The 57,671-nt window shown below is 54.7% G+C and carries 56 protein-coding genes and 1 riboswitch (2 of these 57 cut by a window edge); of the genes, 7 read left to right on the plus strand and 49 right to left on the minus strand.

All coding sequences use genetic code 11. The features are described 5' to 3' along the window. Together PEL01S_RS05335 and PEL01S_RS05340 are read right to left on the minus strand one after the other, a co-directional pair. A protein-coding gene (locus PEL01S_RS05335) for an AAA family ATPase (protein WP_127459627.1) crosses the window boundary here: on the minus strand, nt 1-368 show its 5' end (the start). 766 nt of this gene lie to the left of the window's left edge; 368 of the gene's 1,134 nt are visible here — the first part of the coding sequence; the start codon lies at nt 366-368; its stop codon lies beyond the left edge, outside the window. Between the two features lies 1 nt (nt 369). Continuing rightward, nucleotides 370-1,416, minus strand: a complete 1,047-nt coding sequence (locus tag PEL01S_RS05340; RefSeq protein ID WP_108534829.1) for an aliphatic amidase — start codon at nt 1,414-1,416, stop codon at nt 370-372. 347 nt (nt 1,417-1,763) lie between these two features. Here PEL01S_RS05340 and PEL01S_RS05345 point away from each other — a divergent pair, with 347 nt between their 5' ends. Further along, complete coding sequence (locus PEL01S_RS05345) at nt 1,764-4,043, plus strand: transporter substrate-binding protein (protein WP_127459628.1); 2,280 nt, start codon at nt 1,764-1,766, stop codon at nt 4,041-4,043. A gap of 94 nt (nt 4,044-4,137) precedes the next feature. Here the strand turns inward: PEL01S_RS05345 and PEL01S_RS05350 are convergent, their stop codons facing one another. From PEL01S_RS05350 to PEL01S_RS05415, 14 genes are all read right to left on the minus strand, one after another. After that, on the minus strand, nt 4,138-4,800 hold the full coding sequence (locus tag PEL01S_RS05350; RefSeq protein ID WP_063181519.1) for an adenylate kinase: 663 nt from the start codon (nt 4,798-4,800) through the stop codon (nt 4,138-4,140). 41 nt (nt 4,801-4,841) lie between these two features. Further along, nucleotides 4,842-6,566: an acetate--CoA ligase gene (acsA, locus tag PEL01S_RS05355; RefSeq protein ID WP_063181517.1), complete on the minus strand. Its 1,725-nt coding sequence runs from the start codon at nt 6,564-6,566 to the stop codon at nt 4,842-4,844. Nucleotides 6,567-6,779: 213 nt separating this feature from the next. Next, the gene (locus PEL01S_RS05360) at nt 6,780-7,376 is read right to left on the minus strand and encodes a class I SAM-dependent methyltransferase (RefSeq protein ID WP_063181515.1); all 597 of its coding nucleotides are present in this window, start codon (nt 7,374-7,376) and stop codon (nt 6,780-6,782) included. Between the two features lie 273 nt (nt 7,377-7,649). Then, a complete protein-coding gene (locus PEL01S_RS05365; RefSeq protein ID WP_127459629.1) occupies nt 7,650-8,219 on the minus strand; it encodes a hypothetical protein in 570 nt (189 codons plus the stop codon). Nucleotides 8,220-8,224: 5 nt separating this feature from the next. Then, nucleotides 8,225-9,577, minus strand: a complete 1,353-nt coding sequence (locus PEL01S_RS05370; protein WP_127459630.1) for an alpha/beta hydrolase — start codon at nt 9,575-9,577, stop codon at nt 8,225-8,227. Nucleotides 9,578-9,582: 5 nt separating this feature from the next. Continuing rightward, a complete protein-coding gene (locus tag PEL01S_RS05375; RefSeq protein ID WP_127459631.1) occupies nt 9,583-10,926 on the minus strand; it encodes an alpha/beta hydrolase in 1,344 nt (447 codons plus the stop codon). A 23-nt stretch (nt 10,927-10,949) separates the two neighbouring features. Further along, nucleotides 10,950-11,864 carry a LacI family DNA-binding transcriptional regulator gene (locus PEL01S_RS05380; protein ID WP_127459632.1) on the minus strand — a complete coding sequence of 305 codons (915 nt, stop codon included), beginning with the start codon at nt 11,862-11,864 and terminating at the stop codon, nt 10,950-10,952. A gap of 63 nt (nt 11,865-11,927) precedes the next feature. Continuing rightward, nucleotides 11,928-13,670 carry an alpha-glycosidase gene (locus PEL01S_RS05385; protein WP_127459633.1) on the minus strand — a complete coding sequence of 581 codons (1,743 nt, stop codon included), beginning with the start codon at nt 13,668-13,670 and terminating at the stop codon, nt 11,928-11,930. Between the two features lie 32 nt (nt 13,671-13,702). Beyond that, entirely contained in the window at nt 13,703-14,536 is an 834-nt protein-coding gene (locus PEL01S_RS05390) for a sugar ABC transporter permease (protein WP_063181504.1), read from the minus strand. An 18-nt stretch (nt 14,537-14,554) separates the two neighbouring features. Beyond that, on the minus strand, nt 14,555-15,853 hold the full coding sequence (locus PEL01S_RS05395; protein WP_127459634.1) for a sugar ABC transporter permease: 1,299 nt from the start codon (nt 15,851-15,853) through the stop codon (nt 14,555-14,557). 43 nt (nt 15,854-15,896) lie between these two features. Beyond that, entirely contained in the window at nt 15,897-17,189 is a 1,293-nt protein-coding gene (locus PEL01S_RS05400; RefSeq protein ID WP_127459635.1) for a sugar ABC transporter substrate-binding protein, read from the minus strand. Between the two features lie 214 nt (nt 17,190-17,403). Beyond that, nucleotides 17,404-17,826, minus strand: a complete 423-nt coding sequence (locus PEL01S_RS05405; protein WP_127459636.1) for an SRPBCC family protein — start codon at nt 17,824-17,826, stop codon at nt 17,404-17,406. Continuing rightward, nucleotides 17,823-18,152, minus strand: coding sequence for an ArsR/SmtB family transcription factor (locus PEL01S_RS05410; protein ID WP_063181496.1), 330 nt, complete (start codon nt 18,150-18,152; stop codon nt 17,823-17,825). The genes PEL01S_RS05405 and PEL01S_RS05410 overlap by 4 nt, the downstream gene beginning before the upstream one ends. Nucleotides 18,153-18,232: 80 nt before the next feature. Next, nucleotides 18,233-18,655, minus strand: a complete 423-nt coding sequence (locus PEL01S_RS05415) for a DoxX family protein (RefSeq protein ID WP_127459637.1) — start codon at nt 18,653-18,655, stop codon at nt 18,233-18,235. Nucleotides 18,656-18,913: 258 nt separating this feature from the next. Here PEL01S_RS05415 and PEL01S_RS05420 point away from each other — a divergent pair, with 258 nt between their 5' ends. Together PEL01S_RS05420 and PEL01S_RS05425 are read left to right on the plus strand one after the other, a co-directional pair. Beyond that, nucleotides 18,914-19,360, plus strand: a complete 447-nt coding sequence (locus tag PEL01S_RS05420; RefSeq protein WP_127459638.1) for a MarR family winged helix-turn-helix transcriptional regulator — start codon at nt 18,914-18,916, stop codon at nt 19,358-19,360. 66 nt (nt 19,361-19,426) lie between these two features. Continuing rightward, nucleotides 19,427-21,718, plus strand: coding sequence for an ATP-binding cassette domain-containing protein (locus tag PEL01S_RS05425; protein ID WP_127459639.1), 2,292 nt, complete (start codon nt 19,427-19,429; stop codon nt 21,716-21,718). Between the two features lie 99 nt (nt 21,719-21,817). Here PEL01S_RS05425 and PEL01S_RS35130 read toward each other — a convergent pair whose 3' ends face one another. From PEL01S_RS35130 to PEL01S_RS35140, 11 genes are all read right to left on the minus strand, one after another. Then, nucleotides 21,818-22,801, minus strand: a complete 984-nt coding sequence (locus tag PEL01S_RS35130) for a hypothetical protein (protein WP_239551035.1) — start codon at nt 22,799-22,801, stop codon at nt 21,818-21,820. Between the two features lie 24 nt (nt 22,802-22,825). Next, complete coding sequence (locus tag PEL01S_RS05435; protein ID WP_127459640.1) at nt 22,826-23,275, minus strand: hypothetical protein; 450 nt, start codon at nt 23,273-23,275, stop codon at nt 22,826-22,828. Between the two features lie 2 nt (nt 23,276-23,277). Further along, the gene (locus PEL01S_RS05440; protein ID WP_127459641.1) at nt 23,278-23,778 is read right to left on the minus strand and encodes a MauE/DoxX family redox-associated membrane protein; all 501 of its coding nucleotides are present in this window, start codon (nt 23,776-23,778) and stop codon (nt 23,278-23,280) included. Between the two features lie 14 nt (nt 23,779-23,792). After that, on the minus strand, nt 23,793-24,206 hold the full coding sequence (locus PEL01S_RS05445; protein WP_127459642.1) for a hypothetical protein: 414 nt from the start codon (nt 24,204-24,206) through the stop codon (nt 23,793-23,795). Next, on the minus strand, nt 24,191-24,421 hold the full coding sequence (locus PEL01S_RS05450; protein WP_127459643.1) for a hypothetical protein: 231 nt from the start codon (nt 24,419-24,421) through the stop codon (nt 24,191-24,193). Before PEL01S_RS05450 ends, PEL01S_RS05445 begins: the two co-directional genes overlap by 16 nt. Before the next feature lie 96 nt (nt 24,422-24,517). Next, nucleotides 24,518-24,976 (minus strand): TlpA family protein disulfide reductase, encoded by a 459-nt coding sequence (locus tag PEL01S_RS05455; protein ID WP_127459644.1) that lies wholly within the window; start codon nt 24,974-24,976, stop codon nt 24,518-24,520. Between the two features lie 24 nt (nt 24,977-25,000). Next, a complete protein-coding gene (locus PEL01S_RS05460; protein ID WP_127459645.1) occupies nt 25,001-26,770 on the minus strand; it encodes an ATP-binding cassette domain-containing protein in 1,770 nt (589 codons plus the stop codon). Further along, nucleotides 26,767-27,261: a hypothetical protein gene (locus PEL01S_RS05465; protein ID WP_127459646.1), complete on the minus strand. Its 495-nt coding sequence runs from the start codon at nt 27,259-27,261 to the stop codon at nt 26,767-26,769. The genes PEL01S_RS05460 and PEL01S_RS05465 overlap by 4 nt, the downstream gene beginning before the upstream one ends. 189 nt (nt 27,262-27,450) lie before the next feature. Continuing rightward, entirely contained in the window at nt 27,451-28,332 is an 882-nt protein-coding gene (gene pdxS / locus PEL01S_RS05470) for a pyridoxal 5'-phosphate synthase lyase subunit PdxS (RefSeq protein WP_127459647.1), read from the minus strand. Nucleotides 28,333-28,350: 18 nt separating this feature from the next. After that, the gene (locus PEL01S_RS35135; protein WP_063181472.1) at nt 28,351-28,566 is read right to left on the minus strand and encodes a hypothetical protein; all 216 of its coding nucleotides are present in this window, start codon (nt 28,564-28,566) and stop codon (nt 28,351-28,353) included. Nucleotides 28,567-28,756: 190 nt separating this feature from the next. After that, a complete protein-coding gene (locus PEL01S_RS35140; RefSeq protein WP_231884733.1) occupies nt 28,757-28,894 on the minus strand; it encodes a glutamine amidotransferase-related protein in 138 nt (45 codons plus the stop codon). A gap of 102 nt (nt 28,895-28,996) precedes the next feature. Here PEL01S_RS35140 and PEL01S_RS05480 point away from each other — a divergent pair, with 102 nt between their 5' ends. Further along, nucleotides 28,997-29,893, plus strand: coding sequence for a LysR family transcriptional regulator (locus PEL01S_RS05480; RefSeq protein WP_127459648.1), 897 nt, complete (start codon nt 28,997-28,999; stop codon nt 29,891-29,893). A 57-nt stretch (nt 29,894-29,950) separates the two neighbouring features. Here the strand turns inward: PEL01S_RS05480 and argD are convergent, their stop codons facing one another. From argD to PEL01S_RS05495, 3 genes are all read right to left on the minus strand, one after another. Continuing rightward, nucleotides 29,951-31,147, minus strand: coding sequence for an acetylornithine transaminase (argD, locus tag PEL01S_RS05485; RefSeq protein ID WP_127459649.1), 1,197 nt, complete (start codon nt 31,145-31,147; stop codon nt 29,951-29,953). Between the two features lie 17 nt (nt 31,148-31,164). After that, entirely contained in the window at nt 31,165-32,409 is a 1,245-nt protein-coding gene (gene glyA, locus PEL01S_RS05490; RefSeq protein WP_127459650.1) for a serine hydroxymethyltransferase, read from the minus strand. A 206-nt stretch (nt 32,410-32,615) separates the two neighbouring features. Beyond that, a complete protein-coding gene (locus PEL01S_RS05495) occupies nt 32,616-33,485 on the minus strand; it encodes a helix-turn-helix transcriptional regulator (protein ID WP_063181463.1) in 870 nt (289 codons plus the stop codon). A 130-nt stretch (nt 33,486-33,615) separates the two neighbouring features. Between PEL01S_RS05495 and PEL01S_RS05500 the strand changes: the two genes are divergently transcribed. Next, a complete protein-coding gene (locus PEL01S_RS05500) occupies nt 33,616-34,980 on the plus strand; it encodes an MATE family efflux transporter (RefSeq protein ID WP_127459651.1) in 1,365 nt (454 codons plus the stop codon). A 91-nt stretch (nt 34,981-35,071) separates the two neighbouring features. Here the strand turns inward: PEL01S_RS05500 and PEL01S_RS05505 are convergent, their stop codons facing one another. Continuing rightward, on the minus strand, nt 35,072-35,887 hold the full coding sequence (locus PEL01S_RS05505; protein ID WP_127459652.1) for an NmrA family NAD(P)-binding protein: 816 nt from the start codon (nt 35,885-35,887) through the stop codon (nt 35,072-35,074). Between the two features lie 120 nt (nt 35,888-36,007). Between PEL01S_RS05505 and PEL01S_RS05510 the strand changes: the two genes are divergently transcribed. Beyond that, a complete protein-coding gene (locus PEL01S_RS05510) occupies nt 36,008-36,595 on the plus strand; it encodes a TetR/AcrR family transcriptional regulator (protein WP_127459653.1) in 588 nt (195 codons plus the stop codon). 236 nt (nt 36,596-36,831) lie between these two features. On the opposite strand, the gene PEL01S_RS05515 is transcribed toward PEL01S_RS05510, so the two are convergent. The 11 genes from PEL01S_RS05515 to PEL01S_RS05565 form a co-directional block, all read right to left on the minus strand. Then, nucleotides 36,832-37,278, minus strand: coding sequence for a hypothetical protein (locus PEL01S_RS05515; protein WP_063181455.1), 447 nt, complete (start codon nt 37,276-37,278; stop codon nt 36,832-36,834). 240 nt (nt 37,279-37,518) lie between these two features. Next, a complete protein-coding gene (locus PEL01S_RS05520) occupies nt 37,519-37,923 on the minus strand; it encodes a DoxX family protein (RefSeq protein ID WP_010492469.1) in 405 nt (134 codons plus the stop codon). A 187-nt stretch (nt 37,924-38,110) separates the two neighbouring features. Continuing rightward, complete coding sequence (locus PEL01S_RS05525) at nt 38,111-38,959, minus strand: M56 family metallopeptidase (RefSeq protein ID WP_063181451.1); 849 nt, start codon at nt 38,957-38,959, stop codon at nt 38,111-38,113. Nucleotides 38,960-38,962: 3 nt separating this feature from the next. Further along, nucleotides 38,963-39,376 (minus strand): BlaI/MecI/CopY family transcriptional regulator, encoded by a 414-nt coding sequence (locus tag PEL01S_RS05530; protein WP_010492473.1) that lies wholly within the window; start codon nt 39,374-39,376, stop codon nt 38,963-38,965. A 116-nt stretch (nt 39,377-39,492) separates the two neighbouring features. Next, the gene (gene ptsP, locus PEL01S_RS05535; protein ID WP_127459654.1) at nt 39,493-41,229 is read right to left on the minus strand and encodes a phosphoenolpyruvate--protein phosphotransferase; all 1,737 of its coding nucleotides are present in this window, start codon (nt 41,227-41,229) and stop codon (nt 39,493-39,495) included. Between the two features lie 2 nt (nt 41,230-41,231). Then, nucleotides 41,232-41,513 carry an HPr family phosphocarrier protein gene (locus PEL01S_RS05540; protein ID WP_010492478.1) on the minus strand — a complete coding sequence of 94 codons (282 nt, stop codon included), beginning with the start codon at nt 41,511-41,513 and terminating at the stop codon, nt 41,232-41,234. Nucleotides 41,514-41,581: 68 nt separating this feature from the next. Next, on the minus strand, nt 41,582-43,048 hold the full coding sequence (locus tag PEL01S_RS05545) for a PTS transporter subunit EIIC (protein WP_127459655.1): 1,467 nt from the start codon (nt 43,046-43,048) through the stop codon (nt 41,582-41,584). Nucleotides 43,049-43,077: 29 nt separating this feature from the next. After that, the gene (locus PEL01S_RS05550) at nt 43,078-43,578 is read right to left on the minus strand and encodes a PTS sugar transporter subunit IIA (RefSeq protein WP_127459656.1); all 501 of its coding nucleotides are present in this window, start codon (nt 43,576-43,578) and stop codon (nt 43,078-43,080) included. A 15-nt stretch (nt 43,579-43,593) separates the two neighbouring features. Next, the gene (locus tag PEL01S_RS05555; protein ID WP_063181443.1) at nt 43,594-44,466 is read right to left on the minus strand and encodes a BglG family transcription antiterminator; all 873 of its coding nucleotides are present in this window, start codon (nt 44,464-44,466) and stop codon (nt 43,594-43,596) included. A 227-nt stretch (nt 44,467-44,693) separates the two neighbouring features. Then, entirely contained in the window at nt 44,694-44,960 is a 267-nt protein-coding gene (locus PEL01S_RS05560; RefSeq protein WP_063181441.1) for a hypothetical protein, read from the minus strand. Nucleotides 44,961-45,032: 72 nt separating this feature from the next. Then, nucleotides 45,033-46,352, minus strand: coding sequence for a globin-coupled sensor protein (locus tag PEL01S_RS05565; protein ID WP_127459657.1), 1,320 nt, complete (start codon nt 46,350-46,352; stop codon nt 45,033-45,035). A 108-nt stretch (nt 46,353-46,460) separates the two neighbouring features. Continuing rightward, nucleotides 46,461-46,552, minus strand: a riboswitch (cyclic di-GMP riboswitch). Nucleotides 46,553-46,716: 164 nt separating this feature from the next. Here PEL01S_RS05565 and PEL01S_RS05570 point away from each other — a divergent pair. Then, nucleotides 46,717-48,312: a stalk domain-containing protein gene (locus PEL01S_RS05570; RefSeq protein WP_127459658.1), complete on the plus strand. Its 1,596-nt coding sequence runs from the start codon at nt 46,717-46,719 to the stop codon at nt 48,310-48,312. A gap of 88 nt (nt 48,313-48,400) precedes the next feature. Here the strand turns inward: PEL01S_RS05570 and PEL01S_RS05575 are convergent, their stop codons facing one another. The 7 genes from PEL01S_RS05575 to PEL01S_RS05605 form a co-directional block, all read right to left on the minus strand. Next, nucleotides 48,401-49,276, minus strand: coding sequence for a carbohydrate ABC transporter permease (locus PEL01S_RS05575; protein ID WP_051775513.1), 876 nt, complete (start codon nt 49,274-49,276; stop codon nt 48,401-48,403). 18 nt (nt 49,277-49,294) lie between these two features. Next, nucleotides 49,295-50,203: a carbohydrate ABC transporter permease gene (locus PEL01S_RS05580; RefSeq protein ID WP_255320075.1), complete on the minus strand. Its 909-nt coding sequence runs from the start codon at nt 50,201-50,203 to the stop codon at nt 49,295-49,297. Between the two features lie 110 nt (nt 50,204-50,313). Then, nucleotides 50,314-51,690 (minus strand): ABC transporter substrate-binding protein, encoded by a 1,377-nt coding sequence (locus PEL01S_RS05585; RefSeq protein WP_127459659.1) that lies wholly within the window; start codon nt 51,688-51,690, stop codon nt 50,314-50,316. Nucleotides 51,691-52,043: 353 nt separating this feature from the next. Beyond that, on the minus strand, nt 52,044-53,678 hold the full coding sequence (locus tag PEL01S_RS05590) for a response regulator (protein WP_163767546.1): 1,635 nt from the start codon (nt 53,676-53,678) through the stop codon (nt 52,044-52,046). Then, the gene (locus tag PEL01S_RS05595) at nt 53,653-55,497 is read right to left on the minus strand and encodes a cache domain-containing sensor histidine kinase (RefSeq protein ID WP_063181423.1); all 1,845 of its coding nucleotides are present in this window, start codon (nt 55,495-55,497) and stop codon (nt 53,653-53,655) included. The genes PEL01S_RS05590 and PEL01S_RS05595 overlap by 26 nt, the downstream gene beginning before the upstream one ends. 155 nt (nt 55,498-55,652) lie before the next feature. Continuing rightward, entirely contained in the window at nt 55,653-56,378 is a 726-nt protein-coding gene (locus PEL01S_RS05600) for a response regulator transcription factor (RefSeq protein ID WP_063181421.1), read from the minus strand. Nucleotides 56,379-56,413: 35 nt separating this feature from the next. After that, nucleotides 56,414-57,671: the 3' portion of an ATP-binding protein gene (locus PEL01S_RS05605; RefSeq protein ID WP_127459661.1), read on the minus strand. It continues 890 nt past the right edge of the window; 1,258 of the gene's 2,148 nt are visible here — the last part of the coding sequence; its start codon lies off the right edge, out of view — the gene reads right to left on this strand; its stop codon occupies nt 56,414-56,416.

A 57,671-nucleotide genomic window follows, 5' to 3' on the forward strand; every position in this document is an offset into this window, starting at 1 on the left:
GCATAATGCTCCTGTGCTAGCGTGTTCATATCGATCCGGCAAAAGGCCTCGGCGCTGCCGTGAATCGCTTCTGCCAACGCTCTCACCGTTTCGGTCTTCCCTACCCCCGTCGGTCCCAAAAATAACGCCACGTACAAAGGCCGGTTCGGCTCCGAAATGTCCGACCAGACGACCCTCAGCATCTCCTCCAAACGTCCGACGGCTTCGTCCTGCCCGAAAATTTTCGACCGGACCTGCTGCATGACGCGGTCAACGTCAAAACGAAACCGGGTCACGGCCCGGGGAGAAGAAGAACGGTTCTCTTCTTCTCCGGCAGTCTGTTCTTGGCGCTGATGGATCGTTTTCAGCTTCTCCGCAATGAACGACATGTCAGCCTCCGGCAGCCTTTTGCTTGCCCTCGTGAGGAATTCCCGCGATCGGGCACTCTGCGGTTCCGACGGTCGACCGGGTGATCTTCTCTACGTTTTCCCTCGCCTTCTCGGCATCCAGCACCCAAGTGCGGTAAAAGTCAAACGGACATTCCGCAATCCCTTTGTCGCCGTCCCCGGAATGAATGAGTCCCGTATAGCCGCGGTGAAGCAGCTTAAACAGATGGTTCTGGGATTGGGCGTTTTTGCGGAAATCGCGGATTAACGAAACCGACAGCTCGGCGTACTGGATGCCGTTCTCCTCCGTGCCGCATTCCCCGAGCGTCCGCCCGTCGAAGCCGATGATCGAGGAGTGGCCGAAATAAGAGTAAACGCCGTCGAAGCCGGCCGCATTGGCTACAGCCACATACGTGTTGTTCGACCAAGCCATCGCTTTCGCCATGATGATTTGCTGGTCCTTCGACGGGTACATATAGCCTTGGCAGCGCACGATCAGCTCGGCTCCCTTCATCGCACAGTCGCGCCATATTTCGGGATAGTTGCCGTCGTCGCAGACGATAAGGCTGATTTTGAGCCCCTTCGGCCCTTCCGCTACATACGTACAGTCGCCGGGATACCAGCCTTCGATCGGGCACCACGGAATAATTTTTCTGTATTTCTGAACGATGTCGCCTTTATTGTTCATGAGAATCAAAGTATTGTACGGGGCTTTGTTCGGATGAGCCTCGTGCCGTTCCCCGGTCAAGGAGAACACGCCCCACGTATTGGCCTTCCTACAGGCCTCGGCGAAAATGGCGGTTTCTTCTCCGGGAATGGAGGAAGCGGTTTCATACATTTCCTGCTCGTCGTACATAATGCCGTGGGTGCTGTACTCTGGAAAAACAACGAGATCCATGCCCGGCAAGCCCTGCTTCATCCCAACGATCATATCGGCGATCCTGCGGCAGTTGTCCAGAACCTCCGCCCGGGTATGCAGGCGCGGCATCTTATAGTTCACCACTGCCACCCCTACGGTATCCTGGCTGCTGGAAATGTCTCCATGTCTCATCGAAAATCCCTCCTTGGTGTGTTTTGCATCAGCCGCCGGAACAGATTCATCTCGCCGCCTGGCCGACTTGACCGGGATTAAAGCAAAATCCGTGCCAATGAAATTTTCCGCCAGATATAAGAAACCGCTTACAAAAAGCGCCGCCGTTTGTCTTAATTTGATACAATCACAGCCCTCATTCCTGCGCGGAAAGCGGCAAAACCCTCCACAGACCTGCAACTGTCGCAAAATGATACACTGTCTTATTTTTACACACGAGCCATAAGAAAAAAGTCAACCCCCAATTTCAAACGATTTATTTTTTGTTATAATAAAGACATAAACCTACCAAGGAGAGGCGGAGTTCAATGAATACCAGAGTCGGTTTATTGTTTTCATTAACTGGCACGACCGCCCTGACGGAACGAGGACAATGCGATGCGGCCATCCTGGCCATCGAGCACTTCAACCAAAAGGAAATGAACGTAGAAGCGATCGTACGGGATATTTGCTCGGACCCGGCCAAAAGCGCGAAAGAAGCGGAAGCGCTTGCAAAAGACGGCGTGAAAGTGTTCATCGGCTGTTATACTTCGGCTTGCCGGAAAGCGATTCTTCCGGTGCTGGAGAAATACGGCTGCCTGCTGGTCTACCCTACGTTGTATGAGGGACGGGAATGCCATTCCAACGTCTTTTATACCGGGGAAGTGCCGAATCAGCAGGTTCATGTGCTGCTCGATTACTTAACCGAGCACTTCGGGAAACGCGTATACTGCATCGGCACGGATTACATTTATCCCCGGGAAACGAACCAGCAGGTCCGCACGTATCTCGCGGAAAAAAACGGCTCGGTCGTCGGCGAAGCCTATGTGCCGTTCGGTCATCAGACCTTCTATGACGTGCTGGAAGACATCATTGCGAAGCGGCCCGATGCCATCTTTACAACGCTCGTCGGGCAGAGCATCATCCCGTTCTACCGCGCGTACCGGCGAATGGGCCTGAATCCCGATCACTTGCCTATCTTCAGTCCGATCACGAAGGAAACGGAAATTGCGGCCATGGGCGCCGACTACGGAGCAGGGCATTACGGCTCGGCCAGCTATTTTCAATCGCTTCACAATGAGCACAATCTGCATTTCGTCAGCGCGTTTCACGAACGCTTCGGCGCGCAGCAGGTGATATCCTCGGTCATGTTCAACACTTATCTGGGCACCAAAATGATCCTGGACGGCATTCACGAAACCGGAAGCCTGGATTACCGGGACGTCTTTTACCATCTCAGCGACAAAAAGCTTGAAACCGCTTGCGGAACGGTGCTCGTCGAGGGCGATCATCACCATCTGTCCAGACCCGTAAAAATTGGAAGAGCGATGTCGGACGGGCAATTCGAGATAGTATGGGATTCGCAGCGCAATATCGCCCCAAAGCCATTTAAAGAAAAAAGCCGGGAGCCCGGCCAACTGAATGAAATCATTCTGGAGTCGTGGGGCCGGATCAGCGATGAGGCGATCGTCGTTCTGTCGGAACGGCAGCATATTGTGTACATGAGCAAAAAAGCGGAAGAGCTGACCCGGTTCAAGGAAGGCCAGCTCCTCACGCCGACGCTGCTGCAGCAAATCCATCACGCGTTCGAGGTGCATCCTTACGGAACAACCGGTCAGCAAATGCTTCTGCTCAAGCCGAAGCCTAGCGTCCGTTCTTCCGCAGCGCCTTATCAATTCGACCGCATTCGCACCTTGAGCCCCGAGTACCAATTGGAGCTGGAGGTCGCCAAGCTGGCATCCCAATCATGTGCCAACGTGCTGATTACCGGAGAGACCGGAACGGGAAAAGAAGTGCTGGTCCAGGCGATTCACCAGCAAAGCGAACGGAAGCACGGCCCGTTGGTTGCCGTCAACACTGGCCTGCTGCCCCGGGAACTGATCGCGAGCGAGATGTTCGGCTATATCGAAGGAGCGTTCACAGGCGCCAAAAAAGGCGGGACCATCGGCAAATTCGAAGCCGCGAACGACGGGACTCTTTTTCTCGACGAGATTGGAGACATGCCGCTGGATCTCCAGGTCGTCCTGTTAAGAGCCATCGAGTCGAAGCGGATTATGAGACTGGGGGAAAATAAAGAACGAGCGGTCAACGTACGGATTATTGCCGCGACGAACCGGAATCTGCAAGAAGAAATCGCCTACAGCGGATCGTTCCGGTCGGACCTGTTTTACCGTTTGAATGTCTTGTCGATCACGATCCCTCCGCTTCGCGAGCGCCCGGAGGATGTGGAGCATTTAAGTCGGGATTTCCTTAGCGAATTTCAGGCCGTTCACGGTGACGGGCCGGACAGCCTCAGCGACGAAGCGCTGCAAGCCTTGATCCAATATCCGTGGCCGGGCAATATCCGTGAATTGCGAAATGTGATGGAACGCGCCTACCTGCTGGCCAGACGGGAACGAGCTGCGATCCAAGTGGAGCATCTGCCGAGAGCACTCAAGGGATATTACCAGAGAAAGCCGAGGGCCGCAGAACCGCTCAAGCAAGTCGAGCGAAGGATGATCGAGCAGGTGCTGAGCGAGACGAAGACAATTACTGAGGCGTCCAAGGTGCTTGGCATTACGCGGAGTACGTTGTACCGGAAGCTGAAGGAATTTCAAATGACGCCGTAAGCCGGTACCGGTTACGCGCGAACAAAGCAAAGGGCAGGCCCGCTTCGTGCAGCGGATCTGCCCTTTTTGTCACCGGCAAAGCGGCCTGCCCGCTTTATCTGGCTCTTACGTGCAAGCTTGCGAGAATACCGCAAATGTCTTCGAATACTTTGTCCATCTCCGCCTCTCCGTCCACCGAGCGAAGCTGGCCTCTCATTTTATAAAATTTCAGCAGCGGCTTCTGCTGCTTTACATTGATTTCCAACCGTGTGGCTACCGTTTCCTCCGTATCGTCCGGCCGCTGGTACAGCGGTCCTCCGCATTTATCGCAGCTCCCTTCTTCCTGCGGAGGGCGATACATTAAGTGGTACGTCTCGCCGCAATACCGGCAAATCCGCCGTCCGGTCAGACGCCCGAGCAGCTTGCCGCTGTCCACGTCCAAATGAAGCGCGAGGTCGATTCGCCGCCGCCTTTCAACGAGTACCCTCTCCAATTCCAGCGCTTGAGACACCGTCCGCGGAAATCCGTCCAGCAAAAAGCCCCGCGCCGTATCTCCTTGGCTTAGCCGTTCCTTTACGATCCCGATCGTCACCTCGTCGGGGACAAGCTGCCCCTTCTCGACGTATGCTTTGGCCTCAAGACCGAGCGCCGTTCCTTCCGACATCGCGGCACGGAACATGTCTCCGGTTGAAATATGCGGTATGCCGAATTTCGCTTGGATGAATTCGGCTTGGGTCCCTTTGCCCGCACCCGGCAATCCGATAAAAATAATCTGCATCCCGTTATATCCCCCATTTCTGTTTTATGAGTCCGTAAAGGTTAATCCTCGATCGTCGACATGTCGCCCGTCGGCAAATTCAATTCCCACGCTTTCAGCACGCGGCGCATAATTTTGCCGCTTCGCGTTTTGGGAAGCTTGTCCTTGAACTCGATTTCACGAGGCGCCGCATGAGCGGACAAGCCGGTTTTGACGAATCGGACAATCTGCTCCTTCAGCTCCTCTGATGCCGTATAGCCGTCCCGCAGCGCAATGAACGCTTTGATCACTTCGCCCCGCATCGGGTCCGGCTTGCCGATGACGCCCGCCTCCGCAACCGCCGGATGCTCTACCAGCTTGCTCTCGACCTCGAAGGGCCCGACCCGCTCGCCCGCGGTGTTGATCACATCGTCAACGCGACCCTGGAACCAGAAGTAACCGTCCTCGTCGCGGAAAGCGGAGTCTCCCGATACATACCAGCCCTTGAAGCGGAAATACTCCTCGTACTTGGACGGATTGTTCCAAATGCGGCGCATCATGGACGGCCATGCCGTTTTGATCGCCAGATTTCCCATGCAGTAGGGCTCCAAAATACGGCCCTCGTCGTCCAAAATGGCCGCGTCCACGCCAGGAATCGGCTTGCCCATCGAGCCCGGCTTGATCGCCATCCCGGGGTAATTGCAGATGAGCTGGCCGCCGGTCTCCGTCATCCACCAGGTGTCGTGGATGCGCTGCTTGAATACGTTCAATCCCCAGCGGACGACTTCCGGATTCAAAGGCTCGCCGACGCTGAGCACATGGCGGAGCTTGGACAGATCGAATCCGGACACCAGCTCGTCCCCGGCTCCCATCAGCATGCGGAAAGCGGTAGGCGCACTGTACCAGACGGTAACGCCGTATTTTTGCAGGGTAGCGTACCAATCCGCCGGCTTGAATCGTCCCCCGCGGATCACGTTCGTTGCGCCGTTGAGCCACGGGGCGAACACGCCGTAAGACGTCCCGGTCACCCAGCCCGGATCGGCCGTGCACCAATACACGTCATCTTCCTTCAGGTCAAGCACGATTTTGCCCGTATAGTAATGTTGAACCATCGCATCATGGACGTGAAGCACGCCTTTGGGCTTGCCGGTGGAACCAGAGGTATAATGCAGAATGAGGCCGTCCTCGCGGTCCATCCAATCGAGGTCCAGCTCCTCGGAAGCGCTTTCCATTGCTTGGTGGAAATCGACCTGCCCCTGCTCCAGCCTTAGGTCGTGTCCGACCAGAATCACATGCTTCAGATGGGGCAAATCCTGAACCGGGATGCGCGGAAGCTGGGAAGGCGACGTGACGATCGCCACGGCCTGACTATCTTCCAAGCGGTCCTTCACGGCCGTTTCCATAAAGGCTTCGAACAAAGGACCGGCAATCGCGCCGACTTTGATAATCCCGAGAAGCGCAAAGTACAACTCGGGAGAACGGGGCATGAAAATAAATACGCGGTCCCCTTTTCCAATGCCCAGTTGACGAAGCACGTTACCGAAGCGGTTGGAACTGCTTTTTATTTGTCCGAAGGTGTATGCTTCTTCTCGCTGACCGTCGCTGTAATATAAGGCGATTTTGTCCCGGCGCGAGGACTCGGCATGCCGATCGATCGCTTCGTACGCCATATTGATTTTTCCGGTTTCGTGCCATGTGAACTCGCTCTCCACCTCCTCCCAGCGAAAATGTCCCCGCGCCTGCTCGTAATTTTTCATGTTGGGGCTTGCCGACGTGGGCGCAATGCGCTCATTCGTAAACGAACTCATGATGTAGACCCTCCCAATCAATAATAGATGATTACCTTTCTGAGCCTAAGTAAAGCAATTATTGTGCCAACCGTCGGAGTGCGGAAATGTAAGGAACGCACAAAAAAATGTGTCCCATTTCGGGACACATTTGCCGATTCGATCCGATACAGTGATGCAAAATGGGACACTCGAAGCCATCCGCAGCAGCCTGTGCGCTTAACGAATTTTCCGTTATTTCCTCAATACAAGTTGAATGACATGGGCTAACCCGCTGTGCGCCTTTCCTTCCACCCGCTCTTGTTCGCCATAGAAGAAATGGAGCACCTCATGACCTTCGCACCAAGCAAGAATTTCTTTGGGGTCGTAGAGCAAATCCGAGTCCGGAGGACCGCCCGTACCATACTTTAATTGATCCTTGGAGTAAACCTCAAGCATCATAATCCCTTCGGGCTTTATCGCATTTTTCATTTTATTGAGAATCATGGCCTGATCGTCTTTATGAAAATGTCCGAATACCATGATGGCGGCATCGTATTCCTCGTTCGGTACATCCTCTGCCAACAGGTCCAGTTGGATGGTATGTACGTCCACGCCATGCTTCCGGGCCAGCTTTTTCGTTTTGTTCAGGCCGCTCTCCGCATAGTCAATGGCGGTCACTTCATGATTTCGTTTTGCCAAAAAAACGGCATTCCGGCCTTCGCCCTCTGCAAACGCGATAACTTTGTGACATTGTTCTAATCTGAAAGCTTGTTGTTGAATAAATACGTTAGGTTCTTCCCCATAATAATATTCCTCCGACTTAAAACGCTCATCCCATACATTTCCCATAATTACCGACCTCCTGTGGATAAGATATTGGACATCGAAGACTTACTATGTCTTTAATAAAGTTAAAAAAAGCAGCATGGGTGCAGAGATACTTCGCCGCTTTAGTACTTTTCGTCGCTGTTTACGGAGTTATTATATCCATAATATCTTCGATAACAATGGTGTGTCAATAGCGCTAGGCATCGTGACGTGCCGATACATCCGTATTTTCCGGCTATAAAAAAAATAAGCCGCGGCACCTGTTCGGGCCACGGCTCGTTGCACAGTCTTCGTTCAAAGCGCGCGAAACTTAAGATTTTTGCAGTCGATGGCGAACGAGAAAGCTCTCTGCTCGCTTCCATCCAACGATAATTCCACGATTAAGCTGTCCAGCTCTTTCTCCGTTAAAGCTTGGCCGCTGATCCAGCCGTGCCTTTCTTTGCCGGGCAGGATTGTCGCCCCGGTAAAGTCCGGGTTGGTTGGGGAAGCCCCAACCTTTTCGCTTGCCTTGCCCGCGCTCGGAAGGTTCGTCTGCATGCCTAGGCGGCTTGGGTCAACCGCAACGGTTTCGTTCGTGGTCCCGTTCTTGATCGTGATTTCGAAGTCGGTCGTTAGTCCGGTCCGCCGGATGGAATGAATGGTAAACTCCACGCCGTTATTAGTTTGCGTGACCGGCAGCTTCTGTAGCTGAAACTCCGAGCCGCTGGATTTTTCGTTCCCCCCGGCCGTTCCTGCAACATAATTGCTATCGATGGACACGGGATGGTCGATATCCTGCGCGGCATTCGGGGTTCCGTTCATGAACACGGCCCCTGTGAACACAATCGAACCGCAGACGAGTCCGAGCACAAATTTTTTCACCATGATGATTAGTCCTCTCTGATGTCGTTAGACCAGCGTTCGACGGTCAGCTCCAGCCGCGAATCGGTCTCGGCGCGGTAATGGCGCACCACCGGATTTCCGGCTTGATCCGTTTCCGCGACGCCGTCGGCCCTGCTGATTTGATAAACGAACTCGGAATGAAGCGGAAGCTCAAGCCGCCCGGAATATACAGGCGCATCCGGTTGCTTGCTTAAAGGAAACCAAGCGTATAGCGAGACGGTTTCCGGCGTATGCGGCGGGACATGAACGATTAAATCGAGGGCAGCCCGCTCCTTCAATTCCTTGACCACACGAATGGAAATAGCAGCCTCCAAGCCGCGGTAATTAACCGTCACCGTCGTTTCTCCTTCTTCCTTCGCCACTACGGTACCGTCCTCTTGGACCTCTACGATCCGAGGGTCCTCCACCCGGTAAGCCGCCCTTAACAAGGACAGCTTCAAGCCGCTGTCAAACTCCGCGATCGGATTCAACCGGCAGAGCGGACCGCGGATGCCGACTTCGTCCCAGCCTTGCAACGATAAAGAGCGCGCCTGGCCTTTGGCTCCAAATAAATGAAGCAGCGGAGAGGCCAGTCTGGCCGCCCAGTCTTTCTCCACATGCGCCGCTTCGGGATCGAAGAAATACATCAGCTCGTCGTCGGCTTCGTATCCGAGGAAGGCAAGCTGCTCCGCGACTTCGCGGACATGCTTTTCCATGATCAGCGTGCCTTCCCTGCCTCCCAGATCGATCCAAATCCGGGAAATCGGCTGCTTCTTGTCGAACGTATGATACTGCCGGTATTCCTCCAGCGTCACGGGATCGACGTAGTAAAAATACGGCGACAAGATCGCCAGCTTCCCGAAAATGTCCGGACGGCGAAAGCCGATATGGTAGGTAACTTGACCCCCGCGGGAAGACCCCATTAAGCCCGTATGCTCCGGGCCCGGCTTCGTCCGGAACAGCGCATCGATGTAAGGCTTGATTTCCTCGATAATAAAGCGCTCGTAAAGCTGCCCTTTGGGCTGAATTCGCACTTTGTCGGACGAGTACAGTACCCCTTCCAGCTCGTGGGTAAATTCGTCAGCCCGTTCGACGCCCCGATTCGGAATGCCGACGACGATGATTTCTTCCATTAGCCCGCTCTGAATCAACCGGTCCGCGGTCTCATGGACGTTCCAGGAATAGCCGTTGAAGGCGGGATGGAAAATATTTTGTCCGTCGTGCATATACAGCACCGGATACCGCTTCGCTTGATCCCAGCGATAGCTCGGGGGGAGGTAAACAAACAGATCCCGCGTATTGTCCAAGTGGACAGAGTAGAAATTTTCCACCTTCAAAATGCTCGATTTGTTCTTGTGCATCCTCATCACCTCTGCTCGCTCACGGGCGCCGCGTCCACCCAATTTTCGACTTCGTAATTCAGAACGAGGCCGTCCTTGGCCGTAAATTTCCGATAAGGAATTTCCCGGCCTTGCCGGTCCGTCTCATGCATGCCCAAGCCGCGGGAAATGCGGAATTCGAAGGACATATCCCGCGGTACCTCAAAGGTTCCTCCGTACAATCCTTCGCGAATCATCGGCAGCTCGATGCCGGCGTATAGCGCAGCAGTTGGCGGCGTAGAAGCCGGCACTTTCACGAACGCTTGGACGGTAACCGTCTCCGAAACCGACGGGACGACGGCAACAGCCAGTTCGGCCGTCAGGCTGCCATTTCTGTAACGAACCGTCGTTTCCCCTTCTTTCATGGGCAGCAATTTGCCGTCTGCCGTCACATCCAGCAGCTCGGGATCGGCTACTTCATAGCAGGCGTCTAAATCCGTCATCATAAAGCCGCTGTCGTAGTGCACCACCGGATTGAGCGTGCGCCTCGGCCCCTCGATCCCAACCGCCTTCGGCCCATGCAAATCGACGCGAACAGGAGTTCCGATGCGGCCAAAAAAATAAAGCAGCGGCGCATGCACTCTGGCGGCCCAATCCTTCTGCGAATGGCCCGAATTGACGGCATAATAGTACATAAAATCGTCCCCGGGCCGATACCCCGCGCCGATCAGCGTGTCCGCGACATGCCGCACATGCTTTTCCATGACAGTAAAGCCTTCGGCATCTCCCACGTCCATCCAAATGCGCAGAGCCTTCTTTTCCGTGTAGACACGGCTTAACCAGCGGTCCTCCATTGTGCGGAGATCGACGCTTGCGAAAAACGGACACAGCGCCCCGATCATCCCGAACGTCTCGGACCTGCGAAACCCGATATTGTAAGAAACCAGACCGCCCGCGGACGAGCCCATCAGCGCCGTATGCTCCTGATCCGGCAGTGTTCTGTATTCCCGGTCGATATAAGGCTTCACTTCGCGGACGAGAAACTCCTCGTACAGCTCGCCCTGATTCGTCGTATCGAAAACCCGGTGTCCGTACGGATTCTCATGCATATATTCCGCAATCCGGGCATCCTCGATGTGGGCTACCGCAACGATGATAATTTCCCGCATGCGCCCTTCGGCAATGAGGCGGTCAACCGTTTTGTGAACGTCCCACGATTCGCCCTTCCGGTCCTTGTAGAACGCATGCTGCCCGTCCTGCATATATAGGACAGGGTACCGCTGCCCCTCGTCCGTTTCGTAGCCCGGAGGCAAATAAATAAATATATTTCTGGAATTATCAAGAATCTCCGAATAAAAATGATTGATTTCGATCAGCCGCGACGAACTCACGCCACATTCTCCTCACCGGATCGTCACGTGATGACGGACAGGCAATAAAACTTTTCACGGCTTACCTCATCCGCATCCTGAATATTGCGATCCATCATACGGACAATCTCTTTATAGTCATTCAAATCAAACGCAACTTTCGCCATCCCTTGCGGAACGATCTCCGGGCAATGGCTCGTGCACAGAACAGCGAGCCGTTCATGGGTCTTGGCCGCTTCATGCGCCAAAAATTCATTCAACACGATCCCCGGACGTCCCGTATACGCGGACAGAAATTCGTTTAAGCCCTCAATGCTCTCGCACACATGGACCCGTTCCTCGTCCAGACCGGATTGTTGCTTGATAAACTCCACCAGTTCGGCATTGTTATACGAATCCATCACCAGAAACTGCGGGTCTTCGCCCAGCAGTCTGCGTGCCGCTTGGAAGCTTTCCTTGAAATCCGGCACGATTTTGTGAAACAGCGGGTCTTCGATATAGCTGTCGACCACGAAGACGGGAACGCCGAATCCGAAATAATTCGATATGGTCGTGAATTGTTCTTGATCTACGTTCATCAAGAAGACGCCGTCCAAATTGCGCTCCATAATGATTTTCGAGGACGGGCCCAAGTTGTCGATTTGCATAAAAAGGACATGATACCCCAGCTCGCTGCAGTACCGCTCGATGGCCTGGATCGTTCGAGCATACTTCAAATCGGACCAAACATGACCGTCGTTCCCTTTAAACCATAAGATGCCGATAAGCCCGGTTTTCTTGACCTTCAGCGACTGCGCCGTACGGTTCGTTACGTATTTCAGCTGCTGCGCGGCCTTCAGTACCTTCACGCGCGTTTCATCGGATATGGATTGGGTCTTCACGTCGTTCAAAATATACGAAACCGTCGCAATGGAAACGCCGGCCGCTTTGGCTATGTCTTTGATCGTTGCTTTTTTCATGGTTTAACCGCCCCTACTTAAACGTTTAGGTCGATTAAAGCATACGGCCCTGTCTTTGTCAAATCATGACAATGGCGCACTCAAAACGAGCCATCCATACGGAGGCAAGCTGATAGAAAGCCGCTCGTCCGTCAGTTCGAAGCTTCCGTCGCCCATGGCGATTTCGAGCGGTACCTGCGCCTCCAAAGCGATATCCGCGACAGCCGGATGCCCGCTGTTGTTGAAGCTGATGTAGAGCTGTTCGTCTGCATCCGTTCTACGGATGACAAGCTGATGATCCTTGGCATAGATCACCTGAAAAGTTCCGTCCCGCAACGCCCGATGCTGCCGTCTGTACGAGATGATCGTCCGGTAAAACGCGAGCTGCTCCAGATTTTGCCGGGCTTCGTCCCAAATCATCGGCCGCCTGCAGTCAGGGTCCGCTCCGCCCTGCATCCCCACTTCGTCGCCGTAATAAATGCACGGCACGCCGGGGAACGCAAACTGAAACAGCACGGCGAGCTTCGCTTTCCTTGCGTCCTGCGCGACCGTAAGCAGCCGCGGCGTATCGTGGCTTCCCACGATGTTAAAGGCTGCTTCGTTCACCTGCTGCGGATACTGGGCCAGCAGCCGGTTGATCCGGTGGGAAAACTGCTCCGCATCGATCGCATCCTTGGCAAAAAAATCAAGTATAGCTTCTGTAATCGGATAGTTCATGACCGCATCGAACTGATCTCCTTGCAGCCACGGCATCGCGTCGTGCCAAATTTCGCCCAAAATATAAAAATCCGGCTTGAGCGACTTCAAGGCTTTGCGGAAATGCCTCCAAAACTCGTGATCGACCTCATTGGCCACATCCAGCCGCCAGCCATCGATATCGCATTCCTTCACCCAATACTGCGCCACGTCCAGCAAATATTGTCGGACCTCCGGATTCGCCGTATTCAGCTTCGGCATATGCGCCTCGAAAGCGAAGCAGTGGTAGGAAGGTCTGGGCTCCGTCTGCACCGGAAATTGCTTGATATGGAACCAGTCCCGATAGCGCGATTCCAGTCCGTGGCGGACCACATCTTGAAACGGAGCGAACAGCGCGCCGCTATGATTGAATACGGCATCCAGAATGACGCGAATTCCGCGCTCGTGGCAGGCCTGGACCAGCTTCTTCAGCAATGCGGTATCCCCAAACTGCGGGTCGATTTTCAAATAGTCCGTCGTATCGTACTTATGATTCGTCTCCGCCGCAAACAGCGGGGTAAAATAAATCGCGTTAACGCCAAGCGAGCTAAGGTGATCCAGTCGGTCCAATACGCCCTGCAAATCGCCGCCGTAATAATCGTGCGGCCCCGGGTCCGCCTCCTCCCACGAACGAACGCCGGCCGGATCGTTCGACGGATCGCCGTTCGCAAACCGCTCGGGAAATATTTGATAAAACACAGCCTCTTTTACCCACCCCGGCGGCTTCGCCACTTCATCCGCCCATAGAAACGGATAATCGAAGAAAGAAAGTGGGTCCTTGGGCTTTTCCTTCTGAAAGCCGGTCTCCGTGTACCAGACCGTTTCGTCCTCCGAGATCAATGCAAACGCATAGCGCAGTCTGTGATGCGGGGGAACAAGCTCCGCCTGCCAATAATCGAACCGTTCGTCGCTCGCCAGCTTATAAAGAGATTGCTCGCTTGCGGTCTGCTCCCAATCGTACTTATCGCCGTAGAGCGCTTTTACCGCGCGCAGATCGTCTTTTTTCGTCCGCAGCCGGATATGGATCGTCCGGTCATCGTAAGCGTAGCAATCCGCATTGCCGGACCGGTGATAAACCGCTTCTAACAACATGGAATCCCCATCCTTTTTTGGTATAAATCGCGTTACCCTTTATCCGCGCCGGCCGCGATTCCGTGAATTAAGTACTTCTGGAAATACATGTACAGCAGCGTGATCGGCAGCGCCACAAGCACGGCGCCCGCTGCGAATAACGTAAAGCTGGAATTGGTCTCGTTGGCCACCATCGCATACAGCCCTTGCGCCAGCGTCATTTTATCCGAGGACCTAAGCACGATTTGCGGTAAAATAAAATCCATGAACGGCGTGATGAAGCTGTTCAGAGCTACGAACGTAATCGCCGGCAGCGATAAAGGAAAAATAATTTTGAAGAACGCGTCAGCATGGCTCGCACCGTCGATAAACGCGGCTTCCTCCAGACTTTTCGGGATCGTGTCGAAGTGCCCTTTCATGACCCAGGTGCCCATGGACACCGCTCCACCTGCATAGATGAGAATCAGCCCCAGATGCGTGTCGAGCAGCTTCGTTTGTAGCAGCAGCACAAAAATCGCCATGACGGATAGAAACCCCGGAAACATTTGCAGGACCAGCAGCATCATCAAGCCTTGCTGTCTCCCTTTGAACCGGAATCTGGAAAAAGCATACGCCGTCGCCGCCACCAATGCCGTCGATACGACCGCATTCACCAACGCGATCTTGATCGTATTTTGATACCACAGCACAAAATCGGTCGTATGGATCAGCTCGATGTAATGCGCGATCGTCGGGTTATCGGGAATCATCTTGCTAACGAGCAAGTTATCGCCCGGATTCAGAGACGTGCCTACGATCCACACGATTGGGTAGATCGTCGTGACGAGCAGCACCGCAAATACCGCGTAAATTCCCGTGACGACCAGGTTGTTTTTGAATTTGGACATCCAGATCAAATCCTCTTCTTAAACGGACTTCATCCGCTTGTAATTCCATAAAGAAAATGCCGCAATGAGAATGAACATAATGATCGATACGGCCGAGGCCATATTAAACTGGCTTTGGTTCAGCGTCATCTTGAAGATCCACGAGATCAAAATATCCGTGCTTCCGGCGTAGTAATAATCCGGATTATTCGGCTTCCCGTCCGTCAGCAAGTAAATCAGGTTGAAGTTATTGAAGTTAAACGCAAACTGCATAATAAAGATCGGCGCCGTCGCCATCAGCACGAGGGGCAGCGTAATTTTGACGAACTTTTGCAGCCCCGAGGCCCCGTCGACGTCCGCCGCTTCATACAGATCGCGCGGCAGGGTCGTCAAAATTCCCGACATCAACGCCATCAGGAACGGCGTCGAGAACCACAAATTCACCAGAATGACGGATGCTTTTGCCATCGTCGGATCGGAAAGCCAGGGCACGGGAGAGAAGCCGAGCTTCACGATCAGATCGTTCACCGGACCGAACGTCCCGTTCAGCAGCACCCGGAAAACGAGAATCGAGATGAACTGCGGGATTGCCCAAGGCAGAATGAACACCGTTCTCCAAAATTTTTTGAAGCGGACCTGCGGGTGATTCACCATCATCGCGAGTAACAGTCCGCTGAGAAAGACGGTAGAGGTCGAAGCCGCCGCCCAGATGATGTTCCAAACGGAGATGCCGAAGAACGTGGACCTCCATGCTTCCTGCGCGAACAGATCGTAAAACGTGCGGAAGCCGACCCAATCCACCAGCGCCCGGTCCGGAATATGCGACGGAGCCGAATAATTGGTGAAAGCGATCAATACGTTAAACACGAGCGGAATGACCGTAACGAACAGAATGAAAAATGCGGCAGGAATCAGCAGCAAATAAGGAAAATGCCGGAACTTCGCCTGCTTCACGGACTCGACGAAGCCGAGGACATGGCCGCCTTCGTCCCGCAGCTCCCCGTTCTTCTTCGCATCGTAAACATTCATCGCATAGAACCCGAGAAATAGCAGGATGACGACGAGGGTAATGAGACCGTTGATCAGCAGAAAGATCGAATGGTCGCCCTGTACGATTTTTCCCCGGATGATCCGGGTCGGTACATCGCCTAGCGTGATCAGCCCCAGAATGCCTTTCCATGCGATCGAATAATAGTTCCAGAAAAACAATTGGGCCAAGACGATGAACAGCAAGCCTTTGATATATTGTCTGTTGTAGAGCTGGCCCAAGCCTATGAACGCCGCGGAACACACGGCTGCCGTGACCTGATGCCGCCGGGCGCTTGGTTGTGATTGCATACGTAAAACCGCCTTAGCCGAGTTTTGAGAATGAATCCGTGCATTATTTCGTCGTTTTCATGGCTGTCTTGATTTGCTCCACTGCGGTAGTCAGAACGGCTGCCGGATCTTGACCGTCATTCCAGATCGCAGCGAGCGCGGCGCCTGCGGGCACCCATACATTGCCCATTTCCGGAATGGACGGCATCGGCGTCGAATATTTCGCCTGCTCCAGAAACGCCGCCGCTTTCGGATCTTGCGTAATGATGGGGTCATCCATCAGGTCCTTCCTCGGGGGAAGCTGGGTTGTCATCTTGAACCGCTTGATCAGATTGTCCTTGCTGGTCGCGTAGCTTGCGAACAGCTTGGCGGCAGCCGGGTATTTCGTATACGAATTGACGTACAAGGCCCGAATGCCGGAGAAGCTGACCGGATGCTCGCCGTTCGGCAGCAGAGGCAGCGGCGCTACACCATAGTCGAAATTCACCTTCGACAAGCTGGCCATCAGCCATGAGCCGTTGATAACGGCAGCGGTTTTCCCTTCCTGGAAAAAGCCCGTAATGATGTTGTCGTTGATGTCTCCGGCGTTCAGCGGCAATATTTTTTTGAGCGATTGCAAATATTTTGCCCCTTCAACCGTTTTCGCGCTGTTGAGACCGATATCGTTCGGGTTCGTGCCTTGATTTCCGAACACATACCCGCCGTAACCGGCGAGGAACGAGTACGATTGATACAGCTGGCCGACGTCCCACATCAAGGCGAACTTTTTGGTTTTCGGATCGTTGTAGGTTTCGGCGAATTTCACGATGTCGTCGTACGTTTTCGGAGCTTTGTCCATCAAGGACTTGTTGTAAAACAGCGCATACGTATCGATCGCCGTCGGAAAGCCGTAAAGCACGTCCTTGTACGTGACTCCGGCCAGCGCCGAGGACATCACCTCGTTTTTCATGCTGTCGCCCGAAGCGTCGTTTTCCAGCACGAGCCCGGCCGTCACCGCATTCCCCAATTGATCGTGCGGCGCGGAGAAGACGTCGGCTCCAATCCCCGCCGGACCGTCGGTAGTCAGCTTCTTAACGGTGTCGATCGCGGGAACCGGCTCCACCTTCACTTTTACGCCGTAGTCTTTCTCGAAGCTTTCCGCTACCGCCTTCAAATAATCGAGCTCCGGACCTTTCGATTCCCATACGAGCAATTGGGCGCCTTGCTCCGGCTTTAACGGCTCCGCGTTTGCGCTTCCTGCGGCTTCGTTCCCCGGCTCCTGCCCCGCAGGCGAAGGACGGCCCTCTCCACAAGCGGTTAGCAGGGAAGAACTCAGACAAAGGACAAGAACGGCGGAAATGAAACATCGTTTTGACATGCGGGGTCCCCCTTTAAGACTATTGAATTGTCGTGAACTGAATCGTTTAAGTACTGAAACGTTTAAGTAGTGCTTAAGTGATATCATAGCTTTTCGCTTCCGCAGGAGTCAATGATAAAAAATGGAAAATGGCCCTGTCCGGCAAGACTCCAATATAGAAGCAGCGGCAGCCGGGGATGAAAATAAATTCCCAGATTGCCGCTACCGAATGCGATTATTGTTCCAATACCTTTTCAAGCTCGCCGCACCATTTACTCCAGCCATACTTAGCTCCATTGAGTGCCGGTTCGTTGGAGATTCCGGTTTGCTCGAGATGAAGGTTAACCTTTCCGCCTCCTAAATCCTGCAGCGTCCAGGTGACCGTGTGCTTCTCTCCTCCGCTTGCCCAAGTATAGGACAACCGGTTTGGTTCGTCCACGATAAGCACTTCGCCGTTAACAATCCCATCCCACCATTCGGTCGGCTGAGTGCGGAACTGAAAACGGTGTCCAACGACAGGCTTAAAATCGTTTTCCATCGCATGACCGGTATGGATGTTGACCACCCACTTGGCAAGCTTGCTTGAATCGGTTAAAGCGGACCAAAGCTTCTCGATCGATGTCTTGTACTGAAAATCCAAGGATAAGGTTAAACTCATTCTTCTTCCTCCTCTAATAGTTTGTTCAAGTTCAGCATATTCGTACTCCAGAACTTGCTATAGAAAGCCACCCAATCTTGAATTTCTCGGAGTGGAGAAGCATTAAGCCTAAATCGCGTTTCTCTGCCGACTTTTCGGTCAAGGACCAGTCCGGCCTCTTTAAGGATTGTCAAATGCTTGGATACCGCTGTCCGGCCCATTTGAAACTGTGCCGTTAACTCATGAAGCGGTAACTCCTCTGCCTCTGCTAACAGACGAATCAGCTGGCGCCTGGTTGGATCTGCAATCGCGTCATACACATCCCGCAGCTGGTTGTTCTCGCTCACAACACCCTCTCCTAAATATTATTTTCTGTAGTAGAAATCATTGGTGGTACGAAGGGACAGCCGTTGATTTCATCACCTCCCTAGAGTTTGCGGCTCTTCGGACGCAGCGCCCACGAGGCGATATTTAGTGCAGCATATGAAAGCGGAAGGATAAGAGCAAACCCATAATCGCCATAATCGTTAGCAAACGCATGAGATAAAGCCGCACCGGTCATTAAAAAGAAGATACCCGCGTGAACCCATTCTTTAAGCCGGGGAAAACCTGGCACGACTAGCACGACGGCTCCAAGCACTTTCCAAATCCCGAGAATGGTCAAGACGTATAATGGGTAACCAAGATTCTTCACTAACTCGATGTTTCCTCCATATTGCATCAGTTGCCCGATACCGCTTAACATAACAGCTGCCGTGAGTAGTAATGTGACTGTCCAATAAGCAATTATTTTCCCTCGGAGCTGGGTTTCCTGTTTCGCGATTGTTTCCGCACCGATAACCATGCTCATTTTATTTCCTCCTCATCATTGTTTCAATTAAAACTTTTTCAGATTCCAACTTTTCCAAATCACTTGCTCCCAATCGGACACCATTTGGTGACGATTTGATTATAGGACACTGTTTGGTGTCATGTCAATAACATTTTTAAACTCAAAATATTAAAAATGTGCCGCCATGTATGTCCATTGAAGTTAGTTGCCATATGGAAACTAGTTTGATATGATGACGAATATAGAACACACACGATATCGATAGGGGGTATTCCTTTGATACAGCCAGATCAACCCGGTGAGCTGGAAAACGCTTTGTCCCATCTCCAATGCGTGCTGGTCGCCAGACGCACCCGGATCAATCCGGAGCAGCTTACTTGGGCGCAGTACGACATCTTGGAGATTTTGCGCATCCGCGGTCCCATGATGCCTTCGGTTATCGGCGAAACGTTGGGGATGACACGCCCGGCCACCTCGAAAAGCCTCCGAGTTTTAAAGGATAAGCAGTTAATTGAGCAAACCACGCGCGAGGAAGACCGGCGGGAACAAACGACGTCGCTCACCGATAGCGGCCGTGCTTTTCTGGAGCGTGCGGCCACAAGCCGGCGTGAGGCTGCCGAAATCGCCGCCTCCGTTCTTACGCCCGGCGAGCAAAGTATTTTTGCGGAGCTGTGCCAAAAGATAGCGGCCGCACTCGACGACAACCAGTCGCGATCCGTTTGAATATAATTTCCCGACGGAAACTAATGTCCTTAAATCATCATTTTTGAAGAAGGAGGTTATCCAACGATGAACCTTCAAAACGGCGCCCCCGACAACCCGCACGATCTAATCCGCGTTACAGGCGCAAGGGAAAATAATCTGAAAAACGTGACGGTGAGCATACCGAAGAAGCGGCTCACCGTGTTTACGGGCGTATCCGGTTCCGGCAAGTCCTCACTCGTCTTCGATACGATTGCCGCGGAATCGCAGCGCCAGCTCAACGAAACGTTTACCAGCTTCGTCCGGCACCGTCTTCCCCATTACGGGCAGCCGGATGTGGACTCGCTGGACAATCTGTCCGTCGCGATCGTGGTCGATCAGAAGCGGCTCGGCGGCAACGTCCGGTCCACCGTCGGAACCGTCACCGATATTTACTCCTTGCTGCGCTTGCTGTACTCCCGGGTCGGCCGGCCGTTCGTCGGTTATTCCAACGCCTTTTCGTTCAACGATCCGCACGGGATGTGCCCCAAATGCGAAGGATTGGGGACGGTAGCGGCGATTGATCTCGAGCGGCTGATCGACCGGCAAAAGTCGCTGAACGAGGGGGCCATCCGATTCCCCACGTTCCGCCCCGGCGAATGGCGCTGGAAACGGTATGTTTGTTCCGGATTATTCGACAACGACAAAAAGCTCGGAGAATATACGGACGAGGAATGGGACACGCTGCTTTATAAAACGGATATGAAGCTGAAGCATCCCGGTCCAGGATGGCCGCCGACCTCCAAATACGAAGGTGTGATTCCCCGTTTCGAACGGAGCTTTCTGACCAAGGAATCCGAGGAGGCCAAAACACGTTATAAAGAAGAGCTCGACCGGATCGTCACCCGAGGTGCTTGTCCTCTGTGCAAGGGGGCCCGACTGAATCAGGAGGTGCTCGGCTGCAGGATCAACGGCAAGAGCATAGCAGACTGCACGGCCATGCAGATCAGCGAGCTCGCCCCCGTGATACGCGCTATTGACGCGCCTGTCGCCGCAACCATGGTCGACGCCATCGTCGAACGGCTGGAGCATCTAATTTCCGTCGGATTAGGCTACCTCAGCCTTAACCGGGAAACGTCCACGCTGTCCGGCGGCGAATCGCAGCGGGTCAAGATGGTGCGGCATCTCGGCAGCAGTCTGACGGATATCACGTATATTTTTGACGAACCGAGCATCGGACTTCATCCTCACGACGTTCACCGGCTGAATTCCCTGATGAAGCGTCTCCGGGACAAAGGGAATACCGTCCTTGTCGTCGAGCACGATCCCGATGTCATCGCCATCGCCGATCACGTAATCGATATGGGACCGGAAGCCGGCGCCAAGGGCGGCAGGATCGTCTATGAAGGCGATCTGGCTGGTCTGGCGGCTTCCGGCACCTTGACCGGAACGTATCTCGGCCGCCGGCCCCGGCTCAAGACGCCGCCGAGACAACCTAGCGGTTCACTCGTGATCGGCCCCGCCTCCCTGCATAACCTCAAAGACGTGAGCGCCCGCATCCCGCAAGGCGTGATGACGGTCGTCACCGGCGTAGCGGGCTCAGGGAAAAGCACGCTGATCAACAAAGTGCTGCCCCGGCATTATCCGGAAGCCGTCTTCATCGATCAAGGAGCCATCCAAGGCTCGAAGCGCTCCAACTCCGCGACCTACACCGGGATGCTCGACCCGATCCGCGAGCTGTTCGCCCGAGCGAACCGGGTTAGCCCCACGTTGTTCAGCTTCAACTCTAACGGCGCATGTCCGGAATGCAAAGGGCTTGGCGTCACGTATACGGATCTTGCCTTCATGGACCCAATCGTCAGCCGATGCGAAGGCTGCCAAGGACGCCGGTTTACCGAGGAGGTTCTGGGCTATACCCTGCGCGGCAAATCGATCGACGAGGTTTTGGAGATGAGTGTAGCGGACGCGCGGATCTTCTTTGGGGAGGAAGCGATTCGGACGATTCTGGAGCGTCTAGGCGACGTCGGACTGGACTACATTACGCTCGGGCAGCCGCTGAACACGCTCTCCGGCGGGGAACGACAGCGCCTGAAGCTCGCGGCCGAGCTGGAGCGCAGCGGTCAAATCTACGTATTCGACGAACCGACCACCGGATTGCATCTCTCCGATGTCGACCGCCTGATCGGCCTGTTGAACCGGCTCGTCGACAACGGCAGCACGGTGATCGTGATCGAGCATAACCTCGACGTGATCAGTCAAGCCGATTGGATCGTCGATTTGGGTCCCGGAGCCGGACAAGAGGGTGGGACGGTCATCTTCGAAGGCGTTCCCGAACAGCTTATCAAGCATCCGCATTCGCTTACGGGGCATTACTTGAAGCAGCATCTCCACGGCGATTAAACGACAAAACGCCTGCCGCAAAGGGCAGGCGTTACAATGATTATAGAAGCTTATTTTTACTGTCACTGAAGATCAAGCCGTCCTGCATGACGAGCACCCTTATTTAATCGTGATGCTGACTGTTTCTTCTCCCGCATTGATGAAGTTTACAGAGATGTCGTCCTTGGAGCCACTTGGTACGGAGCAGTATCCCTCCGTTTGAGCTGACAGCCATTGCGAGTTGCTTGAAGAACTCAATCCGATATACGATTGATTCCAATACACGTTTTTCATGAACGTGCCCGAATGCGTTCCCTTTGTGGTGGCGATCGTCGTATTTCGCTTAATCCGGTTCGCTTTTCCATCTTTCGTCCAGCCTTTGACGTCTTTCACTAGCGTATAGCTGATAGGAGAAGATTCCCCCTTCTTTTTCCCGACCACATACAGCGCAACTTGATCATTCGCAGGGACGTAAAACTTCATTTGTATGGTTTGTCCGGCTTCAAACCTCGGACCGTAAACATAGCCATTGTTTCTAATAAACATCGCCCAGTCATCATTTGTGGATTGATGAAAAAATCCTGCGTCGACCTCCTGTCCGCCTCCAACTCCTCCTGTATAAATGTGGGCTGTATCCCCGTTTCCGTTTGGCTTGTTCTCATCGTACATTTCTTTCTTGGACGCTGAAGGCAAATATACATTTCCGCCGTACCAAGCATACCCGCTCTTGGATTCCACTTTCCGGTAAGGCCCGTCGGATTTCGCGCAGGATACGGCAGCGGGGGCGATTGTCTCAGCAGGAGCAGTAACACGCTGCCCATCTATCGCATAGGTTCTTCCCTCGATAAGCTCCGCTTTCTTCCAATCATCGATCAGGCCCTGCTTGTTAGCGAAAACTTCATTCTTGTCGTTAATATAAACGACATTTTCTCTTTCATTTTCCGGAAGGTTCTCTAAAACACCGGATATGACGGCTCTTTCATGGCCCGTGATCGTCTTGTCAATCCACGCATGGGTCTGAGCTCCGTCAGCTGAAGCAAACGGCGTGTGAACGGATAGAAGCATCAAAGATAACGATACGGCGATAAATGATTTCTTTTTCATAAGGAATTCCTCCGTTCTGCAAGTTTATCCCATTCCTTGTGCCTGATGTTCGTTTTTCGGCCGGCTCATCAGCTTTAGAAAAGTCGGGACCTCATGGAACACGCGGTATTTTCCGTATTTATCTGTCACAATGCGGGTTGGGCTCACTTCTGAGGAGGATGCGTTCAGACTGCTTGCGCTCACGACGCAATGCCGCCCCCACTTTTTGGCTTTGGCGGCCACCAGCCATTCGGGAGCGGTGAAAACGACGGTAGTCCTTCCCGGCATGTCCGAGAGCAAGAAAGCATCGATTTCCTTGAAGCCCGGCGCCGAATAATCCAGAAATAGGATCAGCTCGTTCGTTTCGTTGGCCAGTTGCCTGATCTGCCGGACCTGCGCTTGAATGGCCCGCTGCTCCCGCCTTCTCAAGATGTAAAGTACTGCTGCACTTATGGCAAACCACAGAAACGTACATAAAAACAACGGATCGGTCATCGTCAGACCTCTTTTCTTTTCCAACGAATCGTCATGAGCTCAACGGTAAACGACAGCGCCATGACCAAAACAAGCGAATGGAGCATGGAGTAAGCATCTGCCGGCTCCCGCTTCAAGCCTGCATCGATCAGCAAAATACCGATCAGAACAAGATTTCTATAAACAGGAAACCGGTTGAGAAAACCGACATTGCCGTAGCAGGCGCAGGCTTCGGCCCCGGTGCTTCTTTTCTTTCTCCAGGTCAACCAAGTAAAGACGGACAGCAGCCCGATCGCCGCAAATTGTTTCCAGCCCTCCGCCAGACCCGTCGCAAACAAGAAAAACAGCAAAAATTCCGCAATCAACACGGCACAGGCCGCCAAAGACAGCATGGATGCCGGTAGCACCCCATAGGCATAAATTTCCACTTTTAACCCTTCGAAGCTGCGCAGCTTCATGTAAAAGGGTAAAAAAAACAGAACCGCAATCGTTACATCCAGAACATACGCTATCAACCCCGTCATCGTCGTCGCTCACCTCATCCGGTACTAGACGTTTTTTGCAACTCGTCCTCCTGCAATCGGATCGTCAGCGGATACCATGCCACTTCTTCACCGTCAACAAAGCACTTGAAGTGGACGATTCCCGTCTCCGTCAGCACCAGCGTAAATACAAAATCTTTATCGACACCCGGAATTTGATCATCCGCTCTGTAATTTCTGAGGACAGTCATCGCCGTTTTGCCAAGCCGCTCTCCGCGGTCATTGGTGACCTCAAAATGCGTATCTATCGATTTGCCCTGCGGCAAATCAAAGATTTTGAGCAAAATGTGCAAATCCAAGGCATACGGCAAAACGGGAATTGTCCGGTGGTTTAGTACGGTACCTAACTGGTGCCCCCTCGCCTGTTCGTTAGGGGTAATCCGGTCACATACGATTAATTGAGCTTGCAAGGAAGTTTCCCCCGTTCTTGTAAGAGTAAAAAGAGAAGAGGGGTGATCCCCCCTCCTCTAATCGGTTTAGTAGCAGCAGCCTGCGTGCTGCTCGCATGTAAATGTAGATCCGTCAGTGCAAGCGAAGGTTTTTCTTGAGACCAGTTCTTTCTCATAGTTTTGACCGCCGGAGAAGCATAAGCTTCGGCGACAATAGTTATCGGGATTTCCTGCATCTCTGCAGTTTCCTGGAGGAGAGCATGCCATAGTTTTCACCTCCTTTCATTGGAAATGGAATGCTATCTTAAGGTGTAAATACCGGGATGCCTCTATCAGGCCAGTGCATGGCGGGCGTAGTCCTTCACAAGCTGCTCGAACTCGTCCGCGTTATAAATGACTCCTTTGGCGGCTACTTTTCCCAAGTCGTCGACGAGAATCGCAAAGGGCAAATACGTCACCGCAAAATACGCGTCCATGTCGCTCTGGTCCAGTGAATAAATCGGGAAGGTCCATCCGAAATATTCGACCATGCTCCGGTGATCGTCCTCGTCGGCTGTGGAGAAGAGCCGGAAAGAAAAGGTCGGATGCCTCCGCGTCATCGCGTCGATATGCGGAAGCAGATCGATGCAATGCGAGCAATAGGCGGAGACGAACAACAGAACCGTCCCCGTCGCTTCGCCCGGCTCCGCCGGCGTTCCGATATTGCTGATATGGGGCGGCAGATCCGCCAGCGCGGAGCCGATCGGCGGACCGCTGTCGGCTGATCCGCCCGGCTTACGGTTGAATGACATCGTTTCTCCCTCTTTTCGCCTGAATTAGTCGTACCATTGCTTTTGCTGATGCCACATCTCATGATAAAGTCCTTGCTTATGAAGCAGTTCGTCATGCGTCCCGGCCTCGGCTATGCGCCCGCTCTCCATCACGAAGATGCGATCGGCTCTCCGCGCAATCCCGACCCGGTGGGATACCATAAGCACGGTTTTCCCACGGCAGTGCTCCAGCATTTCGTTCATCATCCGAACTTCGCTGACCGGATCGAGCGCGGAGGTCGGTTCGTCGAACACGACCAGCTCGTGCTCCTCCGAGACGAACACGCGCGATAATGCGAGCCGCTGCCACTGTCCGCCGGACAAGTTAACTGCGTTATCCTCCAGCGTCCCGAGCTTCGTATCCAAGCCGTGCTTGAACTTGTCGGTCAGCCCGACCTTCGTGAGCACCGAAAGCAGCTTGTCCGTATTGTGCGCCTCGGCAATATTGCCGACGGCGATGTTATCCCGCACATCCGTCATATAACGAATGTAATCTTGAAAGACGGCGCTCGTTTTGCGCCACATTCCGATCCGGTCCAGCTGCCGGACGCTCACGCCGTCGTACAGGATGGCGTCGGTATCGCTCCGGTAAAGACCCAGCAGCAGCTTGATCAACGTCGATTTTCCCGAGCCGTTCTCGCCCAGGATGGCGATCATTTCGCCTTTGCGAATCTCCGCGTTGATGTCGGTCAGCGCCGGCTCGTCCCGATTCGGATAACGGAACGTCAGGTTGCGGATTTGAAGCTCGTCCTGAAAACGGAATGGGTGGGGCTCAACCTGTTCTGGCAGGCGGGCGGCGGCCTGCACGTCGCTTTCGATCTTGTTCAGCCTTTCAATATGGGCGGCGTTTTCCGTCAGCCTCGAGATCGAGGCGAACATCATCGTAATATTGCTTTCGGTCATCGTTAGCGCCATCGTGATGGCCACGTAATCTCCAATCGTCAGCGAGCCTTTATAAATGAGCAGTGCGGTGATGACGATGACGATGCCCGAGCTGATGATGGACAGCAGCTCGCCGGAAGCTTGCCTTTTCAGATTCAAGGTTTCGAGCTGCATGGATAAGGCGTTAGCCTCGTCCTTCTTGCGCAGCCATTTCTGCCGGAAATAGGGCACCAATTGAAACAGCGTCATTTCCTTCTGCGTCTGGGAGCCCGTCAATACATCGAAATAATAATGGTATCCCCGGGATTGCCTCATCATTTCTTCGCTGATCGCTACTCTTCGCCGGACGGCGCGAAGGTCGTAGATGCCTTTGAGCGTACCGACGAGCAGCGCCAGCAAACCGATGTAGAGGTGATAGTACAGCAGATAGCCCAGACTTGCCGCCGTGATCAAGCCCTGCTTGACGAACCCGGTCACGGTGGAATACGATTCCAGATATTTTCCGTTAATGAAGGACCAATAAGAGAAATCTCCGGTAAACTGGGGATGCTCCTTGTCCAGCAGTTCCGTCCTTGCGACGAGATCGACCAATTCGTTCTCGCAATGAACGGCAAACGCCATATGCATCCGTCTGCTTTTGAGCTGGGAGTATGCTTCCAGTAGCAGCCGTACAACCTGAAACGAGAGAAGAAGCGCGATGCTTCCCAAAAGCAGGTACAGATTGTTCTCCGAGAGCTGGTCTACGATCCGTTTGCTTAAGTAAATGCCGATGTTTGATTGCAGAGCCACTACGATGTAAACGAACAGTGACAGCAATACGATGGGTCTATTGAACCGGTATACTTTGCAAAAGGCTTGACCGGCGCATCTCATGGTGCGAGCGAACGACTTCATACTTGTGCCAGGCTGCGCTCATACACACGGATCAACGGGGCCGCCAACCGCTCGAGCTTCTCGCAGTCGTTGAAGATGTCGGCGCCGACCGCTTGTCCAAGCTTATTCAAAATCAGGGCGTAAGGAACGATTCCCACCTTCAGTTGGCTGTGCAGCTTAACGGTATCGCACAGGTAGAACGGCATGTCCAAGTCATAAATCTCTCGCTGCTGCTCCATCGCTTCTTCGCTTCCTTCGAATAACACGCAATAGCGGAATGCCCCAAACCGTTCTGTGAACTCTTGAACAGCTCCCATGTTGCAGGCTGAGCAGGAAGCGCTCATCAGGAATACGACGGAACCATGCTCCGTCTCTCGAAGCCATTGGAAGGAGACGGGCTCCGATTTGGCGAATAAAGTCAGTTTTTCGGGAAAGTACGTTCCCAGCTTGTATTCCTCGGCATACTGCTTTAAAAATCGTCTATGATCACCGGGCGGGCGTTCAGGCTCCACTTTAACTCCTCCAATGCCGTGAACTTGAGTGAGCGGTTGTTCGCTCGTCTCTGGTAATATTGTATAATTTAGGATTACTCCCTCACAATGGAATATCATTACTTTATTTGGTAATTTGATGACTTGGAATTCAACGATTCGACATTGCAGAACAATAAAAAACCCATCGCAAAGGATGGGTTTGATCGCTTACCAGCCGCGCTCCTGCATCCGCTCGGCAGTTTGCAGCGTGGCAATTTCGATCCCTTTCATCGGGGTACCCAAGTTTTTGGATACCTGCGCAATCAAGGAATAGTCCGTGTAATGCGTGGCCGCCGCCACAATCGCTGCGGCGAACTTTTCCGGCGCGTCGGATTTGAAAATGCCCGACCCGACGAAGACGCCGTCCGCGCCCAAGTGCATCATCAGCGCGGCATCCGCCGGAGTCGCCACACCCCCGGCCGCGAAATTGACGACCGGCAGACGGCCGGTCTCGTGAACATGCAGCAGCAGCTCATAGGGCGCGCCCAAAGCTTTGGCTTCGGCCATCAGCTCATCCTTGCTCATGCTCTGCACCTTGCGCATTTGGCCGATCATTATCCGCATGTGCCTCACGGCCTCCACGATGTTTCCGGTGCCCGGCTCGCCCTTCGTGCGGATCATCAAAGCGCCTTCGCCGATCCGCCGCAGCGCCTCGCCCAAGTCGCGCGCTCCGCAGACGAAAGGCACGGTAAACGCCCGTTTGTCGATATGGAACAGCTCGTCGGCCGGCGTCAGCACCTCTCTTTCGTCGATATAGTCGGCCCCGAGCGACTCCAGCACCCGGGCTTCCACATAGTGGCCGATGCGGGCTTTGGCCATCACCGGAATCGTCACGGCATTCATCACTTCCTCGACGACCGTCGGATCGGCCATCCGGGCCACCCCGCCGGCTGCGCGGATATCCGCCGGTACCCGCTCCAACGCCATCACCGCCGTTGCGCCTGCGGCTTCCGCGATTTTCGCCTGCTCCGCGTTCATCACGTCCATGATGACGCCGCCCTTTTGCATCTCGGCCATTCCTCTTTTTACGCGTGTCGAGCCTGTCTCCATCCCGATTCCCCCTATTTTCTAGTCTCCGATGGTCCGGTAAATCTGTCCCTTGCCGGAAGCGTACAGCCTGTGCTCCGTCTCCGAACAGCGCCTGTCCATCGCATCCAGCAGCGTGTACAAAATCGTTTTCGACGCGCTCACCAGCTCCGTGCGGCCCGTCCCCTCCGGCTTCTGCACGTAGGGACCTTGCACCAAATCGTCCTTACCGTGCTTCAGCATCCGGCCGATTCCCACTTCACCCATCTCCAGATGAATTGCAAACCGACCACATGGTCTTCGTAGACGAATGCCTGATTTCGACAGCCCTTGCTGCTAGCGGTACGCATCGCTCGATCCGGCAGCTAAAACGTATCCCCGTGCCAATGAAACGGGACAAATCGCTCGGGGAAGCCCCGGAACGCCGGGCTTTGCTTCGCCGCCTCGGTCAGCTCGACCGGGACCGGCCGATTTCCCGGTAGTCATTATGACGAACCCTGCCTCCGATCGCCTCCGCAAGCAATTGTGCGCCCAGGCAGATGCCGAGCGTTTCGAACGGCACGCGCTGAATGAAATGAAGCTTCACGGAACATCCATCTGCCCTTCCTTTTTCCTATCGTTTACTATATAATGATCGTCAAAATCTATGATTAAGCTAAATTCGAACATCATCCCGGAGGAATGTCCCTTGGAGCTCAGACAATTGGAATACTTCATGGCCGTATGCCAGGAACTGCATTTTACGCGGGCGGCAGACAAGCTCGGCATTGCCCAGCCGTCGCTCAGCCAGCAAATCCGCACGCTCGAGCACGAAATCGGCTCGCCCCTGTTCGACCGCGTCGGCAAAAAAACGATCATTACCGAGGCGGGGAAAATATTGCTCAGCCACAGCTACAGCGTGTTCCACGAGCTGTCGCAAGCCCGCGCCGCCATTAGCGAGCTGCAGGGCTTAAAGCGCGGATCGCTGACCATCGGGGCGCTGCTGACGGTCGTCAATTATTTACTACCCCCGACCGTCATCTCGTTTCACGAGCGGTATCCGAACGTCAAGCTGTCCGTTCAGGGCCTCCGCACCGGCGATATTTACAACGGGCTGCTGCACAACGAGCTCGATCTCGGCATCGTCTTCATGCCGATGGAGCATGAGGAGCTGGAGACGATACCGCTCTGTAAGCAGGAGCTCGCCCTCGCGGCTCCGCTCGATCATCCCATCGCGCAGACATCTTCCGTGACGCTGGAGGCGCTGCGGGAGACCCCAAGCATTTTGCTGCCGGGCAACTATCATCTGAGGCAGCTTCTGGACGAGCGGTGCCGGGCGTTCGACTTCGCCCCGCAGCCGGTGCTGGAAATGACGACGATGGAATCGATCATCAATATGGTCGCTCAAGGCGTCGGCGTAACCGTGCTGCCGATGGCTTACCTCGACTATATCGCCGACCCGCGAATCCGCATTGTCCCGATCGCGAATCCCGCGATCACGACGCAGATCGGGGTCGTCTACCGGAAAAATAAATATTTGTGCGCGGCAAGCCGGGTCTTTATGGAGCAGCTTATCACTACGGTCAAAACCCAAAGCCCCGGGTAACGGCATCTTTTCCCGCAACGGCAGACCCTCAAACTCCTTAGCGCCCGTTCGCGGAAACTATTTGTCCGAAGCCTGAAAAAGGGCATCCGCGAGCCGTTCCACCGCCTGGTCGATTTCATCGTGGGCCACATACAAATTCGGCATAAACCGGATCACGTAAGGCCCTCCCGGCAGCACCAGCAAGCCCTTACGCTGAAGCTCGCGGATGAACGGCTCGACCGGCCGGTCGAGCTCGATGCCGAGCAGCAGCCCGAGCCCGCGGACCGCCTTCACCGGCGGGGCATGCTGGAGCTCCGCGGCCAGCCGCCGCAGCGCATAGCGCCCGGCCGCTGCCGCCCGCTCCGGCAGCCGCTCATCCAGCATCGTCCGCAGCGTGGCGATACCTGCCGCCATGGCAATTGGCGATCCGCCGAACGTGGAGGCGTGGCTGCCCGGCGTGAAAGTCTCGCGCAGCTTACGCTTCCCCAGCATCGCCCCGACGGGCAAGCCGCTCGCCAATCCTTTGGCCAGCGTCACGATATCCGGCTCGATGCCGTAGTGCTCGTAGGCAAACAGCTTGCCGGTCCGCCCCATCCCCGTCTGCACTTCGTCGACGATCAGCAGCAATTCCCGCTCTTGGCACAACAGAGCCAGCTCCCGGACAAATACCGGATCGGCGGGATGCACGCCGCTTTCGCCCTGCACGAGTTCCAGCATGACCGCCGCGGTCCGCTCGTTAATGCACGCCTCCACCGACTCGATATCGTTGTATCGCGCATAGGCAAAACCTTCAGGGAGCGGGTAGAAGCCATCCTTTACCTTGTCCTGTCCGGTCGCTGTCAGCGTGGCTAGCGTACGGCCGTGGAACGATTTTTCGAACGTCACGATCTCGTACCGTTCCTTACCCTGCACCCGCTGGGCATAGCGCCTTGCCAGCTTGATGGCCGCTTCGTTCGCCTCCGCGCCGCTGTTGCAGAAGAACGCAAGGTCCGTGCAGCTATGATCCGCAAGCAGCTTCGCCAGCGCCTCCTGCTGGGGACTTTGAAACAAATTGCTTACGTGCCACAGGCGCCCCAACTGCTCCTCCACGCTCCGTTTTACTTGAAGGGGAACATGGCCCAGATTGCATACGGCAAGTCCCGACATAAAATCCAAATAAACGTTTCCCCGATCATCCCACAGCCGCGAGCCTTCGCCCCGGACGAAGGTCAGAGGATGCCGCGCGTAGGTCGGAAACAGCGCGCTTTCCTTCGCTTCAAGCGATGCTAACTCCATGGCATTCCCTTCTTTCTTCAATCGATGTCGTCATATATCGGAAAAGCCGCCGTCAGTTCCGCCACCTTGCGTCGCGCCTGCCCGCGGACTCCGGCATGGTCCGGCTGCTTGAGCACCGCGCCGATCAGGCCCGCAAGCTCGGCCATTTCCGAAGGCCCCATCCCCCGTGTCGTGACCGCCGGCGTCCCGATCCGGATGCCGCTGGTGACCGTAGGACTGGCTGTATCGAAAGGAATCGCATTTTTGTTCACCGTAATGCCTACGCTGTCGAGCAGCTCCTGCGCATCGATGCCGGTCATCTTGATGCTACGCAGATCGAGCAGCAGCAGGTGATTGTCCGTTCCGCCGGTCAACACATCCAAATCTTGCGCATGCAGGCCGTCGGCCAGCGCTTTCGCATTCGTCAGCACGCGCGCGGTATTGTCGGCAAAGTCCGGCTGTGCCGCCTCGCCCAACGCGACCGCCTTGGCGGCGATCATATGCATCAGCGGCCCCCCTTGCGTTGCTGGGAAGACCGCCTTGTCGATCTGGGACGCCCACGATTTGCGGCACAAAATGATGCCGCCGCGCGGTCCGCGCAGCGTTTTGTGCGTCGTCGTCGTCACAAAGTGCGCATGCGGCACGGGACTCGGATGCAGTCCTACGGCGACAGGTCCGGCGATATGCGCCATATCCGCCAAAAACAAAGCCCCGACCTCGGTGGCGATTTGCGCCAGCCGTTCGAAATCGATGATTCGCGGATAAGCGCTCGCGCCGACGACCAGCATCCGCGGCTTGTGCTTGAGCGCCAGGCTCCGCACTTCGTCGTAATCGAGCCGGTGCGTTGCCTCGTTCACACCGTAAGGAACAAACCGGTACATTTGGCCGGAGGCGTTTACCGGACTTCCGTGCGTAAGATGACCACCGTGCGCCAGATTCATCCCGAGAATTGTATCGCCGGGACGGACGGCCGCCAGATAAACTGCCATATTGGCCTGTGCGCCGGAATGCGGCTGCACGTTAGCGTGCTCCGCTCCGAACAGCTCCATCGCCCTCCGGATGGCGAGCGATTCGGCAAGGTCCACATACTCGCATCCACCGTAATACCGTTTGCCGGGATAGCCTTCGGCGTATTTGTTGGTCAGCACCGTCCCCATTGCCTTCAAGACGGCCGGGCTGACGAAGTTCTCGGAAGCGATGAGCTCGATATGGTCCTGCTGCCGAACGAGCTCCTTTCGGATGGCTTCCGCCACCACGGGATCTTGATTTTGCAAATGCCGCATCGCTTGCCCCCCTTTCGATTCCATCGTTCGGTATCCGAATGACGGTTAACGATTTTCATTATAGGGAGGGGCGACCGGGCCATCAATTACGAATTCCCTATCACTATCATAGGCTGGAACAATCATTCATCCCGCATACATCGTCGTTTCCAATCGTTTTCCAAGCACTCCGTTCCCCTTTGTTCCCGTAGCAGCATCGTATCCGGTCAAGCTTGGGAAAAACGCTTGCGGTAAGCGCGCGGAGTCAAGCCTTCCACTTTAACGAAGCAGGACGTAAAGTAGGCCGCTTGGTTGAAGCCGACCTCTTCGGCCACCCGGGCGACCGGAAAGTCGGTTTGCAGCAGCAGCAGCTTGGCCTGCTCCAGCCGGTACCGCAGCAAATACTCGAAGGGCGAGCAGCCGAACTCCCGCTGCATGCAGCGCGCGATATATACAGGGTGAAAATTGAGCGCCTCCCCCAAGCTTTGCGCAGTCACCGATTGTTTGAAATGCTGGCGCAGGTAGGATGCCGCCTGATCCGCCACTTCGGCTCCGGGCGGCGGCATTTCCGCTTGCAGCGAAGCGTTAAGCTGCTCCAGCACCTGCTGAAACAGCTGCTGATGCTTCCAACGCGCCCAGTTGCGGTGCGACTCCTTCTCCAGCTCGCCGAGCTGCTGCATTGTCCGGTAGACGGACGTCGGCTTTAGCAGCTTGGTAAACTGGGGAAGCTGGATGGCGAAGGTTTGCATCGTGAAACTTTTTTCCTCTATCGAAACGGACGGCAGCGGCGGCACTTCCTCCTCCGTCTCTCTCCACGCGCCCGTCGTGTTGAAATGCAGCCAATAATGCGCCGTATCCGTTGTACACCCCTGCGGAGAATAATGATGCCGGTCAGGCCGGAGAATAATCGCGTGTCCAGCTGTAACTTCGTAGTAAACGCCGCCTTCCATGATATAAATGCAGCCTTCCTGCACGACGAGCAGATCGAACACGCCGATGTTGTGCCGGTTCGGATGCTTGCGCCCGGGCGCAATGACGCAGAAGCCGCTGGCCAAATAGTGAGGAAGCGGCGGAGATGTAAATTCGAGAATTGGCATCGCTTTCACCTTCTCATCCTATGAAGTCAGGTTTATAAATTGATAATTTTAGTTCGGATACTGATACATGCTTTCAAGTATACGCTCTATAATGTGATATGGGAATACGGCATCAGGGGGGATATGGAACATGAGTGATGACAAAAAATTTACGCTATGGGTGCTCGCTTGGCCCATTTTTATTGAAATGTTTTTACAGTTTTTGCTAGGCACAGCAGACACGCTGATGGTCAGCCGCATATCGGACGGCGCCGTTGCCGTCGTGGGCATTTCGACGCAATTGTTTGCCGCCGTCACGATTTTGTTCATGACGGTCGCCAACGGAGCCGGCGTGCTGATCGCACAAAAGCTCGGTGCCCGCAGGCCGGAAGACGCGCGGACGGTCGCCATCATGTCGGTCAATATCTCGGTCGTGATCGGCGCCGTGCTCAGCCTCGCGCTCTATCTTTTTGCCCGCGATATCGCCGCGCTGCTCCAGGTCCCGGCCGCTCTGCTGCCGCTGGCCGACACGTACATCTCCATCGTCGGCGGAGGCATGACGCTGACCGCCGCCATGGCCGCTCTTAGCACGGCGATTCGTAATACGGGGAACACACGCGGTCCGATGTACATCGCGATCGGGATGAACGTCATTCACGTCGTGCTGAACTACGCCTTTATTTACGGCGCCTTCGGCTTCCCGCAATGGGGGTTGTCCGGCGTGGCCGTCTCGACTCTTGTCAGCCGGCTGCTGGCTACGATCGTGCTCGCCTTCCTGTTCGTGCATTCGTTCGAGCGCCGGATCGGCTGGAAAGACCTTCTGCAATTCGATCGCCCTTTGTTCCGCGAAACGATGCAAATCGGCTGGCCCATGGGCGTGCACTCAGCTTCGTGGGTGTTCTCGCAGTTGATTTTGTTTTCGTTCATTGCGATGCTCGGGGCCAAGGAATTGGCGGCGCGGACCTATATGAATACGATGGAGTCGTTTTGCTTCACCCTCGGGTATTCCGTCGCCATGGCTTTGCAGATTCAGATCGCCCATCTTTTCGGGGCCGGACGGAAACAGGAGGCTTACCGCGCCGCTTATCGGGGAATGTGGACGGGACTTGCGGTCGTCATGACCAATGCGCTGCTGCTGTACGTATTCGGCAGCAAGGCGCTGTCTCTGTTCACCGCGGATACGGAGATTGTGGCGCTCGGGGTTGCGCTGCTCGGCTTGAATCTGCTGCTGCAGCCGGGGAAAATGATCAACATGGCCATGGGCAGCGCCTTGACGGGAGTCGGCGATACCCGGTTCATTATGATTACCGGAGTGTTCTCGCTCTGGCTGCTTGCAACACCGTTTTCCTACTTCCTTGGCATTCGGCTTGAGTGGGGCTTGGCCGGAATTTATGCGTCGATGATTGCCGATGAATATTTACGCGGATTTCTCGTTCTGCGCCGTTGGAAAAGCGGCAAAATGCTGCACCCGTCGGCAGCCTCGCCCGGACATCAGGCCGTCTCGGCACAAAGCTAGCGGTTTTAAATATAGTGTTTTAAAACAAAAAGCGGCTGACAGGGTACTACGCCTGCTCAACCGCTTTTCTTTTTTACCAAGATCCGCTTATTCAACGGTACACATCGATATGATCCTCAACGAACTGCCTGAACGTGCGTGCCGCTTGCCCGGTTACTTCCTCTATCGTAGGCCGTACGTCTTGCTGCTTGCTCGCAGCCTGTCTGATTCGGAGTACGGCGTCCACTTTTTCCTCCGGCATATACCGCTTCATCTCTTCCCTGGCCACCGACTCGGCGATATTGTCGAATTCGATCGGCTGGTTAAGCACTTCTGCGATCGTCCGCACCTGGTTTGCGGGAGTCATAATCTCAGGGCCGGTCAAGGTGTAAATCCGACCCTCGTGGCCTGAGGATACCAGCGAAGCCACAGCTACGGCGGCGATATCCCGGGGGTCGATAGGAACGAGCCCCGCGTCGCCGTATGGCGCACGGACTCTTCGCTCCGACCGTATCGTTTCTGCCCAATGAAGCGCGTTTGACATAAAAGGCCCCGGCCTTAAGAAGGTAAAAGGTATACCGGATTGCACGATCAGTTCCTCCATACGCGAATGCATACGAGTAATCGGATTGTCTGCACCGATCTCCACTGCGCTGGAAGAGAGAAATACGAGATGCTCTACTCCAAGTGTTTTTGCTACTGTCGGGAAGGACTCGCCGCCAGGAACCGCCATTAGGAAAGCTTTCCTGACTCCTAACAGCGCCTTGTGCATCATCGCCGGATCGGCCAGATCGCCGGCAATCACTTCGACGTCTGCAGGCCATTCGCCGGGATTCCGGCTCACCACCCGAATTTTATGCCCTTGGCCATGCAATTGCTGCGCAATCTCTTGCCCTACGTTGCCCGAAGCTCCGGTGATCAAAATCATGAGTACAGCCTCCCTTAGAATTGTAATTCGAACAGAAATGAATGAAAGTACTTACTTGCATTTGTGATTGTACAGAATTATAATTAGGATGTCAATTCACAATAAAGAGGTGCTCCAGCATTGAGTAAATCCAAAACGAGGGACCGCATGATCGACACGGCTCTGGCCGTTTTCTCCGAAAAGGGCTACGAGGCGGCTTCCACAAGAGATATTGCCGAAAGAGCCGGCGTGAACGAGATTACATTATTCCGGCACTTCAAGAACAAAGAAAATTTATTCCGCGAGGTGCTGAACGCCAGATTTCCGACCACCCTGCTGTCGGACGACGTGAATCGCCGATTGACCGGCCGCTTGCGGGAGGATCTGACAGTCTTGGCACAAAAATATCAGGAGGTTCACTTGGAGAATCTCGATTTCATTCGCATCGGCATCATGGAAGTTCCGCGCAACCCTTCCTGTGCGGACGTGGTCCGCACCATTCCGGAACGTCTGGAGGAACATTTGGCGAATTATATGTTGGATTTGGCAGCCAGACATGTGATTCGGGACGCGAATTTCAAGCTGCTGGCTCGAATGTTCTACGGACAGTTGTTCCAGCACGTGATGTCGATCTGCAGCTTCGGCGACGATTCGGGCACCCTGAGGGCGGAATCGGATGAACTCATCGAAACGTTGGTGACCATGTACGTTCAGACGCTGACCCCATGATTTTAAATTCCATTAGCAGCATTGTTAAAACGAAGGGGCTACCCCTTAGGACAGCCCCTCCAGAGTGTTGAGAAAGAGGTATTTGGCTGAAATAGAGAACCATACGGAGGTGGGGTATGCACTGGAGGAGCGATAGTGTTCGCCTTTGTCCGCGGGAAATATCCGCTGCGAAGCGGCTTCAAATCAAAATTTCCTGCGGACAAGAGCGACCGGAAGTGGATACCCCGCCCCCCCGGTCAATCCGGCTTCGGCCCGCTGCCGGACGGCTTGTCCGGGTTAGCCCGCCGTCTTTTCAAGAAAGCGGCGTGACCTCCCAGCAAGGCGGCGGGAATGACGGCCAAGAAGCCGGTGAGATGATACCATAAAGGAACCTCGGCGTTGGCGAAGGAATAATAAAAGCCGATCGCGGCACCAACGACGCCGATAATCGAAGCATGGAAGTAGGCGTCCCGCTTCGCTACCGAAGCCGATACATACCCGCCAAGCCCCGTGCAGAACAAGCCGACAAGCAGGTAAATCGCCAAAATCGGCGTATCCGCGTACACCTTGGAAATGTCGCTTGGACCGATATGATTGGACGTGATGTAGATCGTGCCGATCAACAGCGAAGAGACGAACGAAGTGACCTGATCTACCAATATGCCGGCTAGCACGCCGCCGAAATGTACGTTTTTCTTTTCCATGATTTGGGTAAGTCTCCTATAGTGATGTAGTGCGATTTCTTTTTATGGCGCTGCTCTATGCCTCCTACGTTCCAACTATACCATACTCCAATCCGGATCGACAGCGCTCGATTCTGAACCCGCAGCCTTCACTTCACGGCTATACAAAAGAAGGCTGTCTCTCAAGTAGATCGCTCTACTTTTTGAGACAGCCCCTCGTTCGGCCATATGCTGCACGATCGCAAAACGACTTCAAGCGCGCTAGGCGCTCGCCCCTTCTGCGCTCCGCTTGCGGAACAAGCTATCCACCGCAAGCACACGGTTCCCGCTAATCAGCAGATGCAGGGACATGGCGAACAGCGCAAGATCGAATTCATACCCGCCGATAAATCCCTGCGACATCTTGACGGTCAAGATCGCGCCAAGCATAATGATCGAAAACAATGCGCCAAATACGCGCACGCCCAGACCGAGAATCATGCAAATGCCGCCGATCAGCTCGATTCCGCCGACTGCATAGGCCAGGAAGCCCGGCAAGCCGACGCTTTGGAAAAAGCCTGCGGCTTTGTCAATCCCCGATTGAAACTTTTGGAGCCCGTGCAAAAGAAAAGTCACTCCCAATACAATACGTACAATCAAAGCTCCCAACTCAGAAAACATGGTCATTTCATACATTCCTCCTTGAATTAATTCCCAATTTCGGGCTGACTCGGAACCTCTCCCTTTCGTCCGCCTCGCTTCATCCGATCCGCATCACCTCCTCACCACCGCACTACTTATTGTAGTGTACGACCGCAAAAAAATGCGCCGGACGGAAAAATAATCCGCCGCGCAGCGGTTCTTTCCTACTCGATTAGAGGGTGGCGAAGAAAAACATCGCACCAAGCAAAAGCACCGCATGGAACGAAATCATGGTCAGCTTCAGCGGCAATTTGAACGGAATCTCGAATTGCGGGTCCAAAATAAGCTGAATACGGCAATTGATCGAATTGTCTGCGAACGAGACGTAGGAAAATACCATCTTTTCCGATTTTCTATGCTTCAGAAGCTTCAGCAAGGCGCTGCCGATCTCTACGGACGAGCCCAGTTGTTCGATGGCATAGTTGTCCGCGAGCACCTCGCGAACGGTCCGGTATTTCTGGTGCACCCACCGGAGCAGCGGGACGTATCCCATGACCGACGAGCAGAGGGACAGCACGAACGTTTTCAGCGGATCGCCATGCTTCCGATGATACATTTCATGATGGATGACCGCCTCCAGCTCCCTCGCATCCAGCAGCCGGATCAAGCCCGTCGATAACACGACTTTCGGGTTCAACAGGTTCATCGTAAACGCGCGCGGCTCATCGCACGCGACGACCAGTATCGGCTCACTGCCGCTGCCGTACTGCCGGTTCAATTCCGCCGTCATCCGTTCATCCCGCTTGCTTTGCAAGCGCCGAAACGCGCGCCACGACGCCCATTGCTGCTGGATGACGAGTCCCGCGGTCAGCAGCAACGTGTAGAACACGACGATGTCGAAGGCGTACACCACCCCGTCCAGGCCGTAGATGCTCGCCGTAGTGGCGCAAAATTGGATCAGGTTATGCTTGAGTTCCAAGCCGAACAGCAAATGCAGCGCATACGCGATAATCTGGGACATGATCAGGGCCGACAACCCAAGGCCCGTAAGGAACAGGGTCCTGGAACGTTTTTCCCACATAGGCTATCTTTCCTTTTTCAGAGCTTGAATTTTTTGCTCCAGCTGCTCAATAAGCGCCGGGTCCGCTTCTTCCAAGGCGTCCAGCATATGGTTCACGACAAGCGGTCCGAATTCTTCAAGCAAATCGTTCGTCAGCTCTTTGGATTGGGTTTCGAGAAACTGCTCCAGCGACTGGGTGGGCTGGAATAAGGAAACGCGCCCTTGCGCTCTTTTGCGCAGCACGCCCTTGTCTACCAGCCGGTTCATGACCGTCATCACCGTATTGAAATTGATTGCCTGCTCCTTGGCCAGCCTCGCCTGCACGTCTTTGATCGCCATCTCCGGACCGTTCCACAGGATATGCATGATTTTTGCTTCCAGAGGTCCGAAAAAGCGGTTTAATCCGCTTTCGTTCGTTTTGAATGAATGTATTTTCATGAAAGCACCTCACACTACCTATTGTAATGTTCACAAAAGGCATCGTCAAGTTTACAGTTCATTCCAGCAAAAAAGCACGGCAGCGGGCTCATACGCCCTACGCCGTGCCTTAGCTTCTATAAATACTCGCGCAGCCAAGGAAGCTGCGATTCGACCTCGCTGCGGATCTCATCCGGCTCGTCAAGCTCAAGCACCGCTTCCGCCAGCCTGCCCATCTCGCTCCGGTCCAGCTTCGCAATCAGCGCCCGCGTGCGCGCCACGTGGACGCCGCTCATGCTGAACTCGTGCAGGCCCATGCCGAGCAGAATCGGTACCGCGTGCGGCTGCCCCGCCATTTCCCCACACATGCCGACCCATTTGCCTTCTCGCTCCGCCGCACGGATGACCTGATCGATCAAACGCAGCACCGCAGGCTGAAGCGGGTCGTTCAAGTGCGCCAGCTTCGGATTCATCCGGTCGGCCGCCATCGTATACTGCACGAGATCGTTCGTCCCGATGCTGAAGAAATCGACTTCCTTGGCCAACCGGTCCGCCATCAGCGCCGCTCCCGGCACTTCGATCATGATGCCCGTCTCCAGATCGTCCCGGAACGCCTGGCCTTCGGCCCGCAGCTCCGCTTTGGCTTCCTCCAGGACAGCCTTGGCCCGTCTCCATTCACGGAGCGAAGCGATCATCGGGAACATGATCTTGACGTTGGTCTCCGCGCTGGCCCGCAAAATGGCGCGAAGCTGCGTCTTGAACAGCTCCGGCCGGTCCAGGCAAATGCGGATCGCCCGGTAGCCGAGGAACGGGTTCTCTTCCTTCGGCAGCCCCAGCAGCGGCAGCTCCTTGTCCCCGCCGATATCCATCGTGCGGATGACGATCGGCGCCTCCGGTCCGAAGGCGCGGGCCGCCGCCGCATACGCTTCGTACTGCTCGTCCTCCGTCGGCAGCGAGTCGCGGCCCATGTATAGAAACTCCGTGCGGAACAGCCCTACGCCTTCGGCCCCGCCGCGTGCGGCTGCTTCCGCATCGGCCGGCGAGCCGATGTTGGCGACGAGCTCGACGCTCGCGCCGTCCAGCGTCACGGACGGGCAGTCTACAAACGCGCGGTACCGCTCGGCCAACGCCTGCTGCTCGCTTGCTTTTTTGCGGTAGGCGGCAAGCTGCTCCTCTGCCGGAGCGACGAGCACGACGCCTTCGCGGCCGTCGACGATGAGCCGCTGGCCGTCCTGCACCTGGAACAGGCTCTCGCCCAAACCGACGATCGCCGGAATGCCGAGCGAGCGGGCCAATATGGCGGAATGCGACGTTTTGCCGCCGGAAGCGGTGACGAAGCCCGCCGTCGATTTCGGATCAAGCTGGGCCGTCTGTGAAGGCGTCAGCTCATCCGCGATCAGAATGAAGGGCCCGTTCGTCAAACGCGCGTCCACAGGCTCATCGGCATGAAGCAGCTTGCGGATTACACGGCGTGTCACGTCGCGGATATCCGCAGCTCTCTCCCGCAAATATTCGTCGTCCAGGCTTTCCAGCAGCGCGACGGTCTCCTGCATCGCTTCGTCCAGCGCCGCTTCCGCGCAGATTCGCTCCTCGCGGATGATCGTCTGAGCCTTGCCGATCAGCTCTTCATCCTGAAGGAACAGCCGGTGGCCTTCGAAAATTTCCGCTTCCTGCTCCCGGCCCCGGTCCGTCAAGTCCCGGCCGATCTCCTGCAGCTCCTCGTCCGCCCGGCGGATCGCCTCAGCCAGCCGCTCCAGCTCGGCATCCGTCTCTTCCGGCCGGATCGGAAGCCGTTCCGGTCGCCGCTCCTCCCGCATCACCTTCGCGACGCCGATCCCAATCCCCGACGCCGCGGCAACTCCCTGCAGCCGCACGGTTACCCCTCCTTCCGGGCCGGCGCTTCGGAATATTCGGCCAGAATGCGGCCGATCTCCTCCTGCGCCGCCTCTTCCTGCTCCCCCTCGGTAATGAGCGTAACGGTATCTCCGTGCTTGGCGCCGATGGTGAGCACGTTTACCAGGCTTTTCGCGCTGACTCGCTTACCCGATTTTTCCAAAAAGATGTTGCATTCCTTGTAGCGTCCGGCCGCCTCCACAATTTTTTTGGCGGGACGAACGTGAAGCCCCAACAGGTTTTGAACAATATAGTCGTTTTGCATCGCTCTGCACTCCTTGTTCCGTATAGTTTATATTTCTCTATCTGAATGGTTGCCTGCAGCAGGCAAATTTACATGATCTTCTTAATCTCGTCTTTCAGCTGCTCGGATTGCGGTCCGAAAATAACCTGCACCGCGCCTTGACCGAGCCGCATGACGCCGGAGGCGCCCAAACCCTTCAACGCTTTATCGTCAACCGCCGCTTCGTCCTTCACGACCAGCCGCAGCCGGGTAATGCAAGCGTCCAGTCCTACGATATTGTCGGCGCCGCCGATGGAAGCCAACACTTGGCCCGCCTTTTGAGCAGCCGGCGTTTTGCCCGCAGGCGCAGCTCCCGTTTCTACAACGGCAGCCTCGACGATGTCGTCGTCCTCCCGGCCCGGCGTCTTCAGATTCAGCTTCACGATCAGGATGCGGAACATGAAGTAATAGACGACCGCAAACGCAAGACCGATCGGGATAATCAAGAGCGGCTTCGTTGCCAGCGGATAGTTAAGCACATAGTCGATGAAGCCCGCAGAGAACCCGAAGCCGTGCTTCACGCCAAGCACATACGTGACATAACCGGCTACCCCGGCCAGTACGGCGTGTACGGCATACAAAGCAGGAGCGAGGAACATGAAGGCAAATTCCAACGGCTCCGTAATTCCGGTCAGGAACGAGGCGAATGCTGTTCCGAACAGCATGGACGCGACGATTTTGCGCTTTTCCGGCTTCGCCGTATGCACCATCGCGAGTGCAGCGGCCGGGAGCGCGAACATCATCATTGGGAAGAATCCGGTCATGAACATCCCGGCCGACTTGTCGCCTTTGAAGAAGCGGTACAAGTCCCCGTGAATCACTTGGCCGGTCGCATCCGTAAAGTCGCCGATCTGGAACCAGGCGATCGAGTTCAGCACGTGATGCAGGCCGAACGGCAGCAGCAGCCGGTTGCCGATCATAAACCCTGCGGCTCCGAAGCCGCCCAAGCCAACGATGAAGCGTCCGAGTTCGTCCAGCGCATGCTGAATCGGACCCCAGATAATCCCGAATACGATCCCGATCAGCACCATCGCAAGCGAGGTAATAATCGGCACAAACCGCTTGCCGCTGAAAAAGCCTAGCCAATCAGGCAGCTTGATATTATGGTATTTTTTATAAAAGTAGGATGCCAGCGCCCCGGCGAGAATGCCGCCGAGCACGCCCATGTTCAGCTTCACGTCTTTATCGACAAGAGCCGGGAAAGCCGCGGGAATTTTAGATAATACGTTGGTCAATACCAAGTAAGCGATTACAGCAGCCAACGACGCGACCGCATCTCCGATGAAAGCAATCGCAATGCCGACCGCGAAAATCAGCGGCAGGTTATCGAATATTGCGGAGCCGCCGGCGTTCAGGAACGGCGCGATATACTGGTTCAGAAACCCGCCGACGCTATCCCCCATATGAAAGTCTTTCACGTAATCAATATTCCCGAACCGCATCAGGATGGCGGCCGCCGGAAGGACGGCGACGGGAAGCATCAGGGCTTTTCCGACTTTCTGCAAAGAAGCGAGCATAATCACTCAACCCTTTCGAAAAGTATATGTTATTTTTTTAAAACCGCGCTCAGCAGTCCGGCGTCTCCCGCACGGACCGGCCCCAATCGGTATTCCACGGCCGATACGCTTTCTTCGCCGTTGGCGATGATAACCGGAGTAATCAGCGGATAGCCCGCTTCCTTAATACGCTCGATATCGAATTCGATCAGCGTCTGGCCGGCCGTCACCTTGTCGCCCGTAGATACGTGGGACGTAAACCCTTCGCCGCGCATTGCCACCGTGTTGATCCCGATATGAACCAAGAGCTGGACGCCCGACTCGTGCTCCAGAATGAGCGCGTGATTCGTATCGATCCGGTGCGCGACCGTGCCGTCGAACGGAGCGACCAGCTTGCCTTCCGTCGGCTCGATGGCCACCCCTTCGCCCATATGCTTGCCTGCGAATGCTTCGTCGGGAACCTGTTCGAGCTCTACGGCCTTGCCCGTTATCGGAGATGCGATTTCCAGCCGATTCGTCTTCGTCTTGTTCGTTAGCCATTTTGAGAACATCTGTTGATTCCTCCCTTAATGTATTGACCGCTCTCCCGGATATGTTTGAAACAGCCGGTACAAATGCATGACCATATAGCCGATCTCATCTTCGGGAACGTCCGTCTCCAGCCGCTGCCCGATGAGAGAGCCAAGCTCGGCGGCCAACCGGTATTCCTCGGGGTATTGGGTTTTGAATTCGTTCATAAACGGGTTGCGAACGACTTTGCCATGGGCAATCCGTTCGATCGCATGCCGCAAATGCGTGATGAGCCGGACATAATCCATGCTGTCGCGTGGAATGGGGGCACCCAGCTCGCTTTCAACCACTGCGACCGCTTCGTTTACCAGGTTGGAGAACTTCACCAGTTCTCCGACCGGAACGCTGGACACCGCCGAATGGACGTGAAAGGTCAAAAATCCGATTTCGTCCTCCGGAACTTCGATGCCGAACGCCTCGCTGATCATTGCCGCCGCGCTTCGCGCGATTTCGTACTCCTTGGGAAACCACAGCAGCGTTTCCTGCAGAAACGGATTGACGATATCCATCCCGTTCTTGAGCCGGTATACCGCGAACTGAATATGACTTGGAAGCGCAAAGTATACCTTGTTGTTCAGCGGCTCGGAAAATTGCCCGTTAATGCTATCGATGATCCGCTCGGAGATTCGGATCACCTCGGGGTCGATTCCTTCCAGCAGCGTGTGATACTCGCTCATCTGATCGCGATTGTCCAGCCGAAATCGTTTTTCAATGCGGGGGTCTTGAGCCTCGATCGTCCCGCTTCCTTTGGAGGAAAACCCGATGCCCTTGCCCAGCAGCACGTACTCCTTCCCGGAATCCGAATCCAACACCATAAGCACATTATTGCTGATGACTCGCTCGATTCGAAGCAGACGATTCGCTTGCATAGCCTAACCCACCACCTTTCCTTACGTTCCGAGCTGACGGCAAACAAAAAAGAGCCAAAAAAAGACTTTTGTTCTTAGTCTTTTCCTGGCTCATGCCCTTTTATCGGTAACACGCCAATTTGTATTCGGTTACAGTCCCATCATACCTATTTGTAAATGTTTCGTCAATAGGATTTGCGTGGAATTTAAGTGGCGAATTATTGAACAAATTACCAACGGCTTTCCTTTTAACGGGGCAAGCTTTGCAGCGCCGCGTTCACAAGCAGGTCGTAGAAATCGTCGTCTTCTTCCAGCCTTTCTTCTACCGCAAGAATGTCCTCTTCCGATCCCGATTCTTTGGAAAAAATCAGGCTGTAGCTCCAATCCTTCGCATTTTTGCTGTGCAGCGTAATTTCGTACGGCGCTTCATGCCCTTCATATTGAAACTCGACATGGCCCACGTAGCCGTTTTCTTTGCTGTGCGTCATCCGGCTTCCCATGATATTTACGTTCATTCGTCAGCTCATCCCTTTCGGTTTGTCTATAGACATTATCGCCTTTTCCGCCCGTTATGCACCAGCCTTTTTTTACGCTTTATCCCGCAGCGTCTCTGCGGTCGATGCCACCCGACTTACCGCACTGCCTATTTCGCCGATCGTATGTACCAGCCGATCCATCTCGCTGCCGACCTCTTCCGTCTGATCGATATTCGTCTGCATCGAGTGTACGATTTCGCTGAACACCCTTCGCGCTTCCAGCGCTTCCGTACGGCTGGTTTCCACGACTTGACGCACCTCGTGAATCGATCGTACGACCCGGTCGTTGCACTTATCCGATTCGGTGACGATATCCGCAATGCGCGTCAGCGTCTTCTTCGTATCGTCGGACAATTTGCGCACCTCGTCGGCGACAATCGAGAATCCTCTTCCGTGCTCGCCGGCCCTAGCCGCCTCAATGGCTGCATTCAGAGAAAGCAGATTGGTCTGCGCCGCAATGTCTTGTACGATCGTAACGATATCCTTGATCTGCGACGACAGCTCGTTCAGCTGCGCGGCGGACTGCTGCATATGATCGGCCCGCTCGTGAATGACGACGATTTTCGCTTCCAGCGCCTGAATCTGCTCCTGCCCTGTGCCGGCCATCACCTGGCTCGATCTTGACTGCTCCGCCATCGAGGCAAAGGCTTCTTTCACGTCGCTGCTCGTCGAGATTAATGTCTCGACCACTGCGTTGTTTTCCTGCGTCAGCGCGGCGAGCTCCTCGCTTAACATGCGCAGATCGTTGCGGTATTTTTCATGCTGCAGCTCCCGCTGGCGCAAATTCTCCTTTTCGTACGCTTCCAGCACGAGCTGCTGCTCGAAGTTGAACAGCTTGGTCAACACCCGGTTAATCGCCACCATGTCGTCTTTGTACTGAACCTGGCTGACGACAGCGTCGATAAATCCGTTCTGCAGATTTTGGAAAGCGCTTAAATACCACTTTGGTTCCAGTCCGATCCGCTCATGAATCAGGGCGATTTTCGTTCTCTTTTCTACAAACGCCCGGTCCATTTTGCCATCGAGCAGTTCGGCCAAATGGGTCTTCATCGTCCGCGTCAGCCGTTCAACGGTCGAATTGTCACGTATAATCCGGTCCAGCTTGTCCACTTGCAGCACGGCTTTGTAAAACGAATCGACAATCTCGTCGATCTGTCCCTCGATCATAGGCTTAAACATGGCCAGAATACGCAGATCCTCTTCGGACAAAGCGATCATTTTAAGCTGCGCCTCCAGCTCCGCATCGTTCACCTTGCAGGTGACCTTAACTGCGTTCAGCTTGTCCTGCTGTAATAACGAAACATGTCCCTCCGGCGCGGCGCCGTCTTTCCCAAACCAACGGGCAATGGTATGAAACGGACACTTGCTCATAAAACGGACCCCCTCCTGTTTATCTGTGTCGGTCCCGAACGCACGAAAAAAACCGCAGCGGCGCGCCCGGCTTCTATGGTTGGCGTTGAAGTGGCGGAATGTCACAACAGTGGCAACCTGGCGATCGTTCTTCCCGTTCGGGAAGGGCAGACCCATGGCTTTGCGTCCCCGCTTTTCAGACAGGTATGCCTTATTCCATATACATTTTGTAAATACTCGATCTATTCTACTACAGTTTGTGAGCGTTTTCTAGCACGATTTATTTTTCTTTACCTTCAGCAGCCCCGAATATAATTTTTTTCGACACATCCTGTAGAATATTGTAAAATGGAAAAGTATAGGACGAATAGGAGGGAAATTCTGTATGAACAAATGGTACGCCATGCTGCCGGCCTGTTTGCTGTGGACGGCGCTTGCGGCACCGGGTTTGGCAGGCGCAGCCGATCCGCAGGTGCGCGTGTATCTGGACGGCAAGCCCATCAAATTCGAAGTTCAGCCCATCTTGGACAATGGAACGACGCTGGTTCAATTCCGGCCGATTTTTGAAAAAATAGGGCTCACGGTCGGCTGGGACGAGGCTACGCAAACCGTAACCGGCACGAAGGACGACCTCTCCATTAAGCTGGTCATCGACGATACGGACGCTTATATCAACGAGCGGCTGAACGAGCTTGAGCTTGCGCCCCGGCTGGTTGAGGGCAATACGTTCGTCCCGCTGCGGTTCGTCAGCGAAGCGAGCGGCAAAGAAGTGACATGGGATGGAAAAAGCATGTCGGTACATATAAAAAGTCCGGCCGATTCAACAGGGCCCGGGAATTCCGGCGGGACCACAGGCGGCGGCTCCAAGCCCGGCGGTGGAGACTCCGGAACCAAACCGGGCAGTGGCACCGACACGACCAAGCCCGACAAAGGAGACTATACCTATCCGAATGGAGACAGGTATACCGGCCAGATGGTGAACGGGTATCCCGAAGGACGGGGCAAGCTGTACAACCTGGGCGGCAAGCTGCTGTTCGATGGTACGATGTCGAACGGGCTCCCCGGAGACGGTCACCTCAAGAGTTACCACGAGAACGGCCAGCTGGAATTTGACGGGAATTTAAGAAACGGGGTACGCACCGGCTCCGGCAAGCAGTACACTTCCACAGGCTCACTGCTATTCGACGGCACCTTCTCAGTCGGCGAGCGGGAAAAAGGAACGCTGTACTACGACAGCGGCGACAAATACACCGGTCCTTTCGATAATGACAAGCCGAGCGGAGCCGGCAAGCTCGTCTACAAGAACGGCGACGTATACGAAGGCGATTTCTTCGACGGACGGCGCGAAGGCAAAGGAACCTACACGACGACCAAGGGCGAGAAGCTGGTCGGGGATTTTAAGAACAACATGATGAACGGCATCATCTCTCATTATGACAAAAAAGGCACCTTGCTGTCCGTCAGCGAATTTTCCAACGACGTCCTGATCCGCAAAGTCGATATGGGCAACGGTAACACGACGTTGCCGAATACGAATCCTTCGGCGCAGCCGGACAGAGTCAAGCTTGAGAATGAGCGGTACGACAAACTCGTGAATTCGATCCGGGATAACTACAATCAGAACAAAAAGCAGTTGGAGGACCAAATCGCCCAAATCCGCAAGGATAACCCGGGAACCTACTCCAGCCAGGCGGAATATAACAAGGCGCTGAAGGAAGCCGAGACGAAGCAGACGGATATTTCGAATAGGCTGAATTCGTTGGCCGGCGATTATTCCAAGGCGGCGGAAGCAGCCAAGGCCGAGCTCAACAAGCAGTTGACGAATGTTCAGACGCTGATCACGCAGATCCATGCCAAAGGATCGGCCCAACAGCGGATCGAGGCGCTGAGGGATCAATTGAACTTCCTGAGAGACAACTACAACAACGAGTTGAAAAGAGCGAACGACCAGCACCTGGAAATCATCAAGCAGCTGAAGTAATGATGATCCGCTGTTCGTTATAACTTACAAAAGTACAAAAAGGCCTGCATCGTTGCTGATGCAGGCTTCTTTTCGCACGTCCTCGTGCTTACCCCTTGACGGAGCCGCTAGTCATACCGGCGATGAACGACTTGTTCATCAGGAAGTAAACGACCAGAATCGGGAGCATCGATACCATCGAGCCGGACAGCATCAAGTGCCATTCCGCAGCAGCATTGGCGGAGTACTTCAGTGAGATGACGCCGACCGTCAGCGGCCGCAAGTCGGGATTCGTCATCGTAAAAATAAGCGGGAGCACGTATTGGTTCCACGACTCGCGGAACGTGAACAGCCCGACGACTCCCAGCCCCGGCGTAAGCAGCGGCAAAATAATGCGCCAATAGATTCCGAAAAATCCGCAGCCGTCGATCGTCGCAGCCTCATCCAAGTCTTTCGGAATGGAGCGTACGAACCGCTCAAGCAGAAAAATATTAAAGGACAAATGCGTGCCGACGAAGATCAGCACAATGCTCCACAGCGACTTGTGCAAATGCACCTCACGCATCATGTCGTAGAGCGGACGGTACGTAATGGCCCCGATCGTGATGAACATCGTGACCGCAAGGACGGCCATGATGAGGCCGCGTCCCGGAAACATCCGCCGTCCGAGCGCATAAGCCCCCATCGAGCAGACGATGATATTGATAACCGTGGACGCGATAGAGATAAACAAGCTGTTCCACGTATATTTCGCGAAGTTGGCCCGCTCCCACGCCTCGGCGTAGTTTTTCCAATGCCATTCCTTCGGCCAGATGCTCGTGCTGTTCAGCAGCTCGAAATTCGACTTAAACGAGCCGAATAGCGTAAAGACGACCGGATACAATATCGCGATGACGATGCTCAGCAGAAAAATCCAGACGATCGTCCAGGCCAGCAGCGGGCCGACGCGTACGGAAGCGCCCTTTTTGGCGGCGATTGTGCTCATGATACGGTTCCTCCTTCCTTAATGCGCCTGACTCGATTTGCGCGAGATATATAAGTAAGCCGACGTAAGCAGACCGACGATCAGCGCGGAGACGAAGCCTACGGCAGCGCCGTAGCCGTACTGCTGCACGACCGCATCGCCCTCGGACACCGGGAAGAACAGCTTGTAGATGTACAAATACATGACTTCCGTTTTGCCGCCGGGACCTCCGGCCGTCAAGACCATGATGCTTTCGTAGCTCTTGAGGGTGTTGACGATCGCCAGCATGACGATGATCTGCATAACCGGCCCGAGGAGCGGAATTGTGACGTACCAGAACTGCTGAACCTTGTTGGCGCCGTCGATGGCCGCGCTTTCGTACAAATCGTTCGAGATGCCCTGCAGGCCCGCAAGAAACAGCACCATGTAGTTCCCGACCGCGCCCCAGATCGCCACGAGAATGGCGGTGAACATCGAGTACTTGACGCCGAGCCATTCGATCGGTTGATCGATTAATCCAATCGATAGAAGCATTTTGTTAATAATCCCGTTGTACGAGTTGAACATCAGGTAGAAGACGAGCGAGATGACGGCCGTACTGATGATGGTCGGCATGAAAATGATGGCGCGCATCGTATTTTTGCCGAATAGCTTGTTGTTCAGGATAAAAGCTAAAATAAGAGAAAGCGGCAAAGTAATGACCAGCTTCCCGGCCGTAAACACCAGCGTGTTCCAGACCGAATGCCAGTACTGCGAGTCGCGCGTGAACAGCCGGACAAAGTTTTCGAGCCCGATGAAGGTCGCATCCGAGAAGCCGTCGTAGTCATAGAACATATATTTGAAGGCCCATGCCAGAGGATAGATGGCAAACAGCAGTAGGAGAACGACCGTTGGCAGAACCATGACGTAAGGTCCCGTATATTCCTTCAATCTTTTTTTGAGCGGCACGCAAATCAGCTCCTTCCAAAGGCGATTTTTGGCAAAAAGAGAGCAGGCGACTCCCGGATATCCATATAGGAGAGCCACCTGCTGCCCGGTCGTTTATGCAAACGAGAACTTTATTTTTTAATTTGGCTACGCGGGTCGAAATTGGGTTCGACGATCCGCTTCGCGTTGCCGGCCTTTTCTTCGTTGTTCAAGCCGTCGTTGTAACGCTTATTCAGATCTTCGATCCCTTTGTCAAGCGGCGTCAGGCCGAGAATCGTCTCGGAGATGACGTTCTGCCACGGCTTGCCTTCAATTTTGTGTACGGGATAGGCCGGCCACATGACATCGTCCTTCGGCGCGAATTCCTTGAAGTTTTTGAGCGTCGGCTCTTTCGCTTTACCGAGGACGCTAGGCACGACGCTGATGCCTTTGCCCTGCTCGTAGTAAGGAACAAGCACGTCGTCGCTGTAGAGGAAGTTCAGCAGCTCCCAAGCTTCTTTTTTGTACTTGCTTTTCCCGGACATATACAGCCAGGATGCGCCACCGTTGATATAGTTCGCGCCCTTCGGCGCTCCGCCATCGAGTGTTGGCACCTGCGCTACGCCCCAGTTGACTTTGGTCGGGAACTGGGTATCGTACACGCCCGGCTCGGCGGACAGCGAGAAGTACATGCCGATTTTGCCTGCCGCAAACTGGTTGCGCAGCGGGTCGATGTCCAGCGATTCGTAGCCCGGAAGAATGCTTTTGTTATCGACGATTTGCTTCAGCGCTTGGACATAAGGCTTCAGCACTTCGAAATCATACTTTCCGTTTTTCCAGTCGTAGTAATCTTTGCCGTCCAGACGAACCATCGGCAGCAGTCCGCGTTCGAAGGCCGCAGCAGGCGTTTTCATGTTTAATGCGAAGCCGTATACGTTGTCCGCTTTGCCGGCTTCGGTAATTTTCTTCGCATAGTCCACAAGCTCCGCCATCGACTTCGGCGGCTCGCTCAGGCCGGCTTTGGCGAACAGGTCTTTGTTATAAACCAGCCGCCAGGTTGTGCCGTAGTTCGGAAGGCTGTAGGTTTTGCCGTCCAGCGAGTTTTGCCGGTCGACCTTCAGCAGGTTGTCGCCAAAGCGGGACTTTACTTCCGGCGTCAAGAACTCGTCGAGCGGTTGAATCGCTTTCATTTTGACCAAATCTTCTAACTTGAGCTTCATTTTGGCGTTGAAAATGTCCGGCGCCTCGTCCGCTTGAATCGCTGTTTGCAGTGCTTGCTCGTAGTTGTCCGTCATGATCTGGGATTCGACTTCGATCTTGCCTTTAAACTTCTGATTGAATTCTTCCAGCTTCGTTTTCATCAAATCGGCGTCATGCCGCGCATTGGTCCAAAATTTCAGCTTGACCGGTTGGCCGCTTGCGCCGCCGCTTTCGGAGCCGGTTTTCGTTTGTTCGCCGCCGCATCCTGCCAGCGCCGATGAAGCTAATGCCATCGCCAATCCGAGCTTTACATAGCCTTTTGTATTCACGGACTTCGTCCTCCCCTATAAGATTCTCTGCGTATACGTGAGTTGATCTTCCTATTTCCAAGTATAGCGAACCGTGTCGAATTTCCTAGGGAGGGAATTTTCATGAGCGAGGGGGAGGATTTACTCCTCCTTGAGCTGTTGAGAAAGTAGTCGGGGGCACTACAGGTAATACGAGGGGGTGGGGTATCTACTTCCGGTCGCTGTTGTCAGCGGGAAACTTTGATTAAAGCCGCTTGACAGCGGATATTTCCCGCAGACAAAGGCGAACGCTTTCGCTCCTCCAGTAGATACCCCACCTCCGTATGTTCCCCTGTATTAGCAAAAACCACTTTCTCAACACTCCGGGGGAGGATTTACTCCTCCCCCGTCGAGGTGCCGAGCCGCTGCTCGCGGTACTCGGACGGCGTGATGCCGTTCTTTTTCTTGAAAATTTCGCGGAAATATTTGCGGTCATGGTAGCCGAGCCGCTCGGCAATCTCATAGATGGGAATGGCGGCGTCCTCCAGCCAGTCTTTGGCTTGGGCCAGCTTCAGATCGGTGACGTATTCCACGAAGGAGATTCCCGTCTCCCGTTTAAACAAGCCGCTGAAGTAGTTGGGGCTGACGCCGACATAATCCGCTACCGCCGACAACCCGATCGGGTGCAGCAGATTCTGCTCGATGAACGTCTTCGCTTCGCCGACAATCGATTTGGAGCCCGCTTGGACGAACTGCTTGACCTGCAGCGCCGCTTGATGGAACCAGAGCGGAATATGCTCCTTCAGCTCGCTCAGCTTCGCGCGGTTGCACAGCTCAAACCACGCCTCGGGCAGCGGGCTGCGTTCCCCTTCCGCCATCCCCAGATCGTGTAGAAGCCGGTTCAGTGCAGTGACAAGCTGAATACAGGAGAAGCGGAAGTCGGCCGGCTTGCCCTCCTCCCCTTCAAGCGCACGGAAGAAGGAAGCCCCCGCCTCCTGGGCCGATTCCGCCTGGCCCCGCCTAACGAGCGTCAGCAGCTCCTGCTCCTGAAGCGCCGGGTAACCGGTCCGCTTCATCCGGAACGGGATCAAGTCCTCCACGTGTACCACCTGGTTGTTCCCGAAAAAATACACATGCTCGATCGCCTCGCAGGCTTCCCGGTATGCGCCGGGCAGCTCGCGCAGCTCCGGACATAACGAGCTGATGCCGATCGTTACCGTGAGGCCCGAATGCTTCTCTACCGAAGTGCGGCACCAGTCCGCAAATTTCAGCAGCTGTTCCTTGACCTCTTTGGCCGGATCGGCCGGGTCGTAATTGACGAGCATTGCCAGCAGACCCCACTCGGCATAGAAAGCGATGCCTGTCCCCCACGAGGACAAGCAGTCGCCGACAATGTTCTCGACGATAAAACGGCTGAGCTCGACTTCCTCCACGGGCTTATGCGAAATTTCATCGAAGCGATCGATCGCAGCAGCTAGCAGCGCGAAATTCGATGGCTTAAGCGGAATTTCTGCAAAATCCCATTTATCCCGCAAGCGTACCTGCCGCTCGTCCCGAAACCGGATCATCTCATTCAAATATTGCTGCCGCAGAGCCGGCAGGCTGCGTCGGATCGTTTGCTGAAACTTCACCCGCTGCGCGTCCCGCTCCTGCTCCTTGCGAAGCTCGCCGAGCAGCTTGGCGATAATCCCGGTCATTTCTTTAATGTCAACCGGCTTCAATACGTAGTTCGAAGCGCCGAGCGCCAGCGCTTTCTTGGCGTAGTCGAATTCCTCGTAGCCGCTAAGTACGACGAAACGGACAGCCCGTTCGAAGCGTGCCCTGATGTGCTCCATGAGCTCGATGCCGTTCATATTCGGCATCTTGATATCCGTCACGATGAGATCGGCCGGATCGCTTGCATAACGGAGCAGTGCTTCCTTGCCATCAAGCGCGATCTCGACCTGCGACACGCCGAGCGTCTCCCAAGGAATATGCTTGCGGATGCCTTGCACGACGCTCTCCTTATCGTCCACCAGCAGTACTTTCATGCGGTACCTCCTCCTTCGCATCGCAGATACGGATCTCGAATCGCGAGCCTTCCCCTACCCGGCTCTCAGCCCGGAACGCTGCACGCTCCCCGAAAAAGTAACGAAGCCGTTCCTTAATATTCATAATCGCGTAGCCTTCTCCGCTCGGAGATGCGACGCCCGGCGCCGCGTCCGCAAGCGGCGCGTTGAAGAGTCGGATCAGCTCCGGATCGATCCCCGAGCCGTTGTCTTCCACGGTCAGCACCGTCGTGTCCGTTCCTTCCCGGAAGCTTTTCACATAAATCCGGTTATTTTGATACTCGTTGTCTTTAAATGCGTGCAACACCGCATTTTCCGCCAGCGGCTGCAGGATGATTTTCGGTACTACCGTTTCCTTCGTCCGATCGTCCACCGACACCTCGAACGCAAACTGCCGCCTGTATTGATAATTGACGAGCTTCAAATATTGCTCGACGTGTTCCATTTCCTTCCCCACCGTCGTCGCTTCCTCGCCTCGGTTCAGACTGAGCCGGAAAAAGCGGGACAACGACAAAATAATATCGCTGGCCGACGAATCGTTGAATTCGAGCGACTTCCAATAAATCTCGTCGAGAGTGTTATACAAAAAATGCGGATTGATCTGCGCTTGAAGCGCGCGCATCTCCGCCCTCCGCTTTGCGAGGCTCTCCTCCACCACCTGCTTCAACAGCCGCTGAATTTGGTCCAGCAGCTCGTCGAACCGCCGCCCCAGCTCTCCGATCTCGTCCCGGCTCTCGGAAGCGAAGCGCACGTTGAGATCGCCTTTTTTTGCTTGGGACATGAGCCGCTGCAGCCTGCGCACCGGTAGGGTGACCCAGCGGGCGATCGACTTGTTCAAGAAGAAAGAGAACGCCAACAGCACCACCGTCAGCAGTACGGTAAAATATTTAATGTAAGCGATCTTGACGAGCAGCTGCTTTTTCGGCTGAACGACGAGCGCCTGCCAGCCGGCAATCGGAATCGGCTTATGATTGACCAGATACGTCTGGTCTCCCAGCTTCATTTCGAAAAACGACGGTTTGCCCGAGAAATCCGGCACCTGCGCCTGCTCCAGAAACTGTTCCGTTACCTCGCTCCGGGAAGACAGCAGGATCGGCCGGCCGTTCTCGTCCAAAATCATCGAGAATCCGTCGGGCACCAGTTGGATGGTCTGCAGGTTGCGTTCGAAATAGTCTGCCCGCAGCGTGATCACCAAATAATTGTCCAGCTCCACCGCTCCGGTGGCCGTGGCCGGCCGGCTGACCAAGCCGATCACCGCTCCTTCCTCGACAAAGAGCGGATTTTGCCCGGCGTAGACCCAGCGGTTCGTCGACGAAGGCTTGATCGCCTTGTAATAGACCGTCTCCTTGAAATCGGTTTCCTTTCTTGCTGCGGGAACCCCTTCGAAAAATTCTCCCCTTGGCGTATATAAATAAATCCCGCGAATCGTGGGAGAGGACAGACTCGCTTTGGAGAACAGCGAAAATACGTTATTGAAAACGACGGAATACGCTTCATCCGACCGGTTCTGGCTCCATTCGATGGCCCGCGCCAGCTCGTCGCTAGAATTGATCCAGTACAGCTTGTCGCTGACGTTCTTCAGCTCGTTGCCGACATTGGCGCTAAGCTGGCTAACCGTCCGGTCTGCGGCGTTATAGGCGTACTCTTCGATATAGCGGGCCGCCTGATTGAATGAGAATGCCCCCGTTAACGGCACGGCGATCAGAATGACGACCGATGTCATCAGGAACACCTTCCATTCGAGCCCCCAATCGCGGAAACGCTCCGCTGCCCGACGCATACGGGCTCCGAACCACGGCATAGCTACCACCTCTTTCTAGTTTGTTGTAGCATAAACCTGATGTGCCCGAAAAGGGATAAAAATTACCGGATGCCCTGCTGCGAGCGTAAATTTACCGCCTCTCCTCCCTGTGCGAAAAAAAATAAACCGTGCCTTGAATGGCTCAAGGTTACGGTTTACAGTTTCAGTGCATGGCTCGTGCTGCTGGCGATGAATTTATAACCTACGCCATGGACGTTGATAATATATTTCGGATTCGACGGGTCCGGCTCGATTTTCTTGCGAAGGTTGCTGACATGTACGATAATCGTTCTCGTATCGTTGAAGCTTTCCTGTCCCCAAATTTCACGGAACAGCTGCTCGTGGCTGAAGGTCTGCTCCGGACGCGAAGCGAGAAAGCTGAGCAGGTCGAATTCCTTGCGGGACAGCGTTACTTCTTGCCCGTTCACTCTCACCACACGGCTTAATCGGTCGATCCGCAGATTGCCGACGACCAGCTTGTCTGGCTGTCCTCCCGCCTGATCCGCCGCAGCCAAATGCGGCCTGCGCAAATGGGCGCGTACCCGGGCCATCAGCTCGTTCGGGCTGAAAGGCTTCGTAATATAATCGTCGCCGCCCAGATTCAAGCCGGCGATTTTGTCCGCCTCGTCCTTTTTGCAGCTCAAAAATAAGATCGGCACGGGAGAAACCGCCCGAAGCTCCCGGCATACTTCAAAGCCGCTTCGCCCCGGCAGAAGCACGTCCAGTATCGCCAGATCCGGCCGCTCCGCCTCCGCGATCTTAAGCGCTTCTTCGCCGCTGGTTGCGAGCAGGACACGGTAATTGTTTTTTTCCAAGTAAAGACGGATCACTTCCCGAATCTCGGGATCATCTTCCACAACTAACACTGTTTGCTCCGTCATCCGTTTCACCACCGCATCGATGTAGTTCCCTGGTCCTAAGAAGAGAATAAACAATTGGACTGTTGCCGGTCAAGCTTTTTTTGAGGACTGGCGACAGGTATCGTGAAGCAGAACACGGTTCCTCGTCCCGGTTCAGTGCGTTCGACCCAGATGCGCCCCCCATGGTATTCTATGATTTCTCTGGATATGGAAAGCCCCAGCCCTTTGCCGCCCGCAGCGGAATTGCGCGATCGGTTGCTAGTATAGAACCGGTCGAACACATAAGGCAAATCCTGTTCGTTAATGCCGCCTCCCGTATCGCTGACCCGGCACAGCAGTTGTTCCCCGTCGTCGATCATTTCTACCTGAATGGAGCCGCCTTCCGGCGTGAACTTGATCGCATTGAAGATCAAGTTGCTGAACACCTGATGCAGCCGCTCCAGATCGACCTCCACCGCGGAAAATTCACGCGGCTGATCGTCTCCATCAGCCCGAAGCGTCAGCGTATAATGAATGCCCGCATTGCGCGTATCCAGCTCGTAGCGGCTGAACAGCAGCTCGATCAGACGGTCGGTGCGCATGAGCTGCTTTTTGAAGGTTACTTGTCTCGCTTCAAGCTGGGAAAGCTGAAACAGGTCCTCGATCAACCGGTCCATACTGACGACCTTGCTGTGAATAAGCTGCAAATAACGTTCCTTCTGCTCCTCCGTATCCACGATGCCGTCCAGTACGGCCTCCAAGTAGCACTGGATCGTCGTCAGCGGCGTGCCCAAATCATGTGATATGTTGCTGAGCAGCCGGCTCCGGGACTTCTCCATCCGCGACAACTCGTCATTTTTCCGCTGCAGCTCCAGATTCGCCTGCTCGAGATCCGCCGTCCGTTCCTTGATCTTGTCGTGCAGTCCGCTGTTCAGCTGCGTCAAAGCGGCCGATAGCTTCTCCTCGCTCCCATACCCCCGCGACAGCTTGACCGACAGCAGCACCGACTGGGAGAAAATAAAGATCAACAAGCCAAAAGCGGACATCTTGTCCGTCGTCTGCACCAGTTCGTGAGCGTACAGCATATCATTAATGATGGTAGCCGCAAAAATCAAGCTGGCGAACAGCAGCAACCCTCCGCCCTCTCTTCTCCGCAAAAAGGCGAGCACGATGATGCCCAAAATGTAGCAGACTCCCGCTCCAATAATCAGTTGCAGGACGATAAGCCATTTCGTAATCAGCATCGTAGGCAGCAGCGGAATGACAACGGCGTACGCCAGAGTTAGCGTACAGAAATACGTCGTTATTTTCCGCGAGCTTTCCCTCGGATACATG

Source organism: Paenibacillus elgii NBRC 100335, from assembly GCF_004000865.1.
In the GTDB taxonomy this organism is placed as follows: Bacteria; Bacillota; Bacilli; order Paenibacillales; family NBRC-103111; genus Paenibacillus_G; species Paenibacillus_G elgii.

Excerpts from the sequence above, each read along its gene's own strand:
- PEL01S_RS05405 (WP_127459636.1), bottom strand. The coding sequence starts at position 17,826 with ATGAGTTTAACCTTATCCTTGGATTTTCAGTACAAGACATCGATCGAG.
- PEL01S_RS05545 (WP_127459655.1), bottom strand. The coding sequence starts at position 43,048 with ATGCTCGCTTCTTTGCAGAAAGTCGGAAAAGCCCTGATGCTTCCCGTC.
- PEL01S_RS05500 (WP_127459651.1), top strand. The coding sequence starts at position 33,616 with ATGAGTGATGACAAAAAATTTACGCTATGGGTGCTCGCTTGGCCCATT.
- PEL01S_RS05345 (WP_127459628.1), top strand. The coding sequence starts at position 1,764 with ATGAATACCAGAGTCGGTTTATTGTTTTCATTAACTGGCACGACCGCC.
- PEL01S_RS05365 (WP_127459629.1), bottom strand. The coding sequence starts at position 8,219 with ATGGTGAAAAAATTTGTGCTCGGACTCGTCTGCGGTTCGATTGTGTTC.
- PEL01S_RS05555 (WP_063181443.1), bottom strand. The coding sequence starts at position 44,466 with ATGCAAGCGAATCGTCTGCTTCGAATCGAGCGAGTCATCAGCAATAAT.
- PEL01S_RS05455 (WP_127459644.1), bottom strand. The coding sequence starts at position 24,976 with ATGTCATTCAACCGTAAGCCGGGCGGATCAGCCGACAGCGGTCCGCCG.
- glyA (WP_127459650.1), bottom strand. The coding sequence starts at position 32,409 with ATGCGGCATTTGCAAAATCAAGATCCCGTGGTGGCGGAAGCCATCCGA.
- PEL01S_RS05450 (WP_127459643.1), bottom strand. The coding sequence starts at position 24,421 with ATGCAGGAAATCCCGATAACTATTGTCGCCGAAGCTTATGCTTCTCCG.
- PEL01S_RS05530 (WP_010492473.1), bottom strand. The coding sequence starts at position 39,376 with ATGAAAATACATTCATTCAAAACGAACGAAAGCGGATTAAACCGCTTT.
- PEL01S_RS05400 (WP_127459635.1), bottom strand. The coding sequence starts at position 17,189 with ATGTCAAAACGATGTTTCATTTCCGCCGTTCTTGTCCTTTGTCTGAGT.
- PEL01S_RS05395 (WP_127459634.1), bottom strand. The coding sequence starts at position 15,853 with ATGCAATCACAACCAAGCGCCCGGCGGCATCAGGTCACGGCAGCCGTG.
- PEL01S_RS05350 (WP_063181519.1), bottom strand. The coding sequence starts at position 4,800 with ATGCAGATTATTTTTATCGGATTGCCGGGTGCGGGCAAAGGGACCCAA.
- PEL01S_RS05370 (WP_127459630.1), bottom strand. The coding sequence starts at position 9,577 with ATGCACAAGAACAAATCGAGCATTTTGAAGGTGGAAAATTTCTACTCT.
- PEL01S_RS05565 (WP_127459657.1), bottom strand. The coding sequence starts at position 46,352 with ATGAGCAAGTGTCCGTTTCATACCATTGCCCGTTGGTTTGGGAAAGAC.
- PEL01S_RS05495 (WP_063181463.1), bottom strand. The coding sequence starts at position 33,485 with ATGCCAATTCTCGAATTTACATCTCCGCCGCTTCCTCACTATTTGGCC.
- PEL01S_RS05425 (WP_127459639.1), top strand. The coding sequence starts at position 19,427 with ATGAACCTTCAAAACGGCGCCCCCGACAACCCGCACGATCTAATCCGC.
- PEL01S_RS05525 (WP_063181451.1), bottom strand. The coding sequence starts at position 38,959 with ATGTGGGAAAAACGTTCCAGGACCCTGTTCCTTACGGGCCTTGGGTTG.
- PEL01S_RS05600 (WP_063181421.1), bottom strand. The coding sequence starts at position 56,378 with ATGACGGAGCAAACAGTGTTAGTTGTGGAAGATGATCCCGAGATTCGG.
- PEL01S_RS05360 (WP_063181515.1), bottom strand. The coding sequence starts at position 7,376 with ATGGGAAATGTATGGGATGAGCGTTTTAAGTCGGAGGAATATTATTAT.
- PEL01S_RS05460 (WP_127459645.1), bottom strand. The coding sequence starts at position 26,770 with ATGAAGTCGTTCGCTCGCACCATGAGATGCGCCGGTCAAGCCTTTTGC.
- PEL01S_RS05550 (WP_127459656.1), bottom strand. The coding sequence starts at position 43,578 with ATGTTCTCAAAATGGCTAACGAACAAGACGAAGACGAATCGGCTGGAA.
- PEL01S_RS05520 (WP_010492469.1), bottom strand. The coding sequence starts at position 37,923 with ATGACCATGTTTTCTGAGTTGGGAGCTTTGATTGTACGTATTGTATTG.
- PEL01S_RS05505 (WP_127459652.1), bottom strand. The coding sequence starts at position 35,887 with ATGATTTTGATCACCGGAGCTTCGGGCAACGTAGGGCAAGAGATTGCG.
- PEL01S_RS05570 (WP_127459658.1), top strand. The coding sequence starts at position 46,717 with ATGAACAAATGGTACGCCATGCTGCCGGCCTGTTTGCTGTGGACGGCG.
- PEL01S_RS05590 (WP_163767546.1), bottom strand. The coding sequence starts at position 53,678 with ATGAAAGTACTGCTGGTGGACGATAAGGAGAGCGTCGTGCAAGGCATC.
- PEL01S_RS05390 (WP_063181504.1), bottom strand. The coding sequence starts at position 14,536 with ATGTCCAAATTCAAAAACAACCTGGTCGTCACGGGAATTTACGCGGTA.
- PEL01S_RS05575 (WP_051775513.1), bottom strand. The coding sequence starts at position 49,276 with ATGAGCACAATCGCCGCCAAAAAGGGCGCTTCCGTACGCGTCGGCCCG.
- PEL01S_RS35130 (WP_239551035.1), bottom strand. The coding sequence starts at position 22,801 with ATGAAAAAGAAATCATTTATCGCCGTATCGTTATCTTTGATGCTTCTA.
- PEL01S_RS05380 (WP_127459632.1), bottom strand. The coding sequence starts at position 11,864 with ATGAAAAAAGCAACGATCAAAGACATAGCCAAAGCGGCCGGCGTTTCC.
- PEL01S_RS05440 (WP_127459641.1), bottom strand. The coding sequence starts at position 23,778 with ATGACGGGGTTGATAGCGTATGTTCTGGATGTAACGATTGCGGTTCTG.
- PEL01S_RS05340 (WP_108534829.1), bottom strand. The coding sequence starts at position 1,416 with ATGAGACATGGAGACATTTCCAGCAGCCAGGATACCGTAGGGGTGGCA.
- argD (WP_127459649.1), bottom strand. The coding sequence starts at position 31,147 with ATGGAGTTAGCATCGCTTGAAGCGAAGGAAAGCGCGCTGTTTCCGACC.
- PEL01S_RS05435 (WP_127459640.1), bottom strand. The coding sequence starts at position 23,275 with ATGACCGATCCGTTGTTTTTATGTACGTTTCTGTGGTTTGCCATAAGT.
- acsA (WP_063181517.1), bottom strand. The coding sequence starts at position 6,566 with ATGAGTTCGTTTACGAATGAGCGCATTGCGCCCACGTCGGCAAGCCCC.
- PEL01S_RS05560 (WP_063181441.1), bottom strand. The coding sequence starts at position 44,960 with ATGAACGTAAATATCATGGGAAGCCGGATGACGCACAGCAAAGAAAAC.
- PEL01S_RS05385 (WP_127459633.1), bottom strand. The coding sequence starts at position 13,670 with ATGTTGTTAGAAGCGGTTTATCACCGGTCCGGCAATGCGGATTGCTAC.
- PEL01S_RS05515 (WP_063181455.1), bottom strand. The coding sequence starts at position 37,278 with ATGGAAAAGAAAAACGTACATTTCGGCGGCGTGCTAGCCGGCATATTG.
- PEL01S_RS05595 (WP_063181423.1), bottom strand. The coding sequence starts at position 55,497 with ATGCCGTGGTTCGGAGCCCGTATGCGTCGGGCAGCGGAGCGTTTCCGC.
- PEL01S_RS05415 (WP_127459637.1), bottom strand. The coding sequence starts at position 18,655 with ATGAGCATGGTTATCGGTGCGGAAACAATCGCGAAACAGGAAACCCAG.
- pdxS (WP_127459647.1), bottom strand. The coding sequence starts at position 28,332 with ATGGAGACAGGCTCGACACGCGTAAAAAGAGGAATGGCCGAGATGCAA.
- PEL01S_RS05540 (WP_010492478.1), bottom strand. The coding sequence starts at position 41,513 with ATGCAAAACGACTATATTGTTCAAAACCTGTTGGGGCTTCACGTTCGT.